At 68.4% G+C, this 57,671-nt stretch carries 41 protein-coding genes (2 of these 41 cut by a window edge); 22 read left to right on the forward strand and 19 right to left on the reverse strand.

The genetic code is table 11. The annotated features are described in order from the left end of the window. Together NI1_RS13780 and NI1_RS13785 are read right to left on the reverse strand one after the other, a co-directional pair. Positions 1-1,481, reverse strand: the 5' portion of a protein-coding gene (locus NI1_RS13780; protein ID WP_084523154.1) for a glycoside hydrolase family 5 protein. Its footprint begins 421 nt before the window's first position; 1,481 of the gene's 1,902 nt are visible here — the first part of the coding sequence; its start codon is at positions 1,479-1,481; its stop codon lies off the left edge, out of view. An 86-nt stretch (positions 1,482-1,567) separates the two neighbouring features. Continuing rightward, positions 1,568-1,906: a hypothetical protein gene (locus NI1_RS13785; protein WP_067819565.1), complete on the reverse strand. Its 339-nt coding sequence runs from the start codon at positions 1,904-1,906 to the stop codon at positions 1,568-1,570. 212 nt (positions 1,907-2,118) lie between these two features. Here NI1_RS13785 and NI1_RS13790 point away from each other — a divergent pair, with 212 nt between their 5' ends. Beyond that, entirely contained in the window at positions 2,119-3,768 is a 1,650-nt protein-coding gene (locus NI1_RS13790; RefSeq protein ID WP_067819569.1) for an alkaline phosphatase D family protein, read from the forward strand. Here NI1_RS13790 and NI1_RS13795 read toward each other — a convergent pair whose 3' ends face one another. The 3 genes from NI1_RS13795 to NI1_RS13805 all read right to left on the reverse strand — a co-directional run bounded on the left by NI1_RS13795 (position 3,769) and on the right by NI1_RS13805 (position 6,695). Further along, entirely contained in the window at positions 3,769-4,443 is a 675-nt protein-coding gene (locus tag NI1_RS13795) for a hypothetical protein (protein ID WP_157535117.1), read from the reverse strand. A gap of 72 nt (positions 4,444-4,515) precedes the next feature. Further along, the gene (locus tag NI1_RS13800; protein WP_067819575.1) at positions 4,516-5,352 is read right to left on the reverse strand and encodes a helix-turn-helix transcriptional regulator; all 837 of its coding nucleotides are present in this window, start codon (positions 5,350-5,352) and stop codon (positions 4,516-4,518) included. 128 nt (positions 5,353-5,480) lie between these two features. Continuing rightward, complete coding sequence (locus NI1_RS13805; RefSeq protein ID WP_067819578.1) at positions 5,481-6,695, reverse strand: NsdA family TPR-like regulatory protein; 1,215 nt, start codon at positions 6,693-6,695, stop codon at positions 5,481-5,483. 301 nt (positions 6,696-6,996) lie between these two features. Between NI1_RS13805 and NI1_RS39275 the strand changes: the two genes are divergently transcribed. Further along, positions 6,997-7,227, forward strand: coding sequence for a hypothetical protein (locus tag NI1_RS39275; protein ID WP_245663208.1), 231 nt, complete (start codon positions 6,997-6,999; stop codon positions 7,225-7,227). 125 nt (positions 7,228-7,352) lie between these two features. Further along, positions 7,353-7,820 (forward strand): NUDIX hydrolase, encoded by a 468-nt coding sequence (locus NI1_RS13815; RefSeq protein WP_067819583.1) that lies wholly within the window; start codon positions 7,353-7,355, stop codon positions 7,818-7,820. A gap of 311 nt (positions 7,821-8,131) precedes the next feature. Here the strand turns inward: NI1_RS13815 and NI1_RS13820 are convergent, their stop codons facing one another. Beyond that, positions 8,132-9,355, reverse strand: coding sequence for a lipase family protein (locus tag NI1_RS13820; RefSeq protein ID WP_067819586.1), 1,224 nt, complete (start codon positions 9,353-9,355; stop codon positions 8,132-8,134). Positions 9,356-9,533: 178 nt separating this feature from the next. Between NI1_RS13820 and NI1_RS13825 the strand changes: the two genes are divergently transcribed. Both NI1_RS13825 and NI1_RS13830 read left to right on the forward strand, forming a co-directional pair. Continuing rightward, positions 9,534-10,130: a TetR family transcriptional regulator gene (locus tag NI1_RS13825; RefSeq protein ID WP_281179494.1), complete on the forward strand. Its 597-nt coding sequence runs from the start codon at positions 9,534-9,536 to the stop codon at positions 10,128-10,130. A gap of 290 nt (positions 10,131-10,420) precedes the next feature. After that, positions 10,421-11,542 (forward strand): alpha/beta hydrolase, encoded by a 1,122-nt coding sequence (locus tag NI1_RS13830; protein WP_067819589.1) that lies wholly within the window; start codon positions 10,421-10,423, stop codon positions 11,540-11,542. Positions 11,543-11,579: 37 nt separating this feature from the next. Here the strand turns inward: NI1_RS13830 and NI1_RS13835 are convergent, their stop codons facing one another. Together NI1_RS13835 and NI1_RS13840 are read right to left on the reverse strand one after the other, a co-directional pair. Continuing rightward, positions 11,580-12,140 carry a TetR/AcrR family transcriptional regulator gene (locus NI1_RS13835; RefSeq protein ID WP_067819712.1) on the reverse strand — a complete coding sequence of 187 codons (561 nt, stop codon included), beginning with the start codon at positions 12,138-12,140 and terminating at the stop codon, positions 11,580-11,582. A 699-nt stretch (positions 12,141-12,839) separates the two neighbouring features. Further along, a complete protein-coding gene (locus NI1_RS13840) occupies positions 12,840-13,268 on the reverse strand; it encodes a DoxX family protein (RefSeq protein WP_067819593.1) in 429 nt (142 codons plus the stop codon). A gap of 193 nt (positions 13,269-13,461) precedes the next feature. Between NI1_RS13840 and NI1_RS13845 the strand changes: the two genes are divergently transcribed. Together NI1_RS13845 and NI1_RS39855 are read left to right on the forward strand one after the other, a co-directional pair. Then, a complete protein-coding gene (locus NI1_RS13845) occupies positions 13,462-14,223 on the forward strand; it encodes an SDR family oxidoreductase (protein ID WP_067819596.1) in 762 nt (253 codons plus the stop codon). Positions 14,224-14,263: 40 nt separating this feature from the next. Further along, the gene (locus NI1_RS39855; protein ID WP_084523157.1) at positions 14,264-16,522 is read left to right on the forward strand and encodes a M28 family peptidase; all 2,259 of its coding nucleotides are present in this window, start codon (positions 14,264-14,266) and stop codon (positions 16,520-16,522) included. Between the two features lie 57 nt (positions 16,523-16,579). On the opposite strand, the gene NI1_RS13855 is transcribed toward NI1_RS39855, so the two are convergent. After that, positions 16,580-31,225, reverse strand: coding sequence for a non-ribosomal peptide synthetase (locus tag NI1_RS13855; protein ID WP_067819606.1), 14,646 nt, complete (start codon positions 31,223-31,225; stop codon positions 16,580-16,582). Positions 31,226-31,325: 100 nt separating this feature from the next. After that, a complete protein-coding gene (locus NI1_RS13860; protein WP_067819609.1) occupies positions 31,326-32,768 on the reverse strand; it encodes an MFS transporter in 1,443 nt (480 codons plus the stop codon). Positions 32,769-32,895: 127 nt separating this feature from the next. On the opposite strand from NI1_RS13860, the gene NI1_RS13865 reads away from it, so the two are divergent. Then, positions 32,896-33,366 carry a MarR family winged helix-turn-helix transcriptional regulator gene (locus NI1_RS13865; protein ID WP_067819612.1) on the forward strand — a complete coding sequence of 157 codons (471 nt, stop codon included), beginning with the start codon at positions 32,896-32,898 and terminating at the stop codon, positions 33,364-33,366. Between the two features lie 4 nt (positions 33,367-33,370). Here the strand turns inward: NI1_RS13865 and NI1_RS13870 are convergent, their stop codons facing one another. Together NI1_RS13870 and ctaD are read right to left on the reverse strand one after the other, a co-directional pair. Beyond that, positions 33,371-34,294, reverse strand: a complete 924-nt coding sequence (locus NI1_RS13870; RefSeq protein ID WP_067819615.1) for a quinone oxidoreductase family protein — start codon at positions 34,292-34,294, stop codon at positions 33,371-33,373. A gap of 122 nt (positions 34,295-34,416) precedes the next feature. Then, positions 34,417-36,156 (reverse strand): aa3-type cytochrome oxidase subunit I, encoded by a 1,740-nt coding sequence (gene ctaD / locus NI1_RS13875; RefSeq protein ID WP_084523159.1) that lies wholly within the window; start codon positions 36,154-36,156, stop codon positions 34,417-34,419. A 352-nt stretch (positions 36,157-36,508) separates the two neighbouring features. Between ctaD and NI1_RS13880 the strand changes: the two genes are divergently transcribed. Continuing rightward, complete coding sequence (locus NI1_RS13880) at positions 36,509-36,907, forward strand: hypothetical protein (protein WP_157535119.1); 399 nt, start codon at positions 36,509-36,511, stop codon at positions 36,905-36,907. A gap of 57 nt (positions 36,908-36,964) precedes the next feature. Here NI1_RS13880 and NI1_RS13885 read toward each other — a convergent pair whose 3' ends face one another. Further along, a complete protein-coding gene (locus NI1_RS13885; protein WP_067819628.1) occupies positions 36,965-37,816 on the reverse strand; it encodes an LLM class flavin-dependent oxidoreductase in 852 nt (283 codons plus the stop codon). Between the two features lie 191 nt (positions 37,817-38,007). On the opposite strand from NI1_RS13885, the gene NI1_RS13890 reads away from it, so the two are divergent. The 4 genes from NI1_RS13890 to NI1_RS13905 all read left to right on the forward strand — a co-directional run bounded on the left by NI1_RS13890 (position 38,008) and on the right by NI1_RS13905 (position 41,930). Further along, positions 38,008-38,766, forward strand: a complete 759-nt coding sequence (locus tag NI1_RS13890; RefSeq protein WP_157535120.1) for a HalD/BesD family halogenase — start codon at positions 38,008-38,010, stop codon at positions 38,764-38,766. 90 nt (positions 38,767-38,856) lie between these two features. Continuing rightward, positions 38,857-40,218, forward strand: coding sequence for a WS/DGAT/MGAT family O-acyltransferase (locus NI1_RS13895; RefSeq protein WP_067819634.1), 1,362 nt, complete (start codon positions 38,857-38,859; stop codon positions 40,216-40,218). A 9-nt stretch (positions 40,219-40,227) separates the two neighbouring features. Beyond that, on the forward strand, positions 40,228-41,013 hold the full coding sequence (locus NI1_RS13900; RefSeq protein ID WP_067819637.1) for an RluA family pseudouridine synthase: 786 nt from the start codon (positions 40,228-40,230) through the stop codon (positions 41,011-41,013). A 137-nt stretch (positions 41,014-41,150) separates the two neighbouring features. Continuing rightward, positions 41,151-41,930 (forward strand): metallophosphoesterase, encoded by a 780-nt coding sequence (locus tag NI1_RS13905; protein WP_067819640.1) that lies wholly within the window; start codon positions 41,151-41,153, stop codon positions 41,928-41,930. On the opposite strand, the gene NI1_RS13910 is transcribed toward NI1_RS13905, so the two are convergent. Then, complete coding sequence (locus tag NI1_RS13910) at positions 41,911-42,978, reverse strand: AraC family transcriptional regulator (protein ID WP_067819642.1); 1,068 nt, start codon at positions 42,976-42,978, stop codon at positions 41,911-41,913. The genes NI1_RS13905 and NI1_RS13910 overlap by 20 nt on opposite strands. A gap of 93 nt (positions 42,979-43,071) precedes the next feature. Here NI1_RS13910 and NI1_RS13915 point away from each other — a divergent pair, with 93 nt between their 5' ends. The 5 genes from NI1_RS13915 to NI1_RS13935 all read left to right on the forward strand — a co-directional run bounded on the left by NI1_RS13915 (position 43,072) and on the right by NI1_RS13935 (position 48,754). Then, entirely contained in the window at positions 43,072-44,523 is a 1,452-nt protein-coding gene (locus NI1_RS13915) for a flavin-containing monooxygenase (protein WP_067819648.1), read from the forward strand. Positions 44,524-44,564: 41 nt separating this feature from the next. Beyond that, a complete protein-coding gene (locus NI1_RS13920; RefSeq protein ID WP_084523161.1) occupies positions 44,565-44,960 on the forward strand; it encodes a DUF4377 domain-containing protein in 396 nt (131 codons plus the stop codon). A gap of 117 nt (positions 44,961-45,077) precedes the next feature. Continuing rightward, positions 45,078-47,195 carry an ABC transporter ATP-binding protein gene (locus NI1_RS13925; protein ID WP_218026745.1) on the forward strand — a complete coding sequence of 706 codons (2,118 nt, stop codon included), beginning with the start codon at positions 45,078-45,080 and terminating at the stop codon, positions 47,193-47,195. Beyond that, entirely contained in the window at positions 47,192-47,953 is a 762-nt protein-coding gene (locus NI1_RS13930; RefSeq protein ID WP_067819650.1) for an energy-coupling factor transporter transmembrane component T family protein, read from the forward strand. The genes NI1_RS13925 and NI1_RS13930 overlap by 4 nt, the downstream gene beginning before the upstream one ends. A gap of 165 nt (positions 47,954-48,118) precedes the next feature. Next, positions 48,119-48,754, forward strand: coding sequence for a DUF8020 domain-containing protein (locus NI1_RS13935; RefSeq protein ID WP_067819722.1), 636 nt, complete (start codon positions 48,119-48,121; stop codon positions 48,752-48,754). A gap of 47 nt (positions 48,755-48,801) precedes the next feature. Here the strand turns inward: NI1_RS13935 and NI1_RS13940 are convergent, their stop codons facing one another. After that, positions 48,802-50,028 carry a lipase family protein gene (locus NI1_RS13940; protein ID WP_067819652.1) on the reverse strand — a complete coding sequence of 409 codons (1,227 nt, stop codon included), beginning with the start codon at positions 50,026-50,028 and terminating at the stop codon, positions 48,802-48,804. Between the two features lie 269 nt (positions 50,029-50,297). Between NI1_RS13940 and yczE the strand changes: the two genes are divergently transcribed. Both yczE and NI1_RS13950 read left to right on the forward strand, forming a co-directional pair. Continuing rightward, positions 50,298-50,930 carry a membrane protein YczE gene (yczE, locus tag NI1_RS13945; RefSeq protein ID WP_067819655.1) on the forward strand — a complete coding sequence of 211 codons (633 nt, stop codon included), beginning with the start codon at positions 50,298-50,300 and terminating at the stop codon, positions 50,928-50,930. 70 nt (positions 50,931-51,000) lie between these two features. Next, a complete protein-coding gene (locus NI1_RS13950) occupies positions 51,001-51,438 on the forward strand; it encodes a DUF4260 family protein (RefSeq protein ID WP_084523163.1) in 438 nt (145 codons plus the stop codon). A 45-nt stretch (positions 51,439-51,483) separates the two neighbouring features. Here the strand turns inward: NI1_RS13950 and NI1_RS13955 are convergent, their stop codons facing one another. Continuing rightward, positions 51,484-52,110: a TetR/AcrR family transcriptional regulator gene (locus NI1_RS13955; protein WP_067819658.1), complete on the reverse strand. Its 627-nt coding sequence runs from the start codon at positions 52,108-52,110 to the stop codon at positions 51,484-51,486. An 86-nt stretch (positions 52,111-52,196) separates the two neighbouring features. Between NI1_RS13955 and NI1_RS13960 the strand changes: the two genes are divergently transcribed. Both NI1_RS13960 and NI1_RS13965 read left to right on the forward strand, forming a co-directional pair. Beyond that, positions 52,197-53,228, forward strand: a complete 1,032-nt coding sequence (locus NI1_RS13960) for an SDR family oxidoreductase (protein ID WP_067819662.1) — start codon at positions 52,197-52,199, stop codon at positions 53,226-53,228. Between the two features lie 127 nt (positions 53,229-53,355). Next, positions 53,356-54,000 (forward strand): cysteine hydrolase family protein, encoded by a 645-nt coding sequence (locus tag NI1_RS13965; RefSeq protein ID WP_067819665.1) that lies wholly within the window; start codon positions 53,356-53,358, stop codon positions 53,998-54,000. A 9-nt stretch (positions 54,001-54,009) separates the two neighbouring features. Here NI1_RS13965 and NI1_RS13970 read toward each other — a convergent pair whose 3' ends face one another. From NI1_RS13970 to NI1_RS13980, 3 genes are all read right to left on the reverse strand, one after another. Continuing rightward, positions 54,010-56,289: an ATP-dependent DNA ligase gene (locus tag NI1_RS13970; protein ID WP_067819668.1), complete on the reverse strand. Its 2,280-nt coding sequence runs from the start codon at positions 56,287-56,289 to the stop codon at positions 54,010-54,012. Positions 56,290-56,473: 184 nt separating this feature from the next. Then, a complete protein-coding gene (locus NI1_RS13975; RefSeq protein ID WP_084523165.1) occupies positions 56,474-56,803 on the reverse strand; it encodes an antitoxin in 330 nt (109 codons plus the stop codon). A 31-nt stretch (positions 56,804-56,834) separates the two neighbouring features. Next, positions 56,835-57,671, reverse strand: the 3' portion of a protein-coding gene (locus tag NI1_RS13980; protein ID WP_067819726.1) for an MBL fold metallo-hydrolase. The gene runs 285 nt beyond the window's last position; 837 of the gene's 1,122 nt are visible here — the last part of the coding sequence; its start codon lies beyond the right edge, outside the window — the gene reads right to left on this strand; it ends in the stop codon at positions 56,835-56,837.

The raw sequence follows: 57,671 nt of genomic DNA on the forward strand, positions 1-57,671 counted from the left end.
AGGCGCTGATCGTCGGGGCACACCACCTTGTGCGCGCCGGAATCCCAATCGGCGGCGGCCCGCAGCGAGGCATTGTTGTCGCGATGCTTGCCGTCCAGCGCCGACCAGGTGCGCACCGGGGCGACCGGTCCCTGGAATCCCTTGGCGTCCAACAGCCGCCGCCAGTGCGCGCCCCGCCAGTCGTCGGCGTCGGTGACGGTCCGCACGCTGCCGTCGGTGTCGTAGCGCAACAACGCCCACTGATTTCCCTTGTCGCCGTGCTGAAATCCGACCATCGGCCAGTAGGCGAAGTCGAGGTCCCGCTCGATCAGGTAGTCGACCATATTGGGGAACCAGGCTTTGTCCTTCGCTTCGGCGTCCTTGCCGACACCGAACTCGCTGATCCACACCGGGGCGGTGAAGTGCCGGTCCGGGGTGGTGGCGACGAAGCCGGCCAGCTCGTCCATGGACTTGAACAGGTCCGCGCGCGACATGTCCCGGAAGCGCGGATCGTGGGTTTCGCCCATACCGTCCGCGCCGGTGTGATTCGGGCCGATGTAGCCGTAGAAGTGCGCCGCGTATACGACCTTGTGCGAGCGCACCAGCGTCGGCGTCAGCGTGCGCATCGGCTTCAGCATGGGACGGGAGTGTTCGGTCAGATCCGTCGGAATGCCCTGCCAGTTCAGGCCCTCGATCATGATGAGCAGATTCGGGTTGGCGCCGGTCAGGATTCGGTCCCCCGCCGCCTGCACCGCGTCTTCCAGATCGTGATCGTCACCCCAGCCCCAGTTCGGGTTGTCCCAGGTGTCGCGCCGCACCTCGTTGCGCAGGTCCGCGCCGATCACGCCCGGATTGCCTTTGTACCGGGCCGCCATGAAAGCCCAGTCGTCCACCCACTTCTGGGTGCTCTGCCCGGAATTCCAGCGCTCGTTGCCGTCGACCGCGCAGCACCAGCGGGTGGAGGTGGTGTGGTTGTTGAGAATGACGCCGATTCCGGCGGTGGTGAGCGCCGCGACGGCCCGGTCGTACACCTCGAGGGGTTTGAGGCCGTTCAGTTCGGGGTTGGCGGTCAAGCCCTCGACCGGACGGGTATCGCTGATCATCTCGTTGGAGAAGGGCAACCGCACGCTGTTGATACCCAGTGCGCGAAAGTCCGCGACTATCTTCGCCATCGGCACCCGGTCCAGGCCGAGGGCGGCGCGATGCCCGGTCTCCTGCGCGAAATTGTTCGCCGGATCCTCGTCGTCGCCGCTGCCCTGCCAGGTTCCGCTGGCGCCGTGCCAGTTGCCGGATTGCAGTTTCACCCGGTTGCCGGCCGCGTCGACGATGTAGCGTCCGCGAGTGCTCAGCGGCCCTTGCAATCCGGTGGGCTCGGCCTGCGCCGAGGGGCTGAAGCCGATTGCGGGGATGGACAGCAGCCCGGCGACCAGCAGCAGCACGGCGATGACGGGCCACGGTCTACCGGGCGCGAATCCTGATGGGGCTCCGCATATTCGATTCATGGCGAGGTACTGTACGTCGCCGCGGGCCGATCTGAAACATTAGTTGGTCAATTGCCCAGAATGCTCGGAGTTCTCCGCTGTGGCGCTCACTCGCGCAGCGCGGCCGCGGCGATGGCGTATTCCCGGGCGCCGATCTCCGGGCGGCCGGTGGCGAGCAGGCGACGCTCCAAGGCCCGGCCGAGATCGGCACGGCAGCTGTGCTGATTGCCGCGCGAGACCTCGATGGTGCCGCGCTGAATGCGGGCCACCCGCCCGTCGGGCAGATAGAGCACCAGGCCGCGATAGCCGAGGCTGCGATGCAGACGGCCGTCGACCAGGGGCGGGGCGGCGGCGATGCAGGCCAGTACGTCCTGGGCGGCAACGGGATCGAGCCGCCAGGCGGGATTCGGCCGGGCCGAATACAAATCCAGCTCCACCTCGACCATGTCACGACTCCGGGGCGGTAGTTCGGTGGTGATTCCAGAGTACGAGAATGACGCGACGCGGTGAACGGCCGGCGGCGCGTCGGCCGCCCAGGTGAACGACGGGCAAACGCAAGGGAATTCGGACATCTCCGCACCCGAAGTGTTATGGGGTGTTCGTCCGGGGCGCGTCCGGCGTTCACTCCCGCACACGCTCAGCATTCATACCGTTGCGTATGGCCTTGTCACGGCGAGAGTTGTTGCGGCGTGGCGTTGCCGGATCGGCGGTGGTGCTCGCGGGCACCGCGGCGGTGGGCAGCGCGAGGTTCCGGGCCCCGCACTGGGTGAGCGGCGATCCGTTCACCCTCGGCGTGGCTTCGGGAGATCCGACCCCGGACGGGGTGGTGTTGTGGACCCGGCTGGCCCCGGATCCGCTCGATCCGGAGGGTTTGGGCGGTATGCCCATGGCCCCGGTGAGCGTGGATTACGAGGTGGCGCGGGACGACCGATTCCGGCAGGTGGTGGTGCGCGGGAGCGCGGTGGCCACCCATCAACTCGGGCACAGCGTGCATCCGGAGGTCAGCGGACTGGAGCCGGACACCTGGTACTACTACCGATTCCGGGCGGGGACAGCGGTTTCCCCGATCGGCCGGACCCGGACCGCCCCGCGTGCCGGGAGCGCCATGGCGCGGATGCGTTTCGCCTTCGCCTCCTGCCAGTCCTGGACCTACGGGTATTTCACCGCCTACGACCATATGGCCGATGAGGACCTGGATCTGGTGGTGCATCTGGGCGATTACATCTACGAGAGCGCCTGGGTGCGGGGCCGGGAAGGCAGTACGGCACCCGATTTCAGCGGCGAGGCGGTGGATCTGCGCGGGTATCGGCTGCGGTACGCGCAGGCCAAGGGCGAGAAGCCATTACAGGCCGCGCATGCCGCGTTCCCCTGGCTGGTCACCATGGACGATCACGAGGTGCACGACAACTGGGCCGGTGAGTACAACGGCCCGAGTTTCGATATCAACAACCTGAAGTGGCTGTTCCGGCGGCGCCGGGCGGCCGCGTTCCAGGCGTGGTACGAGCATCAGCCGGTGCGGATCGCGCAAATGCCGGACGGGCCGGACATGCTGCTGCACCGGCGTTACGGCTTCGGCGCGCTGGCGGAGATCACCATGCTCGACACCCGCCAGTACCGCACCCCGCAGGCGTGCGGGGACGGCAATCAGGTCTACGACTGCGCCGATCGTCTTGCTGCCGATCGCACGATTCTCGGTGCGCGGCAACGCGATTGGTTACTCGGCGGGCTCACCACCTCGCCCGCGCGCTGGCAGATCCTCGGCAATCAGGTCGCGATGGCGCGCTCCGACTACGACACCGGCCCGCGTGAACTGCTCGGTACCGATGGCTGGGACGGCTATGTCGCCGACCGCAATGCCCTGCTCGGTGCGGCCGCCGCCCGGGGCGCGGGCAACCTGGTCGTCATCACCGGCGACCGGCACCAGAATTACGCCGCCGACCTCCGCCGCGACTGCGCCGATCTCGAATCACCGGTCGTGGCTTCGGAATTCACCGGCACTTCGATCAGCAGCGGTGGTGACGGCGCGGACATGTCGCACACCGGCCGCACCCTGCTGGCCGCCAATCCGGATGTCAAGTTCTTCAACGAACAACGCGGGTACGTGCGGGTCGAGCTCGATCACGAGTTGTGCCGCACCGACTTTCGCGTGATGCCCTACGTACACAAGCCGGGTGCACCCATTCGCACCCGGGCCACCTATGTGGTCGAGAACGGCCGCCCCGGCGTCACCGCCGCCGTCCAGCCCGACGCCCCCGAACTCACCACCGCCCCCGTCGCCACCGCCGAACTCGCGTCCGGCCCGCACTGATCAGCTCACCACCCGCGGCCACGGATAGAAGGCGAGGTGAATGAGCAGAATCACCAAGAGGCCCAACAGGATCGCGGCAATGAAGTGCGCACGCCGTTCCAGGAACCCGATGGTGCGGAACAACGTCGGAAACGGTACGTCCTTGCCGAAGAACATGGCCAGGATGCTCGGCACCACCACCCACATCAGCGCGATGAGCCCGTACAGCACATAAGGGCCGAGGTAGGCATCCGCATCCATGGCCCGGTCGGCAGCCGCGAAGAGAATGCCGAATACGTACGTGCCCGCCGCTGTGAACAAATACCCCGCACCCAACAGCGTGACGGGCCCGTCCGACCGAGTGACGCGTCCGCCCGCCGTAGTCGGCTGCCCCGCCACCACCCGCGGACTCGGTTCAGGGTGAAAAAGCAACTGCGGCACCGCGTAATACCCGATCACCACGATCACGAACACCACGACCAGCCGCACCCAGGGATGCTCGGTTTGCAAATGCCCGATGGTATTGGAGATGGTCGGCCAACTGGCCAGCCCGAACACCGAAGCCAATTCCGGTGCGGCGATAGCCACCCCCGCCAGCCCCCACATCAGATATCCCCAGAACTCGACCGACCGCCCCGCGGTGACCGGCACGGAGCCTTCACCCCCGGTAGTCGCGCTACCTTCCACCTGCGTCATGCTGCCGGTATACACCCTGAGCAGCGCGGATGCCGGGTAAGCACCAACCCGAAACGACGTTGAGACCGGTAGTTATCGGGTTCCCGCCGGCTGCCGCGCCGCCAGATCGGCCAGCGCTTCCGCAGCCGCCGAACCGGGCGCGGCGGTGTAAACAACCAACAACTGATCCGGATCGCCCTGCAAAGCCAGCGTCTCGTAGCCGAGCTCCAGCGCCCCTGCGATCGGATGCTGAATCCGCTTCACCCCGTAGGTCTTCTCCTTCACCGGATGCCCCTCCCAGATCCGCCGGAACTCCGCACTCCGCCGCGACAATTCGTCGATCATCGCCTTCAGTTTCGGATCGTCAGGATGCAACCCCGCGTCCCGCCGCAAAAATGCCGCAGTCTCCCCCGCCACGGTCTCCCACTCCGGATAGAACTCACCGGCCCGCGGATTCAAAAACAGATAAAGCGCCTGATTACGCTCCGCCTCCGGCACCGAAGAAAACCCGGATACCAAGTCCCCCATAGCATTCCAAGCAATCACATCCATCCGCCTACCCAACACGAACGCCGGCGCCGTAATCGCATCCAGCACCAACCGCGCCCCCGGCCGCAAAGCATCGGTATAGACCCCGGCCGTCCGCGCCGGCCCCACCCCGGACGGCCGAGCCAACGCATACAAATGCGCCCGCTCCGAATCACTCAACCGCAAAGCCCGCGCCACCGCATCAAGCACCGAATCCGACACATGCGGCCCCCGCCCCTGCTCCAACCGAATGTAGTAATCCACACTCACCCCCGCCAGCTGCGCCACCTCCTCCCGCCGCAACCCCGGCACCCGCCGCCGCCCATATTCACGCAACCCCGCCTCCCTCGGCTGGATACGAGCACGCCGGGAGCGCAGAAAATCACCGAGATCGGACTGCATGGTCTCCAGCGTAGAGTCCCTGCGCCCCGGCCCTCAGAGCGCGCGCCAGGTCCAGGGCTTCGGCACCAGTCCCCGCAAGCATGCGATCCGATGTCCAGCTTCCATCCCCAGCCGCCGGCCGGGCAGTTTCAAACCGTGAACAGTTCAGGGGCTGATCGACGTATCTTGCCGAGTGTCTTTTCGACCCGAGCCGATTGAAGCTCGGACAGGATAGGTAACGCCATGTTCCAGGCTTTGATCGCGCCGGTGTGATCACCGGTCTTCCACCGGGCGATTCCCACATCCCCCAATGTGTTGGCGTACACGCGGCGGTGCACCCCCGGTTCCCACATGGTGGTGGCTAGCTGGTGGTGCGGTTCGGCAGCTGTGTAATCGCCCAGTGCCCGAAATGTTTTCGCGCATTGGTTGTTGACGGTCGCCTGGTCGCCTCCCCACCAGGCGCACCAGGCCGGAAGTTCAGCGGAGCGCCCGGGAGCGATCCACGGCTCGGCAATCGTCAACGCGGCCAGCGCTTCCCGCTTGTTGCCCACCTCGGCGTGACAACGTGCCAGGGCCACCGTGAACAGGGCTTGCGTGCCGCCATCGACCTTTCCGCATGCCCGTCGACACGCTTCCTCCGCGAGATCGATACCGTAGACGCGCTTGCCGATGTCGTTGCCCTGCAACGCGAGTACCCGACACACCCAAGCGTCATGCCCTGGCACCCCGGACGCTTCCGCCAAGTGCAGGGCCGAAAGGTAGTAGCGCTGCGCCGCCCCATCCATTCCGGCGTCGTGGGCCTTGAAACCAGCCAGGTACGACAGTTCTGCGGCAATCGAAAATGCCTGCGCGCGAACCTCGCTCGTAGCGAAGCGAGAACGCAACAAGGTAGCGACGTCGGTGGACAACAGTTCTGCGACAGCGGTACGGCCGACACCGCCACCCTTGAACTCGTCCAGGTGCTGGAACGCTTCCACTACACGGCGCAGGGCCTGCACTTCCCCCATGCCGACCATGCGTTTGTCATCGAGATTCGCGAGGCGCTCGATGCCGGCGGCATCGAGCGTGCCCACACCGATCGCGGTAGCCGACAGGGCCGCCGAGTAGACGGCTTTGCGAAGGAACGCGCGGCGGTCCACGTCAGCGCGGCCCAATGTCACAACGGTGGTTACCGGGTCGGTGAATTGGCCGCATACCCGTTCGTACCACGTGATCACCTCGGCCGTCAGGCTGCGCACCCCGGTTTCGTAATGCCCCAACGCTGCCTTGCTGTACGGGACGCGCGCGGCCATCTCACCGAGTGAGTACCCGGCCGCTTCGCGCGCCTGCCTGAGTTGTGCACCGCCGAACTCGGGGCTGCCCATACCCGAAAAGAGTAGGCCAGCTGTAGACGGCTGTAGACGTTTTCCAGGGTCAGTGTCCGGCCCCGGCGACAACGCTGGAGAGGGAGGGCCTCACCACCCGGCAGAACCAAACCCTTCGGACGGTTCCCCCGCGGTGAGTTGCCTGCCAGTCCAGGAGAAGGGGCACACCATGTCTTTCTTGTCGAGACCACCAGCGATCGGATTCCTGCGCCGCGATATTTCCGGCCCCCGTCAACAATTCCATGAGGCGCAGATCCGAAGAGTGGCAGCCCGATTCGGGTACGACTTGTGCAAAACGCTCGTGTTCGGCCCCGAAACCGACCGCCCCGTCCACCGGCTACGGGTCGCGGTATCACGCACCAACGCCGAAGCGGTGTTCACCCCCAGCGCCGCCCACTTCGACGGCGGCACCGTCCCCGCCGATCTGGTGCGGGTCGCCGACGTCGTGACCGTCGATACCGAAGAGACGTACGCCCGCTACGCCACCGGTCAAGTGCCGGATCAGGGTACACAAGGAGAGCTGATCGAATAGCAGATAGATATGTGAACAATATTGGGATGCAACACCATCCAAGCGACAATGCGTGAACGATCCGGTTCACCGAGCACGTAGAAGTGCCTTTGCCCGGCGCCGAGGCATCTGGGAGGAACCACGGAATGGCCAGGCATGACTACGAAGACGACCCGAACGCACCCGAACCGAACAGCTTGGTGCCCGCCGCATCCCTAGTAGTAGTGAACGACCGTGGGCAAGTTTTGCTGCAACGCCGGGTCGACAACGACATGTGGGCGCTCCCCGGTGGCAAGATGGAGCTCGGGGAATCCCTAGCCGAATGCGGCATCCGGGAAACCAAGGAAGAGACCGGAATCGACATCGAGGTAACCGGCATCGTCGGTACCTACACGAATCCGAAGCACGTCTTCGCCTACGACAACGGCGAAGTGCGGCAAGAGTTTTCGATCTGCCTTCTCGGCACCCCGACCGGTGGAGAACTGGCCGTATCCGACGAGTCCCACGAGGTCGCCTGGTTCGATCCGAGCGACATTGATTCACTTCCGATGGTGGACAGCATTCGTCGACGTGTGAACGACTGGCGTTCGGAGAGATATCCAGTCGTTCGATAGGTGACATTCGGCTTCCTGGTACTCAGCCAACGCAGCAACTCGACGTCATCACCGTGAATCCCGAGGAAACATACGCCCGCCGGCCCGTGCCGCCCCCTCCGGACTCCCCACCATCACCACCCGCCCGAACCCACAGCGTATAGATCCCCATGCTCGGAGCAGCGAAGGTATCGACCAAAGACGCAAACCGCGCGCCCCATCATGCATTTCGCCGCCCAGACGCGACCAACCACACCCCGCACCGACAGCATCCGACATACATCCTCTTCTGCCGATTATGCGATGCACCCTGGCCCGAGTCCTTCTACTGATCAGCAGTTAGTGGGTGCTGGCTTGTCGTCGAAGCGGTCAGCCAGGTAGCGGACCGCGGTGTGGCGATTGAGGATCTGCTCGGTGATGTGTTCGGTGAGTGGGTCGCGGACGCTGTAAATCACAGCACCGTGTGAGCACCATGCGCGCATCGCCGCGTCGGCTTGCCCGACGGGGATGACCGTGTCGAGTTCACCGTGGTAGCTGTACACCGGCGCCACCGGGGCGGCGGTCCCGAGAGCGTGGCGGGCCAGCGCGGCGGCGGGACCGGGCAGCGCGATCGGGTCGGGAACGTCGATGTATTCATCGAGCCCGCGCATGGAATACCGGGTGATCGCGTCCACGCACGAGGTGCGCATGTCCTCCAGCATGCTGCGACCCTGAGCGTTGAGTAGCTGTTCGATACCGGCTTCGGGGTGTTCGGCGGCGAGCCCGGCGAGCCCGGCGAGCATCAGCCCGCTGAAGAGGTTCCGGTCGAGATTTCGCGCGATGACCGTCGGATCGGCGGGGAGCCCCCCGAGCGCAACGCCTTTCACCGGCAGCTCGGGTGCGTAGGTGGGTTGGAGCTGGGCGGCCCATCCGGTGGGCTGTGCGCCGCCCGAATAGCCGTCCAGCGCCCAAGGGTTCGCCGGGCCGATACCGCCTTCACCGAGCTCGCGCACCGCGCGGATACCGTCGAGCACGATGTGCCCGCCCGATATGCCCGCGGTGAACGCCGCTCGCGGACCTTCGTGGTCGGGTATCGCCACCGCCCAGTTCCGGCTCAAGAAGACGCGGGGGTCGCCCGAAGCGGTCGACATCGAGACCGATGGTGCGCAATGCTTTCCGGCTGAGTCCTGGGCGAACTGCTGGGACACCACGGGCCGCGTGCCGGGGCCGGGCCATGGTGCGGTCGGAACGATCAGGGTGGTGATCGCCATGATCGCTTCGTCGCGGGTGTCGTTGCTGCGGTAGGAGATCTGCCAGCTCTGAGCGTCGGGAATCTCCTGGCCGTCGAGTATTGGTGGGATCGAGCGTGCTCCGATGATTTGGCCCGGTCGCAACGAGGTCAGGTCGGTCGGCGGTCGACGGAACGGGTCCTGTTCCACCGTGGTGATATCGGCGGCGGGTGCATCGGCCGAGGCGACCGCGGCCTGGGGCGCTACACCGAGCGCGAGGGCGGCGGTCGCGGCGGCGGCTAACCACCGCGCGGACGAGACACCGAGGACTCGGAGATTGAAACGCATTATCGAGCCAGCTCCTTCATGTGACCGCTCGGGCGCACCGCATTGTTCGCCCCGGGCCGACACTGAGCGCCTATCGTGACAGTGACTGACATAGTTGGCAACTGATACCGTGCGGGGCGTGGTTATCAAGGATCTGCGTGAGGTGAGCCGGAGCGCGATCCGGGCCAGGGTTGCCGAGGTGGCCGAGGAAATGTTCGTGGACAACGGCTTCGAGGCGACGACCGTCGATGCGATAGCGGCCGCAGTCGGGATGTCGCAGCGAACGTTCTTTCGCTACTTCGCGTCCAAAGACGATCTGGTACTGCACAATTTCGAGCAGTTGGGCGACAACCTGACCGAGCGTCTGGCCGCACGTCCGGTCGCGGAATCGGACTGGACAGCGCTGCGCCGCTCGTTCGATGTGGTCACCGAGCAGTTCGCCGACGAGCGTCAGCGCGCTCGCGGCCTGATGATCCAGCGAATCGTGGACAGCAGCCCCTCGCTGTTGCCCGGGTACCTGGAGCGGATCGCACGAATCCAACATCGGCTGTCCACGATCCTGCGGGCTCGACGCACCCACGAAACACCCAGCGCACCTGTCGACGACGCGCTGGTCCACGCCCTGATCGGGGCCGCGTTCGCGTGTCTGCAAGCAGCGGTCGCAGAATCGGCGCGTTCAACCGAGTCCCGATCCCACGACTTGGCCGCCCGACTGGACGCGATCATGTCCGCGATCCACCCTGAACCGGCCCTACCAGCCGTCGGCACTGCCTCGCCGGAAACATCGGCGGGCTGACCGGTAACTGCCTTCGACGGTCGGCCAGTCTGCACAGCACTCCACGCACATGACCTGAATATCCACTCATGCCGCGACCTGGGCGTTGGTCCGCCGTCCAAACAGGTTGGCTGACAGTGCTTCCCGGTGCGCGGTAATGCCGAATGCAGCGCAATGGGGTCGGGTTGCCGCCAGTTCAGCCCGTGACACCACCGATTCTTGACTGTCGTTCAAGAAGGACTTACCGTAACCCCAAGCCGCTTCTTGGATGGCGTCCAAGAAGAGTGATGGTGGAGCGGAGGACGCAACTCATGGCAATCGATGGACCTGCCGATCGGCGCGAGATGGTGGCGGTGCGGCGACGGGAGGTTGCGTTCCCCTCAGGTCAAGACGAGTGCGCGGCATGGCTGTACACCTCGCCCGACCTGGATGGCCCGCGCCCGATGGTGATCATGGCGCACGGTCTCGGGGCGGTGCGGGAGATGCGCCTGGACGCCTACGCGCAACGGTTCGCCGAGGCGGGGTGGTCGGTGCTGGTGTTCGACTACCGTCACCTCGGGGCGAGCGGCGGAGTGCCGCGCCAGCTGCTCGATATCGGCCGCCAGCGTGCCGACTGGCATGCTGCCCTGGCCTTCGCGCGCGCCCTGCCGGAGGTCGACGTCGACCGAATCGCGTTGTGGGGCAGCTCTTTCGGTGGCGGGCATGTCCTTCAGGTGGTCTCGGAGGACACCCATATCGCGGCGGTTGTTGCTCAGTGCCCCTTCACCGACGGACCGGCGTCGTTGCGCTCGCGTATCCGGACCGGCCCGCTGAGCGTGATAGCGCTGACCGTGGCGGGGATTCTCGATACGGTCGGTTCATGGTTCGGTGCGAAGCCGATTCTGTTGCCGATGGCGGGGACGGCCTGGATGCCGGCGTTTGTGGCCTCGCCCGACGCTCTTGCCGGTGCTTCGGCGCTCCTACCGGCGGGGACTCGGCTCTCGCGGCGCAGCAGCGCGGTGTTGAAACGGTTACCCTCGGTGCGGGCTCGGGTGTCGAAGAACATCGAGCTGACCGAGAGCGACGGCGGGCAAGAACCTGTGACCAATGTCGGTCGCGACAGCGTGTGGGGTGTATTGCGTGGCCCGAACAGCGAATTCGATGCCGCCAACGCCCTGGCCGCACGGCTGGCGTTGCGCCTTCCGCTCGATCGACCCGGTTGCGCGCTGGCTCGTTCCAGCACTCCGACGCTGCTGTGTGTCTGCGACAACGACGCGGCCGCACCCGCGAAGACCACGAAGCGGCACGCACAGGGCCTGGCGCACGTGCACATCCAAAGCTATCCGTGCGACCACTTCGACATCTACGTGGGCGAGCACTTCGAACGCGCCGTGCGTGACCAAATCTATTTCCTGGCAACACAATTCGACTACTCCGCAACCACCACACAGTAGATCGCCCCGGGCTCGTGGACGGGCGCGGACCGGGCACTCAGCCCGCGGCCGCGGCAAGACTGCGAGCGCTGTTGAGCAACGTCTCGATCACCGCGCGCCGCTGAGACGGCTCCGCTGGATGCGTCAGCAAGCCTTCGACCACGAAAACACCCATCATGACCATCGGGTCCACTCCGTCAGTGGGCACGCCGAGCTCGATCAGCTCCGCCCGGAACAATCCCTCGGCCAGCGCGTGGAACTGCTCGTGCCATTCGCCGATGGCCGCGGACGCCGCGGCGCGCGTATGCACGGTACTCACCAACCGGCCCAGCTGCTCCAATTGTGCGACCAGCCACAACAGCCGATCGGTCAAGCTCGCGTCCAGCATGTCGGTGTAGGAGGCCATCGAGTCGGCCAGGACCGCATCGAGGACCGCGATCAATACCGCGTCCTTGTCCTGGAAGTACCAGTACAGCGTGTTCGACACCACTCCGGCATCGCGGGCGATCCGCGTCATCGACGCCGCGTCGTACCCCTGCTCGACGAACAACCGCCGAGCAGCCACCACGATCTCGGCACGCTTTTCTTCCCGATCCTGCGGACGTTTGTTGCGAGGCATCTCCAGTCCTGACCTAGTCCCCGCCCCAATGCTATCTTGACCGGCCCCCAAGAACGGCCCCGGCAGGAACTGCCAGGCGAGCAGTCCGAGGAACATCCTCAATTGCCGCATACCGCGCTGACCGCACCGGCCAGCGCAGGTGGGGCGAAGGTCAGCGGATCGATCTGACCTGGTGCCGGCCAAACGCACCAGATTGCCGAGTGGCGGCCTGACCTCACCAGACGGCGTTGCGTGAAGGTGCGCGGCCAGCTCTGGCGGGCCGGCTTCTGGCCATCAGCTAGAGCCTGGGCGTCGGTTGGACCTTGAACAGTGCTCGGGTCGCCCCCGGACAAACCCAGGGATGCAACCGCTTTACGGTGCTGGAGGCCCCGGATGCTAGCCGCGCGTGATGAAGATATCCGATCGCACTGACAAGACGTGGACGGAAGGAGTCGGACCCACTGGGTGCCGTATTCGGGTCGGATGAGGGCCGAGATCGATTGCTGCGCTGGCCATCCCACATCGGCGTCGAACCTTGCGCCACGAAACAGATATAACCATCACATGATTCGGTGGGGCGCGGGGTGGGCGGTGCGATTCGTGGCGCCCGCCCCGCGACTCCGATGGGACGGCCCGACCAACCCGACCGGACCGTCCCTGCAACGCACAACACGGCTACCGGTGGCTGGGTGCCGCCGGTAGCCGGGGGTTATGCGCGGGTCATCGCTGAATCAGGGTGCGCAGGGCCGTGAGCGAGGACCGGCGTTCGTAGGCGATCCAGGCGAAGATCGCGGTGAGTGCCAGTGGGAAGGGGGCCAATTCGGGGGTGCCGGCCAGGAAGGCGTTGAAGGCGGCGGCGAGGAAGGTGACGATCGCGAGGCCGATTGCGGCGGCTGCGGTCAGGCGGGGAATCATGAGGCCGATGCCGCCTGCGACTTCGGCTACACCGATGAAGACCAGCAGCGCCAACGGGATCGAGGTGGCGGTGGCGTTGTTTTCCATCAGGGTTCGGGGGATGACGAGCTTCGGGCCGCCGGAGGCGATGATGAAGAACAGGCCGAGCACGATTTGCAGGGTCCACAGGACGCGGTTGCGAATCTTGCCGGGACGAACGGTGGTGGTGGTTCGGGTGGCGGCGATGGCGGTCATTTCTTTTCCTTCTGGGTCGGTCGCGCCGGGTTGGGGGCGCGTTCGTCAGTAAGGACGGGGGCCGTGCGGAAAATTCATCGGCGCGAGGTAGTCATCCTGGTACTGGCAGACCCAGGAAACGTGGAACCCTCGCTGGGCTCTTGCGGCCGTCACAGGATGGGTAGCAGCAAGAGCGCAGAGCGAGGAGAGAACGATGAGCTACGAGAATTTGGCTGGGCGTACCGCGGTTGTCGCTGGGGCTGCCAGTGGGATGGGTGAGGCTACGGCTCGGCTGTTGGCTGCGAATGGGGCGCGGGTGGCGTTGCTGGCTCGGCGGGCAGAGCGGCTGGAGGCGCTGGCGGGGAAAATCGAGGCCGATGGTGGTGTGGCGCTGGCGGTTTCGGTGGATGTGACCGATAGCGGGAGTGTGACGGCGGCGGCTGAGCGGGTGCGTGAAGGGTTCGGGGCGGTGGATCTGGTCGTGAACTCGGCGGGGGTGATGCTGCCGAATCCGATTGTGGCGGGGCGGGAGGACGAGTGGGTGCGGATGCTGGACACCAATGTGGCGGGGCGGCTGCGCATTATTCGGGCGTTCGTTCCGGATCTGCTGGCGGCCGCTGATGCGGGGCGGGCCGCGGATCTGGTGAATATTTCGTCTATCGGGGCGCACCTGCCGTTTCCGGACTACTCGGTGTATGGCGCTACGCAGGCGGCTATTACGCAGTTGTCGGCGACGTTGCGGACGGAGTTGGGGCCGCGGAAGGTGCGGGTTACCAATATCGAGCCGGGGCTGACCGATACCGAGTTGGGTTCGCACATCGACAATCCGGAGCTGAGTGGGCAGTTGGACGGGATGTTCAGTGCGCTCGATGCCTTGCGCGCGGACGATATCGCCGATCTCATCGCGTACACGACCAGCCGTCCCGCGCATGTCAACCTGCGTCAGGTCATCGTGCTGCCGACCCAGCAGGCATGAGCGTCGCCGGAATCCCGCTCGGCCTGCCTAGTATCGAAGGATGCGGGTGGGTCGAGGGATTTCCGGATTGCTGGCGTTCGTTCTACTGCTCGTTGTGGGGTTCGCGGCAGCGTGGGAGATAGAACCGCACGGTCACAGGGACGCGTCCGCGCCTGCGGGAGAGTTCAGTGCCGGGCGGGCGATCAGGGTGATCGAGGAGATCGCGAAACGGCCGCATGCGGTCGGCACACCCGAACATGACCGGGTGCGTGACTATCTCGCGGGCGAGCTGCGGAAGCTGGGGTTGCGCACCGAGATTCGGGCGGGAGTCGGGTTGTGGCCGCAGTCGTTCGGTGAGGACGTACTCGGGGGCGGGCGGGTCGAGAATATCGTCGCCACGGTGCAGGGGACCGCGCCGAGCGGGACCGTCTACGTTGTGGCGCACTATGATTCGGTGCCTTCCGCGCCGGGCGCCAATGACGACGGCGCGGGCGTCGCCTCGATTCTGGAGTCGGTGCGGGCATTGCGGGCCGGCGAGACCGGGCTTCGCAATAATCTGGTGGTGCTGCTGTCGGACGCCGAGGAGCCGGGGCTCTTCGGGTCCGAAGCCTTCGTCGCCGCCGGGGGTTACGACCCGCACAATGTGGTGATCAATCTGGAGGCGCGTGGTGCGGGTGGGCCGCCGCTGCTGTGGCGGATCACCGCGCCCGATGGGTCGCTGGTGCGGGCGGTCTCGGGGGCGGTTCCGCATCCGAACACCGATTCGCTGACCACCGCGCTGGCCGGTGCGGAGACCTCCAGCAATACCGACTTCGCCTCCTTCGAACCGCACGGATTGCGGGTGCTGGACTGGGCTTTCGCCGGAAAGAGCGCCTACTATCACAGCCGGCTCGATGATCCGGCGCACGTGAATCCGGCGACGCTGCAAGCCATGGGTGACAACACCCTGGCGCAGATCAAGGAGTTCGGGGAGCGCGATCTCGCTGCCGACACTGCCGACGAGTCCGAGCGCGCCTATTTCGTACTGCCTTTCGGGGTGCTGGTGGTGGTGCCGCTGTGGGTGATGATCGCGTGCGCGGTGGTGGGGTTCCTGGCCGCGATCTGGGTGGTGTGGCAGGTGAAGCGCTCCGGTGAGACCGGGGTGTGGCGGGTGATCGGCGCGGCGGCGACGGCTTTGCTGGCGGTCGTGGTCGCGGTGGCGTCGACCTGGGGCTGGTGGCTGCTGGTGCAGCAGATCCGGCCGGCCTACGCGGCCATGCCGGTGGATCCGTTCCGGCCGGGCTGTTTCCAGGCCGCGGTACTGGTGCTGGGTGCGGCGACGCTGCTCGGCTGGTACGCGCCGGCGCGCAAGTTATTCGGAGCGACGGGGGCGGGCGTCGGGATGTTGTGCGCGGCGGTGACGACCGGTGCGGTCGTGGCCGCGCTGGCGCCGGGCGCGTCGCAAATCGTGGTGGTGCCTGCGACAGCGGCGGCGCTCGGTGTCGCGATCACGTTCCTGACACCGGAGCGCTGGCGGCTGCCGATGCTCACCGTCTTCCTGATTCCGGCGGCGGTCTTCCTCGGCGGCAACGGGTGGACGAGCCTGCAAGCCGGGCTCACGGCCGCGCCGTTCCTGACCGCCCCGTTCGTCGTGCTGCTGGGCGGGCTGCTGCTGCTCACGCTCACCCACACCTGGCCGGACCGGCGCGGCTGGACGATTCCGCTGACCGCGCTGGTGCTCGCCGTCGCGCTCACCGCCGCCGGGCTGGTGGTGGATCGGGTGGACGATACCCATCCGCGCACTTCGCAATTGGTGTACGCACTGGACGCGGACAAGAAGGAGGCGCGTTGGATCTCCAACCTCGTCCCCGATCCGTGGACACGGGAATTCGTGGGCGATACCGAGCCCGGCGCACCCTATTCCGACCTGTGGAAGAAGGCGATAGCCAGCGGACCCGCACCGGTGCAGGCACTTTCGGCACCCGTGGCCGAAATAATGTCGGATAGAACCGATTCCGGGACTCGCACCGTGCGGCTGCGTTTGCGCTCCACTCGCGATGCGACCCGCATCGACCTGCTGTGGAACGCCGCGCCGAAAAGCCTGCGCGTAGCCGACCGCCGGATCGAAACGCCCCCGGCACAAGGCTTCCGGTTCTTCGCCCCCGGCAAGGAAGGCGTCGAAGTGGAGCTGGTGGTGCCCGCCGGACCACTGTCGCTGCGGCTGGCCGACTACACCTGGCTGCCCGACTCCGGCGTCGGCGCCTACCGGAATCCCCCGCAGGACACCTACTTCCGCCAGGACAGCACGGCAGCCGTCTTCCTCACCGTGCCGGGGCTGTGACCGGCCCGAGGTAGGACGCGCCGGCCACACGGATCGCCTCGGGCAGCCGGGAAGCGCTCACCCGTGCCATCGCTGCCGCAGCTCCGCACCGATATGGGCGATCGGATCCGGTTGCGCCATACCGATATGCGTGGCATCGACGGGAATGTCGATCACCTTGCCGGTGAGATGCGGAATCCAGGTGTCGGCCGGGCAGCGGTCCGGTGCGGCGGCGCGGGTGGCGGTGAAATGCAGCAGGTCACCGTCGAATACGCCGCTCGGTGCGCCGGGTACCGGGCGGGTGAGCGCGGCCGTCGCGCGTTCGACCAGATCGGGTGGGAATGCGGTGGGGTCGATCAAGGCGCGCAGCTCCTGCCAGGCGGCGTCGGTTTCGCCGTCCGTCGCCGTCGTCTCCGTGCCGTCGTCGGCGGCCGCGTCCATGAGGGCGAGCAACGCCACTTCCGCGCCGGTGGAACGGAGTTGGAGCGCTATCTCATGGGCGATGCGGCCGCCCAGTGACCAGCCCAGCAGCCGGTACGGGCCGTCGGGTTGGCGGCGGCGGATCTCCGCGATGTAGCGGGCGGCGTAGTCGGGCACTGTGGCACAGGGGGTTTCGCCGCGCACGACCCAGGGGTCTTGAATGCCGTACAGGGATACCTCGGGGTCGAGATGGGCGAGCAGGCCCGCGTACGGCCAGGCCATACCGCCGCCCGGGTGAATGCAGAACAGGGTGCCGGCCGTCCCGGCGCGCAGTGGGAGCACCACTTCGAACGACTCGTTTCGCGGTGCGGGAGAGTCGATTTCGACGGCGCGTGCGTGGCCGGGAGCGTCCAGCCGTGCGGCCAGCCCCGCCACCGTCGGGGTTTCGAACAGCTCACGGAGGGCGACGCCGCCGAGTCGCGACATCACCCGCGCCGCACTCAGCGAATTGCCGCCCAGGCTGAAGAAGTCGTCGTCACGACCCACCCTCTCGACCTGGAGGATCTCGGCGAACGCCGCGGCGACCCGCTGCTCGGCCGGGGACGCGGGGACGCGATAGCGGCGGCGGACCGGCATCGGGGCGGGCAGCGCGGCGCGGTCGACCTTGCCGTTCACCAGCATCGGCAGGTGGTCCAGCACCACGATCGCCGGGAGCAGGTACTCCGGAAGTCGTTGCGCGGCAGTGGCGGTCACCAGTTCGGGATCGAGGCTGCCGCCGGGCTCCGGCACCACGTAGGCGACCAGCGTGGTATCGCTCGCCGCGGTCGAGCTGACGGCGACGACGTGCGCGACCCCGGGTGCCGCCGCCACCGCGGCCTCGATCTCACCGAGCTCCACGCGCACACCGCGCACCTTGACCTGGAAGTCCGCGCGGCCCCGGTAGATCACCTCTCCGGTTCGGGTCCACGACACCAGATCGCCGGTGCGGTAGAGCCTTTCACCCGGGCCGCCGAACGGATCGGCGATGAATCGGACGGCGGTGGCGTCCGGGCGGCCGCGGTACCCCCGCGCCAAACCGGCACCGCCGAGATACAGCTCGCCCACCACGCCCACCGGCGCGGGTCGCAGGCTGGAATCCAGGACATAGCAGCGGATACCCACCGCCGGTCCGCCGATGGTGACCGGCTGCCCGCCCGCCAGCGCGCCGCTCACATGCGTGATCACCGTCGCCTCGGTCGGACCGTAGGCGTTCAACAGCCGCCGATCCCGGCCCCAGGTCGCGGCCACCGCCGCCGGGCAGGACTCACCGCCGGTCACCACCACTTGCAGATCCGGCAATCGCTCGGGTTCGGTACAGGCCAGCACGGCGGGCGTCACGAACGCATGCGTAACCCGTTCCCGGCGCAGGAGTTCCACCAGCGCCGGACCGGCATAAGCACCGGGCGGTGCGACCACCAGTGTCGCCGCCGCGCTCGCCGCCAGCGCCAGCTCCCAGATCGAGACATCGAAACTGGGTGCGGCCACGCACAATATCCGCGAATCCGGGGTCGCGCCGACGCTGTGTGCTTGCGTCGCAACCATATTCGCCAGTCCAGCGTGGGTGACCACTACCGCTTTCGGCGTACCGGTCGAGCCGGAGGTGTGAATGATGTAGGCGGCATTGCCGATACGCGGGCGAACCGGGTGCCCGGCACAGCACCGACCGGTTACGGCGCTGCCCGTACTCTCCGCGTCGCAGCGTCCCGCGCCCACACCGGCACTCGCATCGCAACGTTGCCCACCCATGCCGGAATCGGCATCGCACAATGGAGCACCCACGCCGGAATCCGCAGCACACCCTGCACCAGGTGCGGCGTCGCCCCGCAAGTCACCCTCGCCGGAATCCGCAGCGCACCCCGCATCAGGTGCGGCGTCGCCCCGCAAGTCACCCTCGCCGGAATCGGCAGCGCACCCCGCACCAGCGGCGACGTCGCCCCGCAAGACACCCGTGCCCGAATCGGCAACGCACCCCGCACCAGCAGCGGCCTCGCCCCACGAGACACCCGTGCCCGAATCGGCAACGCACCCCGCACCAGCAGCGGCCTCGCCCCACGAGACACCCGTGCCCGAATCGGCAACGCACCCCGCACCAGCAGCGGCCTCGCCCCGCAAGACACCCGCACCGGAATCGGCGTCGTTCCCTGCTACCGAGCCCTGCGCGGAGTGGGTTTCGGGGCCGATGGCCGGCTGCGCGGAGGGTAGGACGCTGGTCCCGTCATCGCCGAGCACCAGCACGTCGATGGCGGGTAGCGCGGCGAAGGCCGGGTATTCGGCGGCGGTGGTGACGACGACCTGTGCGCCGGTGCCCGCGATCAGTTCGGTGATGCGGGCGGGTGGGAAGGCGGGGTCGACCGGGAGCAGGGCCGCGCCCGAACGCGCCACGCCCCAGCACGCCACCACCCACGGCAGCGAGCGCGACATGCCCAGCGCCACCACGTCTTCCGGGCCGATGCCGGCCGCGTTGAGCCAGCGGGCGACGCGGGCGGCCTGCTCGTCGAGTTCGGCGTAGGTGAAGCTGTAGTCGCCGCAGCGCACGGCCTCGGCGGCGGGGGCCCGGTGGACGGCGGCCGCGAGCAGGGCGGGCAGCAGCAGGTCGGCGGGGGCCGCGCCGGTGTTGTTCCAATCCCGCACCATCCGGGCGTATTCGGTGTCGGACAGCATCGCGAGCCTGGCGATGGGGGCGTCGGGCTCGGTGGCCAGGCCGTCCAGGACGCGCACATATCGGTGCACGAGCGCCGAGATCGTCTCGCGGTCGAAGAGTTCGGTGGCGTACTGCACGGAGACCGTCAGGCCGGAACCGGCCGGAGAGATGACGAATTCGAGGTCGAAGCGCGAGGTGTCCGAATCGAGCGTCACCGGTTCGGCCCGCAGCCCCGGCAGTTCGACCGCGACCGGATCCAGGTTCTGGAAGGCCAGCAGCACCTGGAACAGCGGGTGCCGAGCCCGCGAACGCGGCGGATCGATCGCCTCCACCACCTGCTCGAACGGCAGCTCGGCATGCGTGAACGCCGCCAGATCGGCATCGCGCACCCGCGCCAGCAGACCCGAGAACCGCTCCCCCGCCCGCATTTTCACCCGCAGCGCCAGGGTGTTCACGAACATTCCCACCACATCGTCCAATGCCGCCTCGCCGCGCCCGGCGACCGGCGTCCCCACCGCGATATCGGAGTTCCCGCTCCACGCGGCCAGCAGCACCGCGAGCCCCGCGTGCAGCGCCATGAACAGCGAAGCGTCTTCCTCGCGCGCGAGTTCGCGCAGCCGCTCCACCGTGACATCGGGGACGGTGGCCGTGACCATGGCGCCGCGATGCGAGGCGACCGCCGGTCGCGGCCGATCCAGCGGCAGGCCCAGTTCTGCGGGCGAATCCGCCAGCGCCGCACGCCAATAACTCAGCTGCCGGTTCAGCTCGGACCCCGGATCCGTAGCCGACCCCAGCACCTCCCGCTGCCAGATCGCGTAGTCCGCGTACTGCACCGGCAGTGCCGCCGGTCGCCACGCCTGCCCGGCCCGCGCGGCCGCGTAAGCCGCCGCGAAATCCCGCGCCAGCGGGGTGAGCGAATAGCCGTCGGCGTTCGCGTGATGAATCACGAGCGCCAGCAGCCACTCTCGCGATTCATCCACAGTCGTCCCCAATGTGAACAACGCCGCCCGCACCGGTACCGCCGCCGTCAGATCGAACGGCGACGCACAGAACTCCGCGAGCTCGCGAGCTACCCGCTCACCATCCACCACCCGCAGCTCGAGTACCGACATGGAATTCGACCGGAGCCCGGAGCCCTCGGCCGCACCGCCCACCCGGTCACCCACGCGCGCATCGGTGGCGGGGTCGGCCCCGGCGACGGGCAGGACCAGCTGGCGGCCTACGCCATCGACCTCGGGGTAGTAGGTGCGCAGCGCCTCGTGGCGGGCGATCACGGCATGCAGTGCCGATTCCATTGCCGGGACGTCTATTTCACCGGTGAGGCGCAACACCAGCGGGATGTTGTAGGCCGATGAATCCGGGTCGAGACGGTTGAGCAGCCAAAGGCGCTGCTGGGCGAAGGAGAGCGGGATTTCGGCGGGGCGGGTGCGCGCTGTCAGCAACGGGCGCGAACCGAACGACCGGGTGCCCGCGGAGAGGCGGAAGGCGAGTTCGGAAACGGTTGGCGCGTCGAATACTTCGCGCACGGGGACCCGGCTGCCCGCCGCCGCGCCCAGCCGGGCGGCCACTCGCATCGCGCTCAACGAGTTGCCGCCGAGCTGGAAGAAGTCGTCGTCGGCGCCGACCCGTTCGATCTCGAGCACCTCGGCGAACACTCCCGCCACCAGCCGTTCCGCGGCCGTTCCGGGCGCTCGGAACGGCTGGGCGATCACCTGCGGCTCCGGCAGTGCGGACCGATCGACCTTGCCGTTTCCGGTGAGCGGCAGCTGCTCACACACCATGAACACCGCCGGGACCATGTAGTCGGGCAGCCGGCGCGCGACTGCCGCACGCACCCGGGCCACATCCAGCGTGACCGCACGGCGATCGGGCGCCCGGTCCGCCACCAGGTAGGCGATGATGCGGGCGTCGCCGGCGGTGTCGGCGCGGAGCACCGCGACGGCTTGGGAGATGCCGGGGAGGTCGGTCAGGGCCGCTTCGATCTCGCCGAGCTCGAGACGCTGGCCGCGGATCTTGACCTGGGAATCGGTGCGGCCCAGGAATTCCAGCGCGCCGCCGGGCCGGTGCCGGACCAGGTCGCCGGTGCGGTACATGCGGGACGGGTGCGAGGAGTGAGGGTCGGGAAGGAAGCGGGTGGCGGTCAGACCCGGGTGGCCATGGTAGCCGCGGGCGACGCCGAGGCCCGCGATATAGAGCTCGCCGGGGGCGCCGGGCGGTACGGGTGCCAGGCGGTGATCCAGGACGTAGGAGCGCACGCCGGTGGCGGGGGTGCCGATGGTGAGGGGGTGACCGGGGCGGAAGGGGAGGCTCAGGTGGGAGATGATCGCGGTTTCGGTGGGGCCGTAGGCGATCAGGAGTTTGCGGTCGGGGGACGACCATTTCGTGGCGAGCGCGGGCGGCACCACTTCGCCGCCGGTGACCAGGACTTGCGGCTGCGCGACGGCCGGGTCGAGACCGGCCAGCACGGCGGGGGTGATGAAGGCGTGGGTGATGCGTTCGCGGTGCAGCAGGTCCGAAAGTTCGGGGCCGGCGTAGACGTCGGGGCTCGCGATGACCAAGGTGGCGGAGGCGCTCGCCGCCCAGAGCAGTTCCCACAGTGCGGCGTCGAAGCCGGGGGAAGCCAGTTGCAGGATGCGCGAATCACGCTGCGGTGTGCAGTGTTCGAGCTGCGCGGCGACCAGGTTGGCCAGGCCCTCGTGCGTTACGGCGACGGCTTTGGGAGTGCCGGTGGAGCCCGAGGTGTAGATGAGGTAGGCGGTGCCCGACAGTCGCAGTGGGGAGGTGCGTTCGGGATCGGCGATCGGGGTGGACGGGCACTCCGATAGCTCGGCGCGCACATCCAGGGCATCCACCGCGATCCAATCCGACTGTGACATACCGGATTCGACGGTGGTGAGGCCGAGTACGGCATCGGCGTCCGCCCGCATCGCGGCCATCCGCTGCGGCGGCAGGCCCGGGTTGATGGGCAGGTAGGCAGCACCGGTCTTGGCCACCGCCCAGACCGCGGTCACCCAATCGATGCCACGGCGCATGGCCACCGCCACCACCTGTTCGGGGCCGACTCCCCAGCGGATCATCCAGTGCGCCAAACGGTTCGAGCGTTCATCGAGTTCTCGATAGGTCACGGTGCGGGTGCCGGACACCAGCGCCGGCGCCTCGGGGGCGCGATCGGCGGCGCGGGTGAAGAAGTCGGGCAACAGGATCGGGGGCGTGTTGCCGGTGCGGTTCCAGGTCTCCAGCACGGTCCGGCGTTCACCGGGGGCGAGCAGATCCAGGGCGCCGTTCGGGCGCGACGGGTCGGCGGCCACCTGCGTCAGGACGCGCGCCAGACGCTCCAGCAGGGCTTGCGCGGTACCGGGGTGGAACAGATCGGTGTCGTAGTGCAGGGCCAGCGCCAGTCCGGAATCGGTTTCGGCGATATCGAATTCGAGATCGAAACGCACGGTGGCGGCGGTGCGGCGCACCTCTTCGACGGTGAGGCCGGGCAGCGCCAGAGCAGCGGGGGCGTAGTTGCGGTAGCCGAGTACCACCTGGAATACCGGATGGCGATTGGCTGCCCGGGCTGCTCCGAGGGCATCGACGACCCGTTCGAACGGCACGTGCGCGTGCGCGAACGCGTCCACGTCGATCTCGCGAACCCGGTCGAGCAGGTCGGCGAAGGAAGTTTCGGCATCGACCGGGACACGCAGGGCGACCGCGTTCACGAACATGCCGACCAGATCCTCGAGCCCGGGGGCGTCCCGGCCCGCGGTGGGCGCGCCGATGACCACGTCGCCGGTGCGCCCCAGCCGGGCGAGCAGTACCGCCAAGGCCGAGTGCAGCACCATGAACAGCGAGGCGTGGTGCCGGCGGGCGAGCTTACGCAGGCTGATGGTGATGTCCTGTGGCAGTGCGCTTTCCACCGTTCCGCCCTGATACCGGGGGACGGCGGGCCGGGGCCGATCGAACGGGAGCGGCAGTTCGGCCGGTGCGCCCGCCAGCACGCGCACCCAGTGCGCCAGTTCACGATTCAGCGTCGAGCCGGGATCGGTGGCCGCGCCGAGCCGGGCGTGCTGCGCCATCGCGTAATCCGCGTACCGTGTGGTCAGCTCGGGCCACGCCGGGGCGTTGCCGGTCGACCGGGCCCGGTAGGCGGCGGCCAGATCGCGGGTGAGCACGCTCAGGGAGAAGCCGTCGGCGTTCACGTGATGCACGGCCACGGCCAGCACCCGGCACCGTGGCCCGATCTCGCACAGCCGCAGGCGAATCGGGGGCGCGGTGGCCAGATCGAAGGGCTCGCGCTCGAAGTCGGTGAGCGACTGTTCGAGGCGGTCTTCGGGAACTATGCGCACCTCCCAGCGCACGCTCTCCGCCGGTGCGAGCGCCTGGTACGGGATGCCGTCGTGTTCCGGGAAGTAGGTGCGCAGGGCTTCGTGCCGCTCCAGCACATCGGTGACGGCCGCCGACAGGGCATCGGAATCCAGTTCACCGGTGAGCTTCACGGCCAGCAGAATGTGGTATGCCGCCGCCGTGCCGGCGCGATCGAGCAGCCAGATCCCGTGTTGCGCGCAGGACAGCGGTGCCCGCTCAGCCGGTTCGGCGACGCTGGGCCGCACGGGATTCCGTGCCGCACCGCGAGTCGCGGACGCCAGGCATTCCGCCAGGTCGCTCACGACCGGATGTTCGAAGATGTCGCGCAGCCGCACCTCGGCGCGCAGCTCGAGCTCCGCGAGTTCACCCCGCAGCCGCGCGACCACCCGGGTCGCACTCAGCGAATGACCGCCCAACGCGAAGAAGTCGTCATCCGCGCCGACCGGTTCGACCTCCAGGACCTGCGAGAACACCCGCGCCACCGCGGATTCCACCGGATTGCCCGGCGGCCGGGAACCGGTCCGCACGCGATCCGGCGCGGGCAGCGCACCCCGGTCGATCTTGCCGGTCGAGGTGAGCGGGAAGCGCTCCAGCACGGTGATCGACGCCGGCAGATACTGGCTGGGCAACCGCCGCGCGATAGCCGTCCGCACCGCCCGCACATCCACCCGGCGCCCGGCCACGGGCACCAGATACGCGGCCAGTTCCGGCTCCGACTGCGGCTTCGTCTCGACGGCAGGCAGCGGCTCCACCGCCGAGCCGCCGTCCGCACACCGCTCTGCCCTAGAGCCAGGCAGCAAAGACTCAGTCGATTCGTCCTCCGCACACCACCGCGCCCTCGAGACAGGCAGCAAAGGCTCGGTCGATTCGTCCTCCGCACACCATTGCGCCCTGGTCGCAGGCAGCAAAGACACGGCCGACCCGTCCTCCGCACACCACCGCGACCTCGAGGCAAGCAGCAAAGACTCCGCCGACTCGCCCTCGGCACACCATTGCGCCCTGGACGCAGGCAGCAAAGACACGGCCGACCCGTCCTCCGCACACCACCGCGCCCTCGAGGCAAGCAGCAAAGACTCCGCCGACCCGTCCTCCGCACACCACTGCGCCCTGGACGCAGGCAGCGGAGGTGCGGGCGAATCGTTCTCCGGCAACCACTGCGCGCTAGAGGCAGGCAGCAACGGCACGGGCGAATCGTTCTGCGGCAACCACTGCGCGCTAGAGGCAGGCAGCAACGGCACGGGCGACTCGTCCTCCACACACCACCGCGCCCTCGAGGCAGGCAGCGGAGGTGCGGTCGGTTCGGCCGGCGAATCGGGCTGGCGGGCGGGCGCGGAGGGCGGGGTGCCGGTTGCGGCCGAATACGTTGCGGCTGAATCGGGATGGCGGAGGATGACGACCGCGTCGGCGACGTCGGGGTGTGCGGTCAGCGCCGCTTCGATCTCGGCGAGTTCGATGCGGACGCCGCGTACCTTGACCTGGAAGTCGGTGCGGCCGTGGTACTCGAGTTCGCCGTCGGAGCGCCAGGAGCCGAGATCGCCGGTGCGGTACATGCGTTCACCGGGGGCTTCGAAGGGGTCGGCTACGAACCTGGCGGACGTGAGCCCGGCTCGGCGGTGGTAGCCGCGGGCTAGTCCGGGGCCGGCCACGTAGACCTCGCCGCGCACGCCCGGGGGGACCGGGCGCAGGCGGTCGTCGAGGACGTAGCAGCGGGCGCCGACCACGGGGCCGCCGATCGGGACCGTCGGGGTCGGGCCGGACGGGGGTATGGGGAGGCTGGTGGTGGCGCAGATGGTGACTTCGGTGGGGCCGTAGACGTTGACGAAACAGCGGTCGGCGGACCAGGTTCCGGCCAGTTCGGCCGGGCAGGACTCGCCCGCGCTGGCCAGCAGGCGCAGGTCGGGAAGGTTGCCGGGGTCCGGGAGGGTGGCCAGTACACGCGGGGTCAGCATCGCGTGGGTGACGCGTTCGCGGATCAGCAGATCCTGCAATTCCGCGCCCGCGTACGCGGTGGATGGTGCGATGACCAGGGTCGCGCCGCCGCCCAGCGCCAGCAGCAGCTCCCAGATGGACGCGTCGAACCCGGGCGCGGCGACGGCCAGTACCCGGGTACCCGGTTCGGCGTCGCACCGCTGCGCCTGGGTCACCAGCATATTGGCCAGACCCGCGTGAGTGATGGTGACGCCCTTGGGGATTCCGGTGGACCCGGACGTGTAGATGACGTACGCCGGGTGCGACAGCCGCAGCGGGCGCACCCTTTCCGCGTCGGTGATCGGACTCGCGTCCGAGCAATCCTCGCTCGCGCCGACCGTGAACGCCTCCCGGCCTGCGGCGAGCGGTGCGTTCCCCTCGATCGGCACGCCCGTGGCGACATCCAGCCAGCGGAACTCACCGGGCAGTGCCGGCTGCCGGCTCGGCCCGGAAATACCCAGGACCGCACCGGAATCCGCGAGCATGGCGGTGATGCGTTCGGCGGGTGCGTTCGGATCCACCGGCAGGAAGGCCGCGCCCGCCTGCGCGACGGCGCACACCGCGGTCACCCACTCCACCGAACGCGGCAGGCCGACGACGACCACGTCCTCGGGGCCGATGCCCATTCGAATCAGCGCTCGTGCCAGTCGGTTCACGCGCGCACCGAGTTCACGGTAGGTCAGTGCCGTGTGCTCACCCACCAAGGCGGTGAGGTCCGGATCGTAGGCGGCGGCACGAGTCAGCAAGTGCGGCAAGGTAGCCGGTGCCGCGTGACTGGTTTCGTTCCATTGCCGCAGTAGTCGCCGTTCGTCCACGGTGAGCACATCGATCTCACCGACCGGCGTCTCCGGTTGCTGACCGATCCGGTCCAGAACGAGCAGCAGGCGTTCGGCAACGGCCTCGATCGCCGAGCGGTCGAAGAGATCGGTGGCGTAGTCGACGGTGACCGTCAGGCCGGAATCGGTTTCTGCGAAGGTGAATTCGAGATCGAATTTGGCGACCGGCAGCGGCAGTTCCACGGGTTCGGCGCGCAGGCCGGGGAGTTCGAAATCGGCGCGGGCGAGATTGCGCAGGGACAGCATGACCTGGAACAGCGGCGTCCGGGTGGGCGAGCGCGGCGGGTCGAGCTGTTCGACGACGCGATCGAACGGGACCTCGTCGTGCGCGAAGGCCGCGAGGTCGATATCGCGGACGCGGGCGAGCAGTTCGGTGAAGGACTCCGCCGCATCGGTTTTCACGCGCAGTACGAGGGTGTTGACGAACATGCCGATCAGATCGTCGAGCCGGGCATCGCCGCGCCCGGCCACCGGCGTGCCGAGGGCGATATCGCGGCCGCCGGAGAGGCGGCCCAGCACCGCCACCAGCCCGGCGTGCAGGACCATGAACAGGGTCGCGCCGTGCCGCCGCGCCACCTCGTGCAGGCGGCGGGCCGTCCGGTCCGGTACGACTTCCCGCACTCGGTCCGCGCGGCGGGTGCGCACCGCCGGACGCGGGCGATGCGGCGGCAGGCCGGATTCGACCGGCAGGCCCGACAACCGCTCGGACCAGTAGGAAAGCTCTTGTGACAGCACAGAATCCGGATCGTCCGCGGCGCCCAGCAATTCGCGCTGCCACAACGTGTAGTCGGCGTACTGCACCGGCAGCGGCGGCCAATCCGGGACCGTGCTGCGCACCCGGGCGGCGTAGGCCGTCGCCAGATCGCGCGCGAACGGGGCCTGCGAGAAGCCGTCGGCGATCACATGGTGAACCAGCACGGCGAGCAGGTGATGATCCACCGCGCCGCTGTCGCTCGTCACCGCGAACAGCCGCACGCGCAAGGGCGGCGCGGCCGCGAGGTCGAAGCCGGTGGATCCGAATTCCGCCAGCGCCCGGTCCATGCCGGCCGCGTCGACCGGCTCCGCCGACAGACCCGTGATCACCGCGTCGGTGGGCGAAACACGCTGGCAGGCAATGCCGTCCAGCTCTGGGAACGCGGTGCGTAATGATTCGTGCCGCCCCACCACATCGGTCAATGCGGCGGTCATGGCCGTCCGGTCCAGGTCGCCGTGCAGGCGCAATCCGAGCAGCATGTTGTAGGCCGGCGACTCCGGTTCCAGCCGATTCAACATCCAAAGCCGTTGCTGTGCACCCGATAACGGCATCCGCTCGGGCCGCAGGCGTGGCTCCGGGCGTGGACGTTCCGTCAGCAGATCGCGGGCCCCGACCCGCGCCGCCAGTCCGGCCACCGTGCTCGCCTCGAACAGATCCCGCACCCCCGCGCTCACCCCGAGCTCGGCGCCGACCCGCGCGACGACCAGGGCCGCGGACAGCGAATCCCCGCCCAGTGCGAAGAAGTCGTCATCCAGGCCGAGCGGCTCCGATTCCCGGCCGAGGACCTGCGCGAACGCCCCGGCCACCACCCGCTCGGCGGCGGTCTCCGGGGCCCGGTGCACGGTCGCCGCCACCACGGGGGCGGGCAGCGCGGCCCGATCCACCTTGCCGCTGGCGGTGACCGGCAGCCGGTCCAGCAGGACGATCACCGGCCGCATGTAGACCGGAAGTCGTTGCGCCGAAGCCTCTTCCAGTTCGCGAACCGACAGCAGCGTATTGGGCTCGGGCACGGCGTACGCGACCAGGCGCTGACCCGGACCGTCGTCGCGAACGATCACGACCACCTGGGCGATGCCGGGATAATCGGCGAGCACCGATTCGATCTCGCCGAGTTCGATGCGCAGACCCCGCAGCTTGACCTGCGAGTCGGCGCGGCCGCGGAATTCCAAGTCGCCGTTCGCATTACGGACGGCGAGATCCCCGGTGCGGTAGCGGCGTTCGCCGGGTGCGCCGAACGGGTCGGCGAGGAAACGGGCGGCGGTGAGCCCGGGGCGGCCGAGATAGCCGCGCGCCAAGGCGGGACCGCCCAGGTAGAGCTCGCCGACCACGCCGTCCGGGACCGGCCGCAGCCACGGGTCGAGCAGGTGGCAGCGCAGGCCTGGCACTTCCGCGCCGAGCGTCACCGGGCGGTCGGCGAAGAGGCGGCCGAGTTCGGCGATGACGGTGGTTTCGGTGGGGCCGTACGCGTTCACCAGGGTGCGGCCGGGCGCCCACGATTCGGCGACGGCCGGCGGGCAGGCTTCGCCGCCGGTCGAAAGGTATTGCAGGCTGCGCAGTCCGGAGGGATCGGTGCCCGCCAGCACGGCGGGGGTGAGGAAGGCGTGGGTCACCTGTTCACGGCGGATCAGGTCGGACAGGCGCGGACCCGCGTAGGCATCGCCGGGGACGATGATCAGGGCCGCGCCGCCGGAGGTGGCGAGCAGGAGCTCCCACAGCGAGGCGTCGAAGCTGGGCGTGGCCGCGCACAGCACGCGCGAGCCGGGCGCTGCCGGGAAGTGCTCCGCTTGTGCGGCAAGTAGATTCGCCAACCCGGTGTGCGTCACCATGACGCCCTTGGGAGCGCCGGTCGAGCCGGAGGTGTAGATGACGTAGGCGGGATGCTGCGGGCGCAGTGGGCGAGTCCGGTCGGCGTCGGCCGGTGCGGTGCCGTCGTATGCGGCGAGCACCCCATCCGGATCATCGAGGAGCAGCCATTCGCGTCCCGGCTGCTGCTCGGGCCCGGAAACCGCAGCGGCGGTGAGGATTCCGAACCGGACGCGGGCCTCGTCCAGCATCGCGGCCGTGCGCGCCACCGGATTCTCGGGGTCGACCGGCAGATAGGCCGCACCGGCTTTGGCCACGCCCCAGAGCGCGACCAGCCATTCGATGCCACGGCGCGATACCACCGCCACGGTGTCCTCGGGTCCGATGCCGTGCCCGGACAGCTTGCGCGCCAAGCGGTTCGAGAGGGTGTCCAGTTCGCCGTAGGTCAAGGACTTCTCCCCGCACACCACCGCGATCGCCGAGGCGTCCCGCCGCACGGCCGCGGCGAGCAGGTCCGGCAGCAGCACACCGGCTCGCTCCTCGATATCGCCCGTCTGCGCCGAGCCGCGTTCCCGCTCGGCCGGGCCGGTCAGTCCGATCCGGCCCACCGCCGTATCCGCGCCCGCCGCAATGAAGTTGCCGATGAATTGCAAGAATCGTTCCAACTGCAAATCGACATCGCCCTGCCCGTACTTCTCCGGGTTCCCGAGCAGATCGACCGAGAGCCCCTCCTCCGCGCCCGCCCGATACAGATTGAAATGCACGTCAGCCACCGAACCCGAGGACAGGATGCGATATTCGCCGACCGCCGCGCCGAACCGGCTGGTCCGATCGAAGAACATCAAATTCACGCTCGGCCCCAGCACGCGATCCGCGCCCACGCCCAAATCCCGCCGGATATCCTCGAACCGATAGCGCTGATGCCGCAGCCCGCCGGTGGTCTCCCGCGCCGCCGCCCCGATCAGTTCGCGCACCGTCACCCCGCCCGCGCAGCGCAATCGAATCGGCAGCACGTTCGCCAGCATTCCGCCGGATTTCTTCAGGGCCGCGGTGGTGCGCGCCGAGGCGGCCAGCAGCACCGTCGGATCCAATTCCCCCGTCATGCCCGCGCGGAACGCGCCGATCGCCGCCACCAGCACCTGCGCCGGACTGGCCGCGCATTCGACGGCCAATTCCGCCAACGCATTCCACTGCCCGGCGCTCAGGGCACCGGCGGCGCGCAGGGCCATCGGCTCCACTTCGCCGTCCCGCCGAATGCGATGGGCGACCGCACCCGGCGCGGTCCAGCCCGCGAAGCGTTCCCGCCAGTACTCCTGATCAGCGAGGAACCGCGCCGACCCGCGGTACTCCGCGTCCGCCGCCTGGATCTGCGCGGGCGTCAAGCCCCGGAACGCCGGCGGCTGCGCACCGCGCAGCAGCGCCTCGTACCACTCGCCGATCCGGACGATCAGTCCCAGCCCGCCGTACCCGTCGATGGCGACGTGATGCATCTGCGCGTACCAAATATGGTGTCCCGCTGCGACCCGCAGCAAAGCTGCTGCCCATAGCGGGGCGTCCACCAGATCGATGGCGACCCGATGCCGCCGGTCCATCCACTCCAGTGCCGCGCCGCGCGGATCCGGCTCCGCCGAGAAGTCCACCCGCTCCAGGCCGCCGCCGATATCGCCCGCCATCCATTGACGGGGCCGCCCCTCGCGCAGCCCGATTCGCAGCCGCCCCACCCCGAACTCCTCGAACGCCCGATGTGAAGCGGCGTCGAACAACTCCGCGTCCAGGTCGCCCCGTAACTCGAGATAATGCGCCTGCCCCGGTAGCGCACGAGCTCGAAATCCATCCGCGAGCCACAATTCCATTTGCGCTCGGGACATTTCGAACGAAGCGTCTTGCACCACGCCCTGGGAATCGGCGAGCATTGTCCCTCCCGAAGTCGAGACCGGCGGATTGCGCAGGGCGCAAACACCTTAGCGACACCCCGCGCGTGGACAGTACCTCACCTTTGCCCGAAATTTGCCGCTATTTCACGCGCGCCGCAGCCGTGGGTTCCGGTTCTCCGGATACGGCGGGATTCTCCTTCCGATAGGGAATGAGCGCGGCAATGGCGGCGGCGGCCAGGGCGACGCCGCAGCCGATGAGAAGGCCGGTGCGGAAACCGGATTCGGTGGGAATCGGGTGACCGCCGAGGGTGGTGCTCAGCTGCGCGAGCACGGCGCCGATCACCGCGGCGGAGAAGGAGGTGCCGATGGCTCGCATGAGGGTGTTGAAACTGTTGGCTGCCGCCGTTTCAGAAAGCGGGACGGCGCTCATGATCAATGCGGGCATGGCTCCGTACGCGAGCGCCACGCCGATATTGCAGACGCAGACCGAGATCAGCAGGCCCCAGGTGGAGCCCATCAGCAGGGTGGAGACGCCGTACCCGGCCGACAGGATCACCGCGCCCGCCACCAGCGTCACCTTGGGGCCGCGGAGCGCGGAAAGTTTTGCACCCAAAGGGGATACGAGCATCATGACGATGCCGCCGGGCGCCATCCACAGACCCATGGCGAGCATGGACTGCCCCAGCCCGTAGCCGGTGGCCTTCGGCAGTTGCAGCAGCTGCGGGATGAGCAGCGACGCGGAGTACATGCCGAAGCCGAGCACCATCGAGGAGGCGTTGGTCAGCAGCACCCGGGGGCGGGCGGTGACGCGCAGATCGACCATGGGGTCGGTGACGCGCAGTTCCCACCACCCCCACAGTGTGAGGACCGCGATCGCGGCGGCGAAGAGGCCGAGAATGGTGCCGCTGCCCCAGCCCCAGGTCGCGCCCTTGGAGACGCCCAGCAGCAGGCAGATCAGACCGACCCCGAGCCCGACCGCGCCGACTATGTCGAAGCGGCCCTTGGCGATTACCGGGACATCCGGCACCACCGCGTAGATGAGGACGGCGATGAGCAGGCTCAGGCCCGCCGCACCCCAGAACAGCACGCGCCAGTCGGCATGCTGGGCGACGGCCGCCGCGATGGGCAGGCCCAGCGCGCCGCCGATGCCCATCGAGGCGCTGACCATGGCGATGGACGGGCCGACGCGTTCGGCGGGCAGCAGATCGCGCAGGGCCGAAATGCCCAGCGGGAGAATGCCCATGCCCATGCCTTGCAGCCCGCGGCCGATGATCATCGGCGCTACCGAGTCGGCCAGCGCGCACACCACCGAGCCCGCGATCAGCGGAACCGTGGAGACCAGCAGCATGAGGCGTTTGCCGTAGAGGTCGCCGAGCCGCCCCGCCACCGGCGTGGTCACCGCCGAGGCCAGCAGCGTCGCGGTCACCACCCACGAGGCATTGGAGCCGGAGGTGTGCAGCAGCTGCGGCAGTTCGCCGAGCAGCGGCACCACCAGGGTCTGCATGACGGCGGCGATGATGCCGGCCAGGGCCAGCACGCCGACGATGCCGCCGGGCCGGGCGGTGGATGTGGACGCGGCCACGCGCTTCTCCTCACGTTCGAGATCAACGCATGTGTACGATACATATGATGTGCATCATGCACATAGAAGGTGTGACCCGGGTCACCTGTGGTAGACAGATTCCCGCAGGTCGCGACGGAAGGACGGCATGGACAAGCCCGAGGGATCGGCCGAAAAGCCAACGGCCCGGGTCGAATTCGAAACCATGCTGCTGGGCCGGTACACCATCAGCGCGCGCTACACCCGGGACGGGACCCGGCTGGATCGCAGCGCCTATGTACTACTGAGCCGGTTGAGCACCGAAGGGCCCATGTCCATCGGGCAGCTCACCGAGGCGTTCGGGCTCGACGCCTCCACCCTCAATCGGCAGACCGCCGCCCTGCTGCGCGCCGAATTGGTCGAGCGGATACCCGATCCCGACGGCGGCATCGCCCGCAAATTCCGGATCACCGCCGCCGGGGAACGCAGCCTGGAGGACCAGCGGACCGCCAATACCGAAGGGCTGGAACGGGTCATGACGGCCTGGTCGGACGAGGATATCGCCGCCTTCGCCGGATATCTCGAACGGTTCAACACCGATATCGAACGCCTCGACGGGCGGCCCTGGCCGCGACGCTGAGCCGTCACCGCGCGAGCACCGCGGCCGTATTCACCATCACCCGGCCCTGATTGCGCCGCGAGCGGACGAGTTCCACAGCCGCATCGAGGTTTTCGAGCGGCAGCACGGTGTGGCGCGGGCGCAGGCGACCGGCCGCCAGCAGCTCCCAGAGTTCGGCCCGCCAGGCATCGAGCTGGTCGGGGCGGGTGCGGCCGAACCGGCCGATCGAGAATCCGGTGACGGTCTTCAGGTCCGCGAGCAAGGTTCCGGCGTCGAGCGTGCCGCCACCGGCGCTGAAGGCCACCAGACGGCCTTGCGGCGCAAGGGCATTCACGCCGGCCTGGAGGATATCGCCGCCGATGCCGTCGAGCACGGCATCGACCGGCTCGCCCCAGGGCTCGGCATAGGTCACCACGGCATCGGCTCCGCATTCGCGCAGGAATCCGGCCTTACCGGAAGTGCTTGCGGCGGCGACGATCCGGGAGGCGCCGAGCGCGCGGGCCAGCTGCACCGCGAGATGCCCCACCCCGGAGGCCGCGCCGGTGATCAGCACCGATTCACCGGGCTGGAGCCGGGCCGCCTCGACCACCCCCAGGGCGACCAAGCCGCCGCGGACCACGGTGAGCGCATCCGCGCCGTCGACGCCGTCCGGGATCTCGGTGAGCAATTGCGGTGCGGCCAGGACGTACTCGTCGAATACGGCCTCGAAGACCACGCCGCCCACGCGCTTTCCGATCCAGTCGGGCGAGACGTCCGGGCCGACGCTCACCACCGTGCCGACCAGCTCGCCGCCCGGCGCCGGGACATCGCCGGCGTTCAGCATGCGCACCAGGCCCAATCCGATGCCGGCCAATTCGGTACGGACCAGCAGTTGCCCGGACGCCGGCGCGGGCCGGTCGGCATCGGTGGTGACGGCCGCGGCGCTACCGGTGAATCGAATCTTGCGCATGAGCGGCCTTTCCCGAACTAATTTATGATTGACCTAAAGTTAGGGCTGGGCAATTATGTGCGTCAAGCACAAAAAAGCGGCACCCGTCCGAAGACGGGTGCCGCCGACTGATCCGCGAGGCGCTAGCTGGACGCCTTGTCGTACTCCACCACCGAGTGATGGCTTCCCGAACCCCAGCCCACGTGCGCCTCCGCCCGCATCCGATCGACCATGTGTGGGTAGTGCAGCTCGAAAGCCGGACGCTCCGAACGGATCTGCGGCAGCTCGTAGAAGTTGTGCCGCGGCGGCGGGCAGGTGGTCGCCCACTCCAGCGAGTTGCCGTAGCCCCACGGATCGTCCACGGTCACCACTTCGCCGTAGCGGTAGGACTTGAAGACGTTCCACACGAACGGCAGCACCGACGCGCCCAGGATGAACGAGCCGATGGTGGAAATGGTGTTGAGCGTGGTGAATCCGTCACCGGGCAGGTAGTCGGCGTAGCGGCGCGGCATACCCTCCGCACCCAGCCAGTGCTGCACCAGGAAGGTGGTGTGGAAGCCGACGAAGGTGGTCCAGAAGTGCCACTTGCCCAGACGCTCGTCCAGCATCCGGCCGGTGATCTTCGGGAACCAGAAGTAGATGCCCGCGTAGGTGGCGAAGGCGATGGTCCCGAAGAGCACGTAGTGGAAGTGCGCGACCACGAAATACGAGTCGGAGACCTGGAAGTCCAGCGGCGGGCTGGCCAGCAGCACGCCCGTCAGACCGCCGAAGAGGAAGGTGACGATGAAGCCACAGGCCCACAGCATCGGCGTCTCGAAGGTCAGCTGACCGCGCCACATGGTGCCGATCCAGTTGAAGAACTTCACTCCCGTCGGCACCGCGATCAGGAAGGTCATGAACGAGAAGTACGGCAGCAGCACCGCACCGGTGGCGTACATGTGATGCGCCCACACCGCGATGGACAGCGCGGCGATACCCAGCGTCGCGTAGACCAGCGTGGTGTAACCGAAGATCGGCTTACGCGAGAAGACCGGGAAGATCTCCGACACGATGCCGAAGAACGGCAGCGCGATGATGTACACCTCGGGGTGACCGAAGAACCAGAACAGGTGCTGGTAGAGGATCGCGCCGCCATTGGCCGGGTCGTAGATGTGCCCGCCCAGATGCCGGTCGTAGGCCAGGCCGAAGAGCGCGGCGGTCAGGATCGGGAAGGCCACCAGGATCAGGAAGCTGGTCACCAGAATCGTCCAGGTGAACACCGGCATGCGGAACAGCGTCATGCCCGGGCAGCGCAGGCAGACCACGGTGGTGGTCATATTGACCGCGCCCAGGATGGTGCCCAGACCCGAGACCGCCAGGCCCAGGATCCAGAGATCGGCGCCGACGCCCGGCGCGTGCACGATGTCCGAGAGCGGGGTGTAGGCCGTCCAGCCGAAGTCGGCCGCACCGCCCGGGGTGAGGAACCCGGCCGTGGCCATGGTCCCGCCGAACAGGTACAGCCAGTAGCTGAAGGAGTTCAAGCGCGGGAACGCCACATCCGGTGCGCCGATCTGGAGCGGCAGAATGTAATTCGCGAATCCGAAGACGATGGCGGTCGCGTAGAACAGCAGCATGATGGTGCCGTGCATGGTGAACAGCCGATTGAACTGCTCCGGGGAGAGGAACTGCATACCCGGCCGGGCCAGCTCGGCACGCATCAGCAACGCCATGATGCCGCCGATCATGAAGAAGGTGATGGCGGTGGTCAGGTACATGATGCCGAGCATCTTCGGGTCGGTCGTCGTGATCGCCTTGTAGAGAAATGACCCCTTGGGCCCCGTTCGAGGCGGATAGGGCCGGACGGCCTCGAGGTTCTGTTGGGGCTTTGGAGCTACGGCAGTCACCAATCCTCCTTGGGAGGTTTCCGGTCCAGCTGTCCGATAAATGGGGCCATAGAACGGCGCACAGCGTACACACAGCAAATAGATCTTCGCCGAAAACACTCCGGGCCGGAGGGATTGCGGCCGAAATGAAAGTTGTCAGGTCATCCGCTCGTCCGGAGCGGAACCATTGGCCGAGCTGTCACAGACGGTTATGGTGAGACCCGGCGGCCGGCCCGGCAGGACCCGGACGTCGACCGTAATGTACAGAAGCTATCAAACCGACCGGGTGGAAACAGTTTTGGCGCGTTGTTCACCCCCGATTCATCCCCCGACATCATCGAATCCTCATAGGACCCGCTTCATTATCAGCACCATGAGTCGTTCACTACGCACCCGAATCACCACCGCGCTAGTGGTCGGCACCCTCGGCACCCTGCTCGCCGCCGGTGCGGCCACGGCCAACGGGGAACCCAAGGCGGTCATTCAGGGCCGCACCTCCGTCACCGCGCACGTCACCGGTGAGAAACCCGGATATCGCTGCCAGCTCGCGGGCAAGGATGTCGCCGGGCCGTGGGACACCGTCGGCTCCGACGGTTCGGTCTCGCTCACCCTCGGCGGCAGCCGGCCCAAGGGCAAACATCTGCGGGTCATCTGCGAGGACCCCAAGCGCGGGGACGCCAGCCTGCACACCGTGCGCGCGGATCGGGTGACCTACGACGGGGCGCTCTCCCCCATTCGGAAGATCATCAACAGCAAGCTGTTCGGCGGGTAGCAGGCCGGTCGCGGGGCCCCTCCCCCACACCCTCGTTGCCGAACTGGGCCGGGCCGCCTAACCGGCGCGGGCGGCGGCCACGGCGGCCCGGACGGCGGGGGCGGTCTCGTTGGCGAAACGGGTTGCCGCCCATTCGTCGTCGGGAGCCAGGGGGAGCAGGAATTCGCTGACGCCCGTGGTGAGCGCGAGCTCGGTGAGCTGCGGCGGGGGCATGACCGGGTCGATGACGTAGGCGCGGCGGATCAGGGCGGGAACGCGGCCCGCGTCGCGTGCGCCCGTGTCGATGGCGGCCATCAGGTGCGGGAGTTTTCCGGGCGGGGCGTAGCTGACGCCGCCGAGCCAGCCGTCGGCCAATTCGCCGGCCAGCCGCAGCGCGCGCGGACCGTAGACGCCGAACCAGATGGGAATGTGCTGCGGCGGCAGCGGACCGGGTTTCGCGCCGTCGAGCTGGTAGATCTCGCCCTCGATGACGGTGCGGTCGGACTCGCCCCACAGGCCGCGCAGGATGGCCACCGCCTCGCGCAGGCCGGTGAGGGCCTGGCCGGGTTTGCGATACGGGCCGCCCATGGCCTCGATGGCATCCCAGAAAGCGCCCGCGCCCAAACCGAGTTCGAATCGGCCGCCGCTGAGCACGGCCAGGGTGGCGGCCCCGCGCGCGAGCACCGCGGGCGGGCGCAGCGGCAGATTCGCCACCGCGGGCAGCAGCGTCAGATTGCGGGTGGTGGCGGCCAGATAGGACAGCAGCGTCCAGGTGTCGAAGAAGGCGGGCTGATAGGGGTGATCCTGGACGGCCAGCAGATCGAGGCCGGATCGGTCGGCCCGCTGCACCAGGCGCAGCAGCGCATGGTGGCGCGCCGCCTCGGGCGGAACGAAGATCCCGAACTTCAGTTCATGTCCGTAATCACCCATAGCAAACTTCAAGTTACGCCTGCTGACCTGGCCTTCCCGCCAAGACCCCTGTCGGGGCGGCGAGTCATCAGGGGTATACACCTCGTCATTCCGGGAGTGGGGGCTACAAGATCACGGACCGCCGCCCGATCGTGATCAATCGGGAATTCGATTCCATTGTCGTTGGCGGGCAACGAATTACAATCGATCTCGTGCAGCTATCGAGCACATTGGACACCGCCCGCAAGCACCTCGACGGCGTCGATCCCGCCGCCCTCACCCATGCGCGAGATCGTCTGGCCGAGACCGGAATCGCGCGCCTGGGCTTCCTGCTCCCCTACCGGGTGAAACGCAGCCTGGCCGCCGAGGCGCTCACCCTGGTCGAGCATCACCGGAACTGGGAGTCCCCCGCGCCCGAGACCGAACCGGCCCGGCGGCGCGCAATCGCGGTGGAGCACAACGAGGTCACCGCGCGCGGCCACTGCATCCCCGCCCTCTACGACTGTGAACCCTTGCGGCACAAGCTCACCGTCATCGCGACCGAACCGGTACTACCCTGCCCCGCCCCGCGCCGCTTCGCCGTCACCCGCCGCCACCACGACGACTCCCCCACCCGATGGCATTGGGACGACTACGCTTTCACCCTGGTCCTGGTGGTGGAATGCCCACCCCTGGAAGAGGGCGGCTTCGTCCAGACCGTCCCCCACACCCGCCCGGACCGCCGGCACACCGAGATCAACCGCACCCTCACCCGCAATGCCATCCACTCCTGGGAACTCAACCCCGGCGATCTCTACCTGCTGCGCGCCGACACCACCCTGCACCGCGTGCACCCCTTCGACCACGGCCGCCGCACCACCATCCACATGACCTTCGCCTCCACCGCCGACCTGGAGCGCGAGCAAGCATCGAGCACACTTTCCTCAGGTTTATCGAACGCGCGTCGGGTTATGACGAATCACGCATACTGATAATGTGATTCACCGTTAACGCAGCGGGGGGCAGCGTCGCCGCACCGTTACCTCGCCCGGGCAGTTCTGCCCCACCGGTTAGGCGAACCGATGGACCTTCTCAATCCGCTCGACGCGATCTTCCTCGCGATCGAATCCCGTGAACACCCCATGCACGTGGGTGGGCTACAGCTGTTCGAGCCGCCCGCCGATGCCGGGCCGGAGTTCACCCACGACCTCTACCGCACCATGGCGGGGGCCACGGACGTTCGCACCCGGTTCCGGCGACGACCGAGCCGGCGGTTCGGTGGTTTCTCGACGCTCAGCTGGGATCACGCCGAGCATGTCGACCTGCACTATCACCTGCGCCGCAGTGCGCTGCCGTCGCCGGGCGGGCTGCCGGATCTGCTGGATCTGACCGAACGGCTGCACGGGATCCTGCTGGACCGGCATCGGCCGCTGTGGGAGGCGCGGCTCATCGAGGGGCTGGACGACGGGCGGTTCGCGGTCTACATCAAGATGCATCACGCGCTCATCGACGGCGTCTCGGCCATGCGGCTGTTGCAGCGCACCATGACCGACGACCCGCTCGACACCCGGGTGCGGGTGCCGTGGGGCGCGCCGGTGGTGGAGCGCGACGACAGCGTGACGCCGCCGAGCCAGCTCCAGCTGTTGCGAAAGTCCCTGCCGCGCATGGTGCGCAGCATCGGATCGGTCGCCGCGCCGTTGCGGGGCGCGCTGGACGGGCGGCTCACCATGCCGATGACCGCGCCGCGCACCATGTTCAACGTCTCCATCGGCGGGGCGCGCCGGATCGCGGTGCGGTCCTGGCCGCTGGAGCGGGTCAACGCGGTCCGGCAGGCCACCGGGGCCACCATCAACGACATCGTGCTCGCCATGAGTTCGGCGGCGCTGCGCTCCTACCTGGTGGAGCACGACGCGCTACCGGACGAGCCGCTGATCGCCATGGTGCCGGTGAACATTCGCAGCGCCGCGGAATCCGATGTCTCCGAAGGCAATATGGTGGCGGCCTGCCTGGCGAACCTGGCCACGCACCTGGATGATCCGGCGGCGCGGCTGGCGGCCATCAGCACCTCGATGCGCGAAGCCAAATCGGTCTTCACCCAGTTGCCCAAGACCGAGGCCATGCTGCTGTCGGCACTGCTCATGTCGCCGCTCGGGGTAGCGCTGGTGCCCGGCTTCGAAGCGCTGCCGCGGATGCCGTTCAACCTGGTCATCTCGAATGTGCCGGGCCCGCGCAAGCCGGTGTACATGCAGGGCGCGCGGCTGGACGCCAACTATCCGCTGTCGATTCCGTACGAATCGCAGGCCATGAACATCACCCTCACCACCAATGGCGAGAACCTGGACTTCGGCATCGTCGGCTGCCGCCGCACCGTGCCGGACCTGGATCGCTTCCCGGATCATCTGGAGAACGGGTTGGCCGAACTGGAGCGAGCGGTCGCCCACTAACCTGGCCGGGTGCATATTTCCTGGCCCGAACTGCGGAAACAGTGTCTCGTCCTGGAGGACGACGCGGTATTGGCATTGAACAAGCCCGCCGGGATCTCGGTCACCGGCGAGCGCCACGACACCGACATGGTGGAAATGGCCGCCGCGCAAGGCGAGACGCTGTACCCCGTGCACCGCATCGACAAGGTGACCTCGGGGCTGGTGCTGCTGGCCAAGGAGTTGCCGCCGCACGGTGAGCTGACCCGGCAGTTCAACAAGCGCACCGCGGACAAGGCATACCTGGCGGTCGTGGATGGCGAGCTGCCGGACCGCGGCGTCATCGAGCTGCCGTTGAGCGTGGGGCGCAAGAACCGGGTACGGATCGCCGCGCCGCGCGAGAGCATCCACCGTGACGGCGACGCCTGGCGGGTGGCTGCCCAGGATGTGCTGGCGGGCAAGAACTATCCCTCGATCACCGAATTCGCGACCGTGGCCCGCACCGGCACGCACTCGGTGCTGGCGCTGCGGCCGGTCACCGGGCGACGGCATCAGATCCGCGTGCACCTGGCCTGGATCGGGCATGCCATCGTCGGCGATCCGCTCTTCGACCGCACCGGCACTTTCCCGCGCACCCATTTGCATTCCTGGCGGCTGGGATTGGACGCGTCCTGGCGTCCCGGCGCCCGGCTCGAACTCGAAGCCGAACCCGGCCCGGACTTCTGGCGGCTCGGCGAATTCGAGATCACCGCCGCCCCGGAGCAACTGTTGAGCAAGGCCGCCGAGCTGATGACTCAGCTCACGCCCGGCGGGAACTGATGTGAAACCGCTATATTCGGTGGCGAGTCTCACCAAGACCGCATCGCGCCTGGTCATCTAGCCTCAGAAGCTGTGGCCGTTGGTGGCGGGTCACGTTCGGGCGCAATGGTGCGGCCCTTGACAGAAAGCGAACGTCGATGGTTCTGCTGGCACAGCTGAGTGACACCCACTTCAACATGAGCGCTCGCAACAACGAACGCGCCGAACGAGTCATGGCCTTCCTGGCCGAGCTGCCCAACCGACCCGACGTCATCATCGTCACCGGCGATATCGCCGACGAAGGCGATGTGGAGGAGTACCAGCAGGCGCGCGCCGCCCTGGCCGCCGACATCCCGGTGGTGATCCTGCCCGGCAATCACGATGATCGCGGCAATATGCGCAGCGTGCTCTTCCGCGAGGAGGCCACCTACGCCCCGATCAACCAGGTGCATCGCACCAACGGCGTCACCCTGGCCCTGCTCGACTCCAGCATCCCCGGCAAGCCCGAGGGCCTCCTCGACGACGAGACCTACGCCTTCCTCACCGACCTGCTGGCCGCCACCCCCGCCGACGACGTGGTGCTGATCGCCATGCACCATCCGCCGGTATCGGTGCGCTCCACCGTGGTCGACCCCATCCGGCTCACCAATCCCGAGCGCCTCGCCGAGATCGTGGCCGGCGACGACCGCATCCTGGCCGTCCTCACCGGGCATGTGCACGCGGGCCTGATGACCTCCTTCGCGGGCAAACCGCTCATCGTCGCGCCGAGCGTCTCCTCCACCATCGGCTGCGAATGGGAAACCGCCGCACCGGGACACGTCCCCATCGACTTCGCCCCCGACCCGTCGCTGATCTTCCATTCGATCCAGGACGGCCGGCTGCTGTCGATGTTCCGGCCCATCGCCATGGGCGGCTGGCTCAGCGAACCGATGGAGTGACCGCCTCGCGCCGGAACGCCGACGGGGTGGTGCCGGTCCAGCGTTTGAAGGCGTGGATGAAGGTGGACGCCTCGGCGTAACCCAGCCGGATCGCCACATCACTGACCGACAGCGGTGTGGCCGTGAGCATTTCCTCCGCGAGTGCGCGACGCACCTCGTCCAGCAGGGCCCGGTAGCTGGTGCCCGCGGCATCCAGGTGGCGGCGCAGCGTGCGGGTGCTCATGGCGAGATCCCGTGCCACGGCATCGATTCCGGCCGGGGTCGCGAAACCGTCCGCTCCGCCGCGGGGCACCAGGCGCTCGCGTACCTCGGCCGCGATGCCGGTGCGCGCTCGCCGCCGCGACACCAGCTCGCGGCATTGCGTCAGGCACATGGCCCAGGTGTGCTCGTTGGCCTGCGGCAGCGGGCTCTCCAGCACGGCCGGATCGAAGGTGAACAGATTCTGCGGCTGCTCGAAAAGCGGTGTCAGACCGTAGATCTCGAGGTAGGGACGCAGGTCGGCGGGGGCGGGGAAGTCGAATTCGGCGCGCAACGGCTCGACCCGATGCCCGAGCAGATCCGACAGCACCCGGTGCATCGCCGTCACATCCCGCTCCACCAGGAAGCGCCGCACATCCGCCGGAATCCGCTCGTCGTGAATCCGGGCCACGAACTCCCCCGGCTGCCACCGCGTCACCGGGATACAGAAGGTGAAGCTCAACTCCAGGTACCGCAGTGCGAAGGCGATGGCCTCACCGAGCGTGGGGCTGCTGACGCAGGCGAACCCGAAGATCCCGAAGGTGGTGATGCGATAGCGCTCCCCGACCTCCAGCCCGAGGTTCGGCCGATCGCCCAGCTCCCGCACCAGGTTCCGGATCACCGCGAGCTCGGTCCGGGCATCGATCTGCGCGTCCGGATCCGACAGCGCCTGCTCACCGAGCCCGCTGCCCTTCAACAGCGTGCTCACCGGCACCCCGTGCTCGCGGGCGTACCCGGCCATCAGCGCGACGCTCGCCACGCCACGCGGGAAGTCCCAATCCCGGATTCCGGCCTCCTGCACGGTGCTCATACCCAGATTATGGCCGAATTTCTCAATCAGGTCTCCCACGAAATCCGGGCGGCGCTCCTACAGTGGAGAGGACTTCGCTGTGAGGAGCGCCACATGCCGTCGATCATCATCATCGGTGCGGGATTCGGTGGAATCGGGATGGCTATCGAACTGCGGCGCAACGGTTTCGGCGACTTCACGATCCTGGAACGCGCCGCCGACCTGGGCGGGGTGTGGCGGGAGAACACCTATCCGGGAGCGGCGTGCGATGTGCCGTCGCCGCTGTACTCCTTCGCCAAGGAACCGAAACCCAAATGGCGGCAACGGTATTCGGAGCAGCAGGACATTCACGCGTATATGCGCGGGGTGGCCGAGCGGCACGGGCTGCGGGACCGCATCGTGTTCGGGGCCGAGGTGACCGAGGCCGAATTCGACGAGCGCACCGGGCGGTGGACGGTGCGGACCGCGGACGGGGTGGCGCGCACCGCCGATGTGCTGATCTCGGCGGTCGGGCAGCTGTCGCGCCCCGCCATGCCGGCGATACCGGGGGTGGAAAGGTTTGCGGGGCAGTCGTTCCACTCGGCGCTGTGGGATCACGAGGTGAAGCTGGCGGGGAAACGGGTGGCCTGCATCGGGACCGGAGCCAGTGCCATTCAATACGTTCCGGCGATTCAGCCCGAGGTCGAACGGTTGACGCTGTTCCAGCGGACGGCGGCGTGGGTGCTGCCGAAGTTCGACACCGATTACCAGCCGGTGCATCAGCGGGTGCTCGTTCGAGTGCCGGGAATGCCGGTGGCGGAACGCTTCTCGTGGTGGATGATCGGGGAGTTCGTGGCGCTGGGGCTGGTGGAGTTCCCGGGGATCGTGCGGATGGTGGCCGGGATCGCGGAGCGGCATCTAGAGGAGCAGGTGCCGGATCCGGAGCTGCGGGCCAAGCTGACGCCGGACTATCCGATCGGGTGTAAACGGGGGTTGTTCTCCAATGACTACTATCCGGCGCTGGCCGAACCGAATGTGACGGTGGAGACCACGCCGATCAGCGAGATCGTGCCGGAGGGGGTCAAGACCTCGGACGGGGTGGTGCACGCGGCCGACGTGATCGTCTACGGGACCGGGTTCAAGGGGACGGAGTTCCTGTGGCCCATGAAGATTCGCGGGCGCGGCGGGGTGCGGCTGGACGATGCGTGGGACGGCGGGGCGCACGCGTACCTGGGCATCACCGTGCCCGAGTTCCCGAATCTGTTCCTGGTGTACGGGCCCAATACCAATCTCGGGGTGGGGTCGATCATCTACATGATCGAATCGCAGGCCCGGTACATCCGGCACGCGGTGCAACTGCTGGCGGAGCGGCCGGGGCAGTATCTCCAGGTGCGGCCGGAGGTGGAGCGGGAATTCAACGACCGGCTCCAGGAGCGGCTGCGCCGGACGCCGTGGAACTTCTGCACCAGCTGGTATCGCACGGCCTCGGGCCGGATCACCAATAACTGGCCCGGCACCACCCGGTCCTATCGACGCCAGGTCCGCAAGGTCCGGCTCTCCGATTACCGACTCACCCGCGCGACATAGAAACCGGGGTTCACCGGCCCGGCTGTGGCATATTCGCGCACATGCGCACCCGCCTCCGGCTTGTTGCTCCGCTCGTGCTCCTGGCGTCGCTGCCGCTGGTCGGCTGCTCACCCGATCAGCACGCCGGCACCGCGACCTCCTCGACCATCCAGCCCGCGCCCACCGTGCTGGGGACCGAGCGGTTCGAAATCTACGTCGCCGATCAGGAAGCGCCGTGCACCGGCGTCGGGCAGATGTTCTGCCTCCAGGTGCGGCGCGATCCGAACGTCTCCTGGGAGTTGCACTACGGCGGCATCGAAGGATTCGAGTTCCAGCCGGGCTACGAATACCACCTGCTCATCGAGCAGCGGCCGTGGGAGAACCCGCCGCAGGACGCGCCCTCGGTGAAATGGATCCTGATACGGCAACTCTCCAAGGAGCCGGTCGGAACTCCGTAGGGGGGATTCCGGCTGAAACCACGCCGGAACGACGGGGGTTCGCGTGGGTCGACCTGCGAGTCGTGGCGACACGGCAGACTGGTGAGCGTGACCGATTCGTCCCGAGCCCGTGGCGGCATGCTCGAACGCCCGCCCGAGCCGGCTCTCCCGCACGGCCCGCTGCGCCCCATCGAATACGCCACCGCCGCCGTCATGGGCGGTGCGACCGTCGGGCTGGTGACGGTCGGGTCGCTGGTACCGATGGCGGCGGCCTTGCAGCTGGTGGCGGCGGTGCCGATGGGACTGCTCGCGCACCGGCACCGGCTGCGCGCGCTGATCGCCACCACCATCGCCGCGACGCTGGTGACCTTCGTGGCCGCGGGCATCGTGCCGGCGGTGAACCTGGTGAGCGTGGCGGTGCTGGGCAGCATTATCGGCATCGTGAAACGGCGGCACGGCGGGCTGCTCGCGGTGCTCGGCTTGTCGGCGCTGGCCGGACTGGCCGGGGCGGTGTTCTCGGTCGGCATGCTGCTGCTGTTCTCGAGGTCGCGGCAACTGGTATTCGACAGCATTCGCAATACCGCCAAGGGCATCGAGAATCTGGCGGCGCGGGCGTCCGCGCTGGAACCGCTCGGCAAGGGCGTCGCCGACCTCACCGAGATGGCTTTGCGCTGGTGGTGGCTGTGGATCGGCGGCGGACTGGTGCTGGCCATGATCGCCAGCGGGGTGGTGTCCTGGTTCGTGCTGGGCGCGGTGCTCGACCGGCTGGCCTGGCTGCCCGGCCGCGATGATCTGCTCGACGCGCCCGCCGACGACCGGCCGGTGATGCCCTTGCCGATCAGTCTGCGGCAGGTGTCCTTCCGCTATCCCGGGACCCGCGCCGACGCGCTCAGCGGGATCGATCTGACCGTGCGGGCCGGGGAGTTCGTGGCGGTGGTCGGGCACAACGGCTCCGGAAAGTCCACGCTCACCCGGATTCTCGCGGGCCGGCCACCGACCGGCGGCCGCGTCGATCGGCCGGGCGCGGCCGGGCTGGGCGTACTCGGCGGCACCGCAATGGTTTTGCAGCGCCCCGAGAGCCAGACGCTGGGCGTGCTGGTCGCCGACGATGTGGTGTGGGGGCTGCCGGACGGGGCCGCCGCCGCGGTGGATATCGACGGGCTGCTGACCGAGGTCGGGCTCGGCGGGATGGGCGGGCGCGAAACCGCGACCCTCTCCGGCGGGCAGCAGCAGCGGCTGGCGGTGGCGGCGGCGCTGGCCCGCAGACCCAGCTTCCTGATCGCCGACGAAGCCACCTCCATGATCGATCCCGAAGGGCGGCGGGAACTGGTCGCGCTACTGGCCGATCTGCCGCGCCGGCACGGGATGGCGGTGCTGCTGGTGACCCACCACGAGGCCGACGCCGCGGCCGCCGACCGGGTGGTGCATCTGCGGCAGGGGCGCATGGTCGATCAGCTGCCCGCCTGGCCGCGACCGGTGCACGATCCGCGACGCCGCCCGATGGGCGCCCCGATCCTGGAGTTGCGGGGAGTTCGCCACACCTACAACAAGGGCACGCCCTGGGAGGCTCCGGCGCTGCATGGCATCGATCTGACCGTGTATCGCGGCGAGACGCTGCTCATCGTGGGCGGCAACGGCTCCGGCAAGTCCACGCTGGCCTGGATCATGGCCGGGCTGACCGTACCCTCCGGCGGCACCTGCGAATTGGCCGACGATCGCGGAAATCGGCCGGTGCACAAGCACATCGGCAAGGTGCAGCTGGCCTTCCAGCACTCCCGGCTGCAATTGCAGCGGCAGACCGTGGGCGAGGAGATCGAGGACTGGGGCGGGCAGGGCAGCTCCGCCATCGGCAAGGCCCTCGACGCCGTCGGCCTGGATCGGGCGCTGGCGGCCCGGTCCATCGAGAATCTCAGTGGCGGACAGGCCAAGCGGGTGGTGCTGGCCGCCATGGTCGCCGCCCGGCCGCAGGTGGTGGTGCTGGACGAACCGCTCGCCGGACTCGATCCGGAGAGCCGCGCGAGCGTGGTGGAACTGCTTGCCCGGCTGCGCGATTCGGGGCATACGCTGATCGTCATCTCGCACGATGTGGGTGATGTGGCGGCGGTGTCGGATCGCATCGTGCATCTGCGCGGCGGGTTGATCCCCGAAACCGCCCACGCCGCAATGCCGTTCGCCACCGCACCGCCGTTCGCCGCCGCGCCACGGCTCGATCTGGGACCGGCGACCGGGCCCGAGACCCACGGAGGTTCGCGATGAGCGGCGTCGTACTGCGCGAGGTACCGGTCGACAGCCCGGTGCATCGGCTCTGGGCCGGTACCAAGATGATCGCGGCCTTCGCGATCAGCCTGGTGCTGATGGTCGCGCCGTCCTGGCCGGTGCTGGGAATCAGCATCGCATTCCTGGTCGCGGTGTGGTTGCTGGCGCGGCTGCCGCTGGGCACCCTGCCGCGCTTCCCGTGGTGGTTGTGGCTGGGCGTGCTGATCGGCGCGCTGATCAACCTGCCGATCGGCGGCACCGCGCTGCTGCGCTACGCCAACGTGCTGATGTTCGGATTCATCCTGCTGGGCGCGTCCTTCCTGATCGCCTGGACCACGCCGATGGGTGATATCGCGCCCGCGCTGGCCCGGCTCGGCAGCCCGCTGCGGCGAATCGGCTGGACCCGCAACGGGGTTCGGCACCGCGTCCCGGTGGACGAATGGGCGGTGGTGGTGGCGCTGACGCTGCGCGGACTGCCGCTGCTGCTGGACGAGATGCGGGTACTGCGGGCCGCCCGCAAGCTGCGGCCCAAAGGCGCACTGCTGCACCGCACCGCCGATCCGCTGGTCGACATCCTGACCGCGAGCATGGCGGTCTCCAGCCGCCGGGCCGGGGAGCTGGGCGAGGCCATCACCACCCGCGGCGGCACCGGTGAACTCACCGCCCGGCCCAGCCGTCCCGGGCTCGCGGACGCGGTGGCATTGGTAGTGGTGCTGGGAGTATGCGGGCTCGCGTTCGGAGTCGACCAGCTGATTTGATCGACACTCGAGTCGAAACTTATCCGGCTTGTCGGCACTTGGGTCTACGGTGAACAGTTGTAGAACGCGTTGCGATCCTGGGGTGGCCTGCACGTGGAAAAGGGAGGGAATCTTTTCGGGCCGACTCGGTGTTGCCGCCAGAACCTGATGAAGATTGGAAACTCCATGCTGCGCAAGATCACCGCTGTTGCCGCACCACTGGTCACCGCCGTAGCCCTCGCCGGATCCGGCGTGGCACAGGCGGATTCGGCCGTCCCCGAGATCGGGTACCAGACCCAGCTGGCCGGGACCACCGTCGTCACCACCCTCACCAACGGCGAGTTCGAGCTCGCCGGCGGCACCGTGAACGTCAAGGACATCGCGGGCAATACCGTGGTGAGCCTGCCGTTGGCCTTCCAGAGCGACGGCCTCGAGTACGCCATCCCGGCCGCGCTCGCCGACGACGCCCACACCCTGCGGCTCTCCCCCGCCAAGGATGTCGCCGCGGCCCGCCCGGCGTTGCAGCCGGTTGCCTCCAATGCCGAGAACCAGCGTGCGCTGACCAACTTCTCCAGCCAGTTCGGCATCGCCACCGCCATCGGCAGCTTCGTGGGCCTGGCCATCGGTGCGGCCATCGGCGCGATCGGCTTCGCCGGTGGCGCCTTCGGCCTGGCCACCGTGCCGGTCGCGGCGGGCATCGGCGCGATCATCGGCACCCTGGTGGTCGGCGGCCCGACGCTGCTCATCGCCGGTATCGACCTGATCAACACGCTGAACGCGGCGCCGGGCAGCACCCGCTGGGCGCAGCCGGGCGACAACTGATCGAGACCCGCTGGGGCGCACCCGATTCCCGGATGCGCCCGGCGGGCTCAGCGGATGGTGCAGCCGGTCGATGAGGGAATACCGGCGAATCTGTCCGTGAGAAAACCGATGGCCCCGAACGCCTCCACCGCGGCGGCCGGATTGTGGCCGGAGATGCCCGAGTGCACCGCGGTGAGGTTCGCGCCCAGCGCGCAATAACGGTTCACCAGCGCGGTATAGCCCGCCACGGGTATGACGTCGTCATCATTGGAGTGATACAGGTACAGCGGCACGTCCGGCGCGACGTCGCCCAGCTCCTGGCGCGCCGTGGTGGCCTCGAAGGTGGGGTGCCACAGCAGGTTCGACTCCAGCGCGAACTCGTCCACATGCCGCGAGTAGTAGCGCAGCACCAATTCGCTACCGCAGGAGTGCGATTCGCTGCTCAACAGCTCGCGACCGCTGTCGTTGAGCAGCTCCGGCAGGCCCGATCCGGGATCGTTGCGGGCCAGCGCGACCAGCATCAGAATCGACAGGCCGGTGGCCCAGCTGCCGTCCGACTTGCGGGCGATGGCCGCGATATCGGCCGGCACGCCGCCGGAGACCACGCCGGAGAAGAGCAGGTCCGGGGCGTAGGTGGCGCGCAGCTGCATGCCCCACAGGGTCGCGAAGGCCCCGCCCGAATAGCCCCACGCGCCCAGCGGCGTGGCGGCGGTGACGCCCAGCGGCGGGAAGTCGCGGGCCGCGCGGATCCCGTCCAGGACGCCGCGCCCGGAGGTCACCCCGTCGAAGAAGCGCGATTGCGGCCCTTCGTAATCCGGCACCACCACCGACCAGCCGCGCAGCAGCACCGCGGTCAGGAACGGGATGTCCAGCACGGTGTTCACGATCGAGAAGTCGAGCCCGCCGCGCAGCGCGTAGGACGGCGCGCACTGGGTGCCCAGGCTGTCCTCGGCCACCTGGTAGGCCAGCAGCGGCCGCGCGCCCGCGCCCAGCCACGGCGTCATCGGGGTCATGACGGTGGCCATATCGGCGATGGGCTCGCCCGCGGAATCGGTGCTGCGGTACTGGACCTGCCAGCCCGAGACCGGTAGCGGCAGGCCGAATACCGAGATGGGGCGGGAATCCAGCACCGCGCCGTTCGGCCGGTCCGCCAGGTCCGCCGGCGCGGCGTAGAACGGATCATCGTCGGGGTACGGGATATCCGCGCGGGTCGGGACCACCACGATGGCGGCCACCGCCACGGCCAGCACGGTGAGGGCCGTACGCCACCACGGCCGAAGTTCCTGCCACCGCATCGCGCCTCCAGCGTCGAACCAGCCGACGCTCCAGCAACACGGTTTGGCATATCGCGCCGACCACAGCTCCGGCGCATCGGAGCCATCAAACTACTGCCGGACATACCCGCTGGTCAACGCCTGCCCGCGCGTCGTTGCCACGGCGTTGCGAGCGAAAGGCATTGCGGCTCAGGCAAATCGGACAGACCGGTCGCTAGCCTAGCCGGGAACAGGCCAGCAATCGCCAACTGGCTCTGTTTCAGAAGTCCAGTCATCGCCATGCTGGAGCGATGTTGCTGCGCCGCCTGCTCGCCCTCTACGCCGGACTCTGGCTCTACGGCTTCTCCATGGCCGTCATGCTCCGCGCCGCCCTCGGCCTGGACCCGTGGGACGTCTTCCACCAGGGCGTCACCGCGCACGTCCCGCTCAGCTTCGGCACCGTGGTGGCGATCACCGGCGCACTGGTGCTGCTGGCCTGGATTCCCTTGCGGCAGTGGCCCGGTCTCGGCACCGTCAGCAATGTCGTGGTCATCGGCATCTCGGTGGATGTCGGCATTCGACTGCTGCCCGAGCTGGAGAATCTTCCGGTGCGCGTGGCCGCCATGCTCGCCGCCGTGCTGCTGAACGCGGTGGCGACGGTGCTCTACATCGGCGCGGGCATGGGTCCGGGCCCGCGCGATGGCCTGATGACTGGACTGGTCCGTCGCACCGGACGACCGGTCTGGCTTGTTCGTACCGGACTGGAAGCCACGGTGCTCGCCATCGGCTTCCTGCTCGGCGGCAGCGTCGGAATCGGAACCCTGGTGTACGCCTTCGGCATCGGTCCGCTCATCCAGCTGCTGATCCCCTTCGTCAATGGCCATCTACCCGGCTTCCAGCCCACGCCCGCACCGGATCCGGAGCCCGCGCTCACCGCCGCTTGACAAGCTAATGCCGTTAGCTTTACCGTTTAGCTAACGGCATTAGCCACGGTTCGAAGCACTGGAGCGCAGCATGACCACCATCGCCACCACCCCGGCCACCAGCACCGACACCCGTCCCGCCCGGCGCTTCGTCACCATCGCCCGCAAGCTCGGCTGGGCCGCCTGGACGCTGTTCCTCGCGGCGTTCGCGATCCTCGAGGGCGTCAAGCACGGCGGTGGCGCGTGGGCCGCGCTCGCCACCGGACTCATCGCACCGGATCTGACCTTCTTCGCCGCGATCGGCGCGAACGAACCGGTCGCGAAGGGGCAGCTGCCGCGAAAGGCGGTGCCGTTCTACAACTTCGCGCACCGCACCTGGATCCCCCTCGCCCTGGCCGTCGCCTACACCTGCGCGGCGATCGACTCCCCCGCGCTGTTCACCCTGCTGCTGGCCTGGATGCTGCACATCGGCATCGACCGCGTCGCCGGCTACGGACTGCGGACGGCAGCGGGCTTCCAGCGCAACTGATTCACTCCGACTCGATGAGCGGCAGCGGCCGGAAGCCGCTGCCGCTCATTGCTTTTGCGGCGCGTCCAGGATCCCCGCGAACATGCGGGTGATGCGTTCGGTCAGGGCCTGCGAGGTGGTTCCCATTTGGGCCGAACGCAATTCGAACTTGCCGTCCAGGGTGAGCGAGGCCAGGCCGTGCGCCATGCTCCACCAGCCCAGTGCGAGGGTCTCGGCATCCTCGGCGGTGAGCGAACCCGCCCGGGTGGCCACCGCGATGGCATCCTCCAACTCGGCGAAGGCGGCATCGCCCGCGACCGCGGTCGCCGGATTCTTCTCCGGCCGCACCAATTCGGGCCGGAACATCAGCCGGAAGCGAGCCGGGTGCTCGCGGGCGAAACGCACATAGCTCTCGGCCATGGCGATCAGGGCTTCCCGCGGGTCGGCGGCGGCCGCGCGCGCCGCGATCATCTCGGCCCGGAGCAGTTCGTAGCCCTCCGCCGCCAGCGCGGCGAACAGCGCGGCCCGGTCCGCGAAGTGGTGATACGGCGCGCCCGGACTGACACCGGCCTCGCGCGCGACCCGGCGCAGGCTCACCGCCGCCAGCCCCTCCGATTCGATCAACTGCAATGAGGCGCGCAGCAGTTCGGCCCGGAGATCTCCGTGGTGGTAGCGGTCCTTGGTCGGCGGCATGGATTGAGCGTAAAGGCTTGACGAACCACACCCTCGATATCTATACATTGTTTAGATTCTAAACACTGCTCAGATTGGAGTAGGGCATGTCAGATCTCGTCCTCGTCACCGGCGCCTCCGGATACCTCGCCGGGCACGTCAGCACCGAACTGCTGGCACACGGCTACCGGGTGCGCGGCACCATCCGGTCGGTGGCCCGCGCCCAGGCCGTGGCGGATGTGCTGCCCGGCGTCGAACTGGTCGAAGCCGATCTCGGCTCGGACGCGGGCTGGGACGACGCGGTCCGCGGCTGCCGCTTCGTCGTGCACACCGCCTCGCCGTTCCCGGGCAGCGTGCCCGATCACGAGGACGAGCTGATTCGCCCCGCCGTGGACGGCACCCTGCGGGTGCTGCGGGCGGCCGCCGCACACGGCATCGAACGCGTCGTGCTCACCTCGTCGATCGCGGCCGTGCGGGTCGGTCACGAGGATCGGGTGGCCACCGAAGCCGACTGGTCCGAGCTCGCCGCCTGCGACGCCTACGAGAAGAGCAAGACCCTGGCCGAGCGCGCCGCCTGGGATTTCGTGACCGAGCATCCGGAACTCGAACTGGCCGTGATGAATCCGGGCATGATCATCGGCCCGGTGCTGCGCCCCGAGTACGGCACCTCCGTGGACGGCATCCGCATCCTGCTCTCCGGCGAGATGCCCGGCGTCCCCCGCCTCAACTTCTCCACCGTCGACGTCCGCGACCTGGCCGTCGCCCACCGCCTCGGCCTGGAACTCCCGCAGGCCGCCGGCAATCGCTATGTCCTCACCGGCGAACAGGTTTCGTTCCCCGAGATGGCGAAGGCCCTCGCCACCCGCTACCGCGTCGCCACCCGCACCCTCCCCGACTGGCTGATCCGCCTGGTCGCCCGCTTCGATGCCAATGCCCGCATCGCCGCCCGCTACCTCGGCCGCGAGGAACACCTCAGCGCCGCCAAGGCGCGCCGCGAACTCGGCTGGGCCCAGCGCCCCCTCGAAACCACCCTGCTCGACACCGCCGAAAGCCTCATCCGCTTCGGCATCGTCGAGGATCCGGGCGCGGCCCGCGGTAAGCCCGCACCGCGGACCGGCGCCCAACCCGCCTCGGCCTGACCGCGGCGTCCGCCACCACCGGTCCGGTGCACCGAGTCCGAAAAGCGCGAGTCCGGACCCGGCCGCGACCACGCCCGCCACGAGTAGGCTCGGAGATCGAAAAGGCTTGGTGGAGCGGAGGATACGGATGCGGTACGGCAACGGGCTGGAGATTCCGGAGTCGCTGGAGGAGGTGTGCGCGCCGGAGAAGCTGGCGGTCATCGTGTACGACATGCAGGTGGGGGTGTTGTCGCAGCTGCCGGATGCGGAGCAGATCGTGGAGCGGGTCTCGAAGGTGGTGGCGGCGGCGCGGCGGGGCGGGTATCCGGTGATCTTCCTGCGGCACATGTTCCTGCCGAAGCGGTTGATGGGGCGGTTCGCGTTGCGGATGGCGATGGCCTGGCAGGGGGTGGACACCGTGGAGGCGGTGACCCCGATCTTGCAGCGGGATACGGCCGGGTTCCAGCTGGTTCCGGAGTTGCGGCCGCAGGAGGGGGAGATCGTCTTCGACAAGACGTCCATGTCGGCGTTCGAGGGGACGCCGCTCGCCTCCACGCTGCGCGACCTGGGGATCTGCGCCTATGCCATCTGCGGGGTGGCGCTGGAGATCGGGATCGCGCCCACCGTCACGCACTCCACCGATCTGGGGTTCATTCCGGTGGTGGTGGAGGACGCGGTGGGCGGGCGCGACGAGGCCGGATTGGCCCGGGCCTGGGACGAATTCGAATTCCAGGGGCATGCGCTGGTGGCCGATGTCGACACGCTGGTGCCGCTGCTGGAGAAGAGCGCCTGAGCGAAAAGCTCAGTCCGAGGCCGGAATCCAGGCGGGATGCCAGAGCCGGCCGGCCTCGGTCCAGTTCATGAAGCGGACCGTGCCGGTGAGCCGGGGCGTCACCCAGGTGGCGTCCTTGCGCTCCTCGGTGCTCAGTTCGTTGCCGAAGGGGCTGGTCTTGCGTTCCAGGCGGCGCAGCTGATCGGCCAGCTGACTCAGCTCCTGCTCGGTGAAACCGGTGCCTACCCGGCCCAGGTAATACAGCTCGCCCTGGTGCGGGACGCCGACCAGCAGCGAGGCGAATTGCCTTGCCTCCGAACGGCGATAGCCGCCGATCACCACCGACAGGGTGCGCCAATTGCGGGTCTTGAGCCACGATTGACCGCGCTTGCCCGGCAGGTACACCGAGTCGCGGCGCTTGGCGACCACACCCTCCATACCCTGCTCCTGGCTCGACCGCAGCGCCTCGGCTCCCGAACCCTCCAGGCGCGGCGGCACATTCAAGGAGGGCGCCTGCACGGCCAGCGCCTCCAGCACCCGCCGCCGATCCTCGTACCGCTTGCGCAGCAGTGAAGTTCCGTCCAGGTACAGCAGGTCGAAGGCCACGAATACCGCGCGGGCCGAATCCGCGCGCAACAGACCGAGATTCGCGCCGCCGTGGTCGTCGAAGACCACCGCCTCGCCGTCCAGCACGACGCGGTGCCCGGCCAATTCCTCGGCCAGCGCGCCGAGACCGGGATACTTCCCGGTCACCACATGCCCGGCGCGACTGCGCAATACGACGGCATCCTCCTCGATCTCGGCGATCAACCGGAAGCCGTCCCACTTGGGCTCGAAGGCCCAGTTCCCGGCGTCCAGGTTCGCCACTTCACCGGGCGTGGCCAGCATCGGCTGCAACCCGTGCGGGAACGGCGCATCGCTCTTGACGGCCGAATTCCGCTGCGCACCATTGCCTTCCGCTGCCGCGCCCTGATCCTTCATCAAATGCATGAGCCATTGATTGCCGTTGGTCTGGATGAGCGCGTAGCGCCCGTCCAGGCGCGCACCGTGGAATCGCACGATGACCTCGTCGTCGCGCCACTTCTCGGTCTCGTAGGTGCCGGTATCCCAGATGCTCATCTCCCCGCCGCCGTACTCGCCCTTGGGGATGGTGCCGTGGAAGGTCAGGTATTCGAGGGGATGATCCTCGGTGTGCACGGCCAGCCGGTTCTCGTGCGAATCGGTCGGCGGGCCCTTCGGCACCGCCCACGAGACCAGCACGCCTTCGCGTTCCAGCCGCACATCCCAATGCAGCCGCCGCGCATGGTGTTCCTGCACCACGAAGCGGTCGCCGGGGCCGGCCGCGGGCGGGCTGGGCGGCACCGGTTCCGGGGTGCGCCCGGCGTCACGCTTGGCGCGGTAGGTGTCGAGCCGGTCCGGTTCCGGCGCTCGCTCATCGCCCGGCACCGGATCATCGAGTCCGGCCAGCAGATCGCCCTGCGCCTGCCAGCGCTTCAGCACTTCGTCGAAGCGCAAGTGCCGCAGCTTCTTCCGCTGCTCGATCTCCGCCCAGGCGCGCGGCGCGGCCACCCAAGGTTCGGTGCGCCCGCGCAGGGAGTAGGGCGCGATGGTGGTCTTGGCCGGATTGTTCTGGCTCCAGTCCAGGAAGACCTTGTTCTCCCGCGCCGACTTCGCCATGGTGGCGGTGACCAGGTCCGGGCGCAGCTTCTGAAGATTCGTCGCCACCTGCTTCGCGACCGCGGACGCGCCATTGGGGCCGAGCTTGCGGTCCAGCGGCACATAGATGTGAATCCCCTTGGAGCCGCTGGTGACCGGGAAAGCCTCCAATCCCACGTCCCGCACCACATCGCGCAGGATCAAGGCGACTTCCGCGCACTGCGCCAGCCCCGCGCCCGGTCCCGGATCCAGGTCGAAGACCAGTCGCGTGATGGATCCCATCTCCGCACCGTCGAAACGCCATTGCGGCACATGCAATTCGAGGGCCGCCTGCTGGCCCAGCCACGCCATGCCGGCCACCGAATCGATGAGCGGATACACGACCGTGCGGTCGGAGTGCTGAACTTCCCGCCGCTCCAGCCATTTCGGGGCGTGATCGGGCAGATTCTTTTCGAAGAAGGAGGATTCGTCGACCCCGTTGGGCCAGCGCTTGCGGGTTACCGGCCGCTCGGCGATATGCGGCAGCAGGGCCGGGGCGATGGCGGTGAAATAGTCGATGACCTCGCCCTTGGTGGTCCCGGTCGCTGGGTACAGCACCTTGTCGAGGTTGGTCACTCCAACCTCAATACCCCCGAAATTTCTCCGGGACCCCATGACCAACAGTCTAAGCACCCCTCCCCGTCATTCCGGCGTGCTTTCGGCCGGAATCCACACAGCACCGTGTGTATCCCGGCCGAGAACATGCCGGGATGACGGGTGGGCGCGAAAAGGCAACGGGCCGTGCGGGTCACCGATGGCGCACCATCGGACCCGCACGGCCCGTGCGAAAAACGTTCGACTAAGCGGTCGGCTTGTCGTCCGGGGCGGGCTCCGCGGCCGGCGCCGGGGCGGGCTCGGGGGCCGGTGCGGCCGCCGCCTCGGTCGGTGCGGGCTCGGCCGGAGCCGGTTCCGCGGGGGCCTCGGCGGGCGCGGCCTCGGCCGTATCCGCCGGAATGGCGTTCTTCACCGCGTCCTTGCCCTTGTCGATGTGCGACGAGTACTTACCCTTGGTCTTCTCGTCGATCACCGCGCCGGCCTTGTCGACGGCTTGCTCGATCTTCTCGGCGTTCTGGGCCGCCACTTCCTTGCCCTTGCCGACCAAGCCCTTGAGCGTGTCCAAAAGACTCACAGCCCCTGCTCCTTCACTCTCGGTCCATCGGTCATTCGCGGACATCTTCCCACCACGTATCCCGTGGTGGGAGGCCAATCGGGTCGATCCGCTGTCCCGGCTTGGGGACCGCCGTGTCGGTGCCCGCGGCCTGTGCCGCTTCGACGAGCCGGCGCACCGGCTCCGACCAGCCGTGGAAGGCCAGATTGAAGGTGGCCCAGTGAATGGGGACCAGGAGCCCGTGGCCGGGATCGCCGACACACAGATCGGCGTGTGCCTGTACCGCCTCCTCGGGATTCATGTGTACGTCGGGCCAATGCCGGTCGTACGCGCCGATCGGCAGCAGTGTCAGATCGAACGGGCCCAAACGAGCGCCCGCCTCCGCGAATGCCTTGGTGTACCCGGTATCCCCACCGAAATAAACCCGACGGGTCGGTCCCGCAATCGACCAGGACGCCCACAGCGTGGTGTTGCGCACCAGCCCGCGCCCGGAGAAATGCCGCGCCTCCGAACAGGTGATCACCAGATCGGTGCCGTCCTCGTGCGCCCGCTCCAGCTCCGACAGCGAAACCGAAGTGCCCCAATCCAATTCGACGATGCGCCGCTCCGGCACGTTCCAGTGCCGCAGATGCGCGCCGATCCCGATCGGCACGATGAACACCGCGTCCTGCCCCGCCACCAGCGCGTCCACCGTCTCACGATCCAGATGGTCGTAATGGTCGTGCGAGATCAGCACCGCGTCCACCGGCGGCAGCGACTCCAGCGGCGACGGCACCGGATGCAGGCGGGCCGGACCCACCAGCGCCGACGGCGAAACCCGCTCGCTCCACACCGGATCGGTCAGCACCCGGTAGCCGTCCACCTCCACCAGACAGGTGGCGTGCCCGTA

The organism is Nocardia inohanensis NBRC 100128 (assembly GCF_001612945.1).
Taxonomy (GTDB): domain Bacteria; phylum Actinomycetota; class Actinomycetes; order Mycobacteriales; family Mycobacteriaceae; genus Nocardia; species Nocardia inohanensis.

Excerpts from the sequence above, each read along its gene's own strand:
- NI1_RS13785 (WP_067819565.1), bottom strand. The coding sequence starts at position 1,906 with ATGGTCGAGGTGGAGCTGGATTTGTATTCGGCCCGGCCGAATCCCGCC.
- NI1_RS13790 (WP_067819569.1), top strand. The coding sequence starts at position 2,119 with ATGGCCTTGTCACGGCGAGAGTTGTTGCGGCGTGGCGTTGCCGGATCG.
- NI1_RS13795 (WP_157535117.1), bottom strand. The coding sequence starts at position 4,443 with ATGACGCAGGTGGAAGGTAGCGCGACTACCGGGGGTGAAGGCTCCGTG.
- NI1_RS13800 (WP_067819575.1), bottom strand. The coding sequence starts at position 5,352 with ATGCAGTCCGATCTCGGTGATTTTCTGCGCTCCCGGCGTGCTCGTATC.
- NI1_RS13805 (WP_067819578.1), bottom strand. The coding sequence starts at position 6,695 with ATGGGCAGCCCCGAGTTCGGCGGTGCACAACTCAGGCAGGCGCGCGAA.
- NI1_RS13815 (WP_067819583.1), top strand. The coding sequence starts at position 7,353 with ATGGCCAGGCATGACTACGAAGACGACCCGAACGCACCCGAACCGAAC.
- NI1_RS13820 (WP_067819586.1), bottom strand. The coding sequence starts at position 9,355 with ATGCGTTTCAATCTCCGAGTCCTCGGTGTCTCGTCCGCGCGGTGGTTA.
- NI1_RS13830 (WP_067819589.1), top strand. The coding sequence starts at position 10,421 with ATGGCAATCGATGGACCTGCCGATCGGCGCGAGATGGTGGCGGTGCGG.
- NI1_RS13835 (WP_067819712.1), bottom strand. The coding sequence starts at position 12,140 with ATGCCTCGCAACAAACGTCCGCAGGATCGGGAAGAAAAGCGTGCCGAG.
- NI1_RS13840 (WP_067819593.1), bottom strand. The coding sequence starts at position 13,268 with ATGACCGCCATCGCCGCCACCCGAACCACCACCACCGTTCGTCCCGGC.
- NI1_RS13845 (WP_067819596.1), top strand. The coding sequence starts at position 13,462 with ATGAGCTACGAGAATTTGGCTGGGCGTACCGCGGTTGTCGCTGGGGCT.
- NI1_RS39855 (WP_084523157.1), top strand. The coding sequence starts at position 14,264 with ATGCGGGTGGGTCGAGGGATTTCCGGATTGCTGGCGTTCGTTCTACTG.
- NI1_RS13855 (WP_067819606.1), bottom strand. The coding sequence starts at position 31,225 with ATGCTCGCCGATTCCCAGGGCGTGGTGCAAGACGCTTCGTTCGAAATG.
- NI1_RS13865 (WP_067819612.1), top strand. The coding sequence starts at position 32,896 with ATGGACAAGCCCGAGGGATCGGCCGAAAAGCCAACGGCCCGGGTCGAA.
- NI1_RS13870 (WP_067819615.1), bottom strand. The coding sequence starts at position 34,294 with ATGCGCAAGATTCGATTCACCGGTAGCGCCGCGGCCGTCACCACCGAT.
- NI1_RS13880 (WP_157535119.1), top strand. The coding sequence starts at position 36,509 with ATGAGTCGTTCACTACGCACCCGAATCACCACCGCGCTAGTGGTCGGC.
- NI1_RS13885 (WP_067819628.1), bottom strand. The coding sequence starts at position 37,816 with ATGGGTGATTACGGACATGAACTGAAGTTCGGGATCTTCGTTCCGCCC.
- NI1_RS13895 (WP_067819634.1), top strand. The coding sequence starts at position 38,857 with ATGGACCTTCTCAATCCGCTCGACGCGATCTTCCTCGCGATCGAATCC.
- NI1_RS13905 (WP_067819640.1), top strand. The coding sequence starts at position 41,151 with ATGGTTCTGCTGGCACAGCTGAGTGACACCCACTTCAACATGAGCGCT.
- NI1_RS13910 (WP_067819642.1), bottom strand. The coding sequence starts at position 42,978 with ATGAGCACCGTGCAGGAGGCCGGAATCCGGGATTGGGACTTCCCGCGT.
- NI1_RS13915 (WP_067819648.1), top strand. The coding sequence starts at position 43,072 with ATGCCGTCGATCATCATCATCGGTGCGGGATTCGGTGGAATCGGGATG.
- NI1_RS13920 (WP_084523161.1), top strand. The coding sequence starts at position 44,565 with ATGCGCACCCGCCTCCGGCTTGTTGCTCCGCTCGTGCTCCTGGCGTCG.
- NI1_RS13925 (WP_218026745.1), top strand. The coding sequence starts at position 45,078 with ATGCTCGAACGCCCGCCCGAGCCGGCTCTCCCGCACGGCCCGCTGCGC.
- NI1_RS13930 (WP_067819650.1), top strand. The coding sequence starts at position 47,192 with ATGAGCGGCGTCGTACTGCGCGAGGTACCGGTCGACAGCCCGGTGCAT.
- NI1_RS13935 (WP_067819722.1), top strand. The coding sequence starts at position 48,119 with ATGCTGCGCAAGATCACCGCTGTTGCCGCACCACTGGTCACCGCCGTA.
- NI1_RS13940 (WP_067819652.1), bottom strand. The coding sequence starts at position 50,028 with ATGCGGTGGCAGGAACTTCGGCCGTGGTGGCGTACGGCCCTCACCGTG.
- yczE (WP_067819655.1), top strand. The coding sequence starts at position 50,298 with ATGTTGCTGCGCCGCCTGCTCGCCCTCTACGCCGGACTCTGGCTCTAC.
- NI1_RS13950 (WP_084523163.1), top strand. The coding sequence starts at position 51,001 with ATGACCACCATCGCCACCACCCCGGCCACCAGCACCGACACCCGTCCC.
- NI1_RS13955 (WP_067819658.1), bottom strand. The coding sequence starts at position 52,110 with ATGCCGCCGACCAAGGACCGCTACCACCACGGAGATCTCCGGGCCGAA.
- NI1_RS13960 (WP_067819662.1), top strand. The coding sequence starts at position 52,197 with ATGTCAGATCTCGTCCTCGTCACCGGCGCCTCCGGATACCTCGCCGGG.
- NI1_RS13965 (WP_067819665.1), top strand. The coding sequence starts at position 53,356 with ATGCGGTACGGCAACGGGCTGGAGATTCCGGAGTCGCTGGAGGAGGTG.
- NI1_RS13970 (WP_067819668.1), bottom strand. The coding sequence starts at position 56,289 with ATGGGGTCCCGGAGAAATTTCGGGGGTATTGAGGTTGGAGTGACCAAC.